Here is a 57,671-nt window from a genome sequence, read left to right as displayed (position 1 = left end):
TTGACCGCCATTTGGCGCGTTTGCAATATGCCAATCGCCAACTTTCTTTAAATGCCAATCTTGAGTTAATCACTGAAACGCTGACAATTTTAAAGCAGGCGCATGGCGAGTTAAATGGTACTTTGAAGATTGTTTTAAGTCGTGGTGTGGGGCAGCGTGGCTACAGCTTGCCTGATCATCCTGCCGATGTTTGGGTGTTTTTCTATCCACAAGTACAAGCGGCTTTAGATACGGCATATCATTATGACATCATTCAAAGTGGCATCTTGGCACAAGCGATTGGACTAAGCATGCCGAATTTAGTTGGGCTGAAAAGTCTAAACCGACTTGAACAGGTATTGCTCAAACAAGAAGCCGATCAAAAAGGCTGGACAGAAGCTTTGGTTACTGATGTACAGGGCAGTGTGGTTGAAGGTGTGAGTAGTAATTGTTTCATTCGTATAAACAATACATGGATTACCCCGCAACTTGGTTATAATGGCGTGCACGGTGTCATGCGGGCAGAAATTTTATCGCGCATGCAACAACAGAATTTGCATTGTGAACAGCGTGATGTTCATGTTTCGGAAATTGCGCAGATTCAAAGTCTGTTTTTCTGTAATGCCTTAACGCCCATGAAAATTGTCAGCCATTTAGGGCAGCAGGTTTTAGATGTGCAGCCGTGTGTGGAACTATTTAAGCAACTTCAACTGAATCAGATTCATTCTTATGTCTAAGCGTCCATCAAAATCTAAAAAGAAAACCAAACCTATATGGTCTAAGCGTGCTATTCAGGGTGCGCTTATTTTTGTACTCGGACTGTTTTTGGTCATTGGCATGATCTTATGGTCAAGCTTATTTAAAGATTATCCTATTGAAGGCAAAAAACAATTATTGGCAATTAATGATGGTGATACCTATTCACGCTTTATTGATCGTTTGGCAGAACAAGATCATGTGAATTTTCCAATTGTTTTAAAGCTCTATCAACGGGTGATGATTCACGACAGCATGAAAAAAGGCGTGTATGAAGTTCGTCAGGGTATGAGTGTACGTCAGGTTATGGAAATGATCGCCAATGCTGAAAATGCACAAATGAACCGTATTTTGGTGATCGAAGGCACGACTTTTAAACAATTGATTGATGCGTTAAAGAAAGATGAGTTAGTCACCAAAGAAGTGTCGCATTTGCCATATGATCAAATGCTAAAAGCTTTAAATATTCCTTTTACACATCCCGAAGGTTTATTTGCGCCGAATACTTATTTCTTTGCCAAAGGTGAAACTGACCGTAAAATTTTAACCGATTTATATCAGCGTCAAATGAAATCATTGGATGATGCTTGGAATAATCGTGCAGCAGATTTGCCCTATAAAAATAAATATGAAGCTTTAATCATGGCATCTATTATTGAAAAAGAAACCAATGTTGATGCTGAATTAGAGCAGGTTTCGGGTGTGTTTGTACGTCGTTTAAAACTGGGGATGCGTTTACAGACTGACCCAACCGTGATTTATGGTATGGGAGAGCGTTATCAGGGCAATATTACCCGTCAGGATTTACGCACTCCAACGCCATACAACACCTATACCATGAGTGGTTTAACGCCAACGCCAATTGCATTGCCAAGTCAAAAAGCCATTGAAGCGGCGATGCATCCAGATCAATCTGACAACATTTATTTTGTGGCGACAGGTAACGGTGGGCATAAATTTAGCACCAATTTGCAAGATCATAACCGTGCCGTACAGGAATATTTAAACGTACTGCGCATGAAAAAATCAGGGGAATAAGCATGTTTATCAGTTTTGAAGGTACTGAAGGGGTAGGCAAAACTACACTTATTCGCCGTATTCATGATTATTTTACTGCACAAGGTCAGTCGGTGGTTTTAACCCGTGAACCGGGTGGAACCCCTATGGCAGAGCAAATTCGTGCTTTGTTGCTCGAGGTCAACCATGAAGAAAAAATGTGTTCAGACACTGAGTTATTGTTGATGTATGCAGCGCGTGCACAGCATTTAGATCGGGTGATTTTACCTGCGTTGGCTGCAGGAAAAACTGTACTGTGTGACCGTTTTAGTGATGCGAGTTTTGCTTATCAGTGTGCAGGACGTGGTTTGAGTGAAAGCAAGTTGCAGACTTTAAATAATAACTTTGTGGCACGTATGCCTGACTTAACTTTCTGGCTGGATGCACCGATTGAACTGGGTATGACCCGTGCACGGGCACGTGGTGAACTTGATCGTTTTGAACAAGAGAAAGCAACTTTCTTTGAGAAAGTAAGAGGTGGCTATCAAACTTTGTGGGAGCGACACCCTGAGCGAGTGAAGCGCTTAGATGCAACACAAAGCCCCGATCAAGTATTTGCACAGGCGATGCACTATTTGCAAGCTAAGGCATAACAAACAAAGGTATAACAAGCCAATGGGTCATGGTTATGCATTTGATTGAATGGAAAAATCTTCTATAGTGGAAATGCTTTAGAAGATTTTTTTATTTAAATAATAGCGAATAGTAAATATGACCAAAGACGAAATTATTGAATTTTTAAAAGTTGAGTTTCCGCAAAGTTTGGAAAAATGTGAAATTGTGTCCATCACGCCACGTGGGGCATTGGTGAATTATCACATCGATGAACGTGATTTACGCCCAGGTGGTACGGTATCAGGGCCGACTATGATGACTGTTGCAGACTATGCACTTTATATCGCCATTTTAGGGGAGTTGGGTTTGGTGGCTTTGGCGGTGACCAGTAATTTAAACATCAACTTTTTACGCAAGCCCGCAGCAGGGCGTAATTTACGTGGTGAATGTCGCTTAATGAAAGTAGGGAAAAACCTCGTGGTCGGTGAGGTTTGGGTATATTCCGAAGGTGTAGATGATGCCGTGGCGCATGTCACAGGGACGTATTCGATTCCACAGATTGGCTGAGAATAAAGTCAGCTTTATCTTAATTTTAGTTACTTATATTTACCATGTGGTTACATATGTACACATACCACATGAAAATCAGGGTTTGATTGGTTAAAAAATAATCACAAATATTTCATTTTATGTTTTTCATATAGATCAAATCTGCTTTTGTCTAAGCTAGCAACCCGTAAGTAATAAAACAAGGGAGCTAAATGCTTAAATTTAAGAACAATATTGTTCATGGAGCAATCTTTGATATGGATGGAACAATGTTTGATACTGAACGATTACGGTTTCAAACATTGAAGCAGGCATCTCAGGAGCTCATTGGCGTTGAATTTTCAGACGTATACCTCATGCAATGTTTGGGTTTGAGTGCAAAGAGCGCTGAACAACTGGCTCAAGCAGAATATGGTGCAGACATTCCTTACCGTGAGATCCGTCAGCGTGCTGATGAACTAGAACTAGAAAGTGTGCGCAATTTTGGTGTGCCCATTAAAAAAGGTTTGTTGCAGGTATTAGAGCGGTTACGAAAGTCTGGCTTGAGAATGGCGGTTGCTACGTCTAGTCGTCGTGCCATTGCCGAAGAATATTTGATTAATGCCAATGTCTATAAGTTTTTTGATGTATTAGTTTGTGGCGATGAGGTGCAACAGGGCAAGCCACATCCTGAAATTTTTATAACAGCCGCACAAAAAATTAATCTAGAACCCAGCGAATGTTTCATGCTGGAAGATTCTGAAAATGGAATCAAATCTGCACATGCAGCGGGTGGCATAACCATACTATTTCGGGATATCAAAAAACCTAATGCTAATATGTTGTTACTCACGCAGCATTATTACGCAAGTATGCAAGCTTATTTAGATGACTTAAATCAAGTTATTCCTGTATTGGAAATGCCGAGTTTACAAGAGGCCTTCCCGCAAACTTTAAATCAGTTGAGTGTGGGGATTCATGGTTTTGGTGCAATAGGTGGGGGCTATTTGGCCCAAATTTTATCGCACTGGGATGGCTATACCCGTCCTAAACGTATTTATGCTTCTACACGGAATACCTTATATCGTTCTGCAGTAAACGCCTTTGGAACGTATTCAATTCGTTATGGACAATGTTCTTATGATGAACGAATTGAAAATATGCACATCATTGATGCGGAGAACTTGCAGCAGATGCAGCAAATGTATGTGGAGTCGAGCCTAATTGCATTATGTTTGCCTGAACATGCTTTACAGCAAGAGGCTAAAGTAATTGCGCAGGGCTTATATGCCCGTTTTATAGCGCAAGTTGAACTCTATCAGCCTTTAACTATTTTGGTAATTTTAAATAAAGTTGGGGCAAAACAGCTCTTGATGACGCATATTCATCAGGCGTTAGAGGCGTTGTTGGATCCCGATACGGCAGCCAAAATTATGGAGCAGCATTATTTTTGCGATACTGTCGTAAATAGAATGGTCTCTAAATTAAGCGATCAAAACTTATATCGCCAATTACGCATCAAGTATAATATTTTTAAGCAATTTCAGTTGGATGACGAAGCAGAGCCAATTGAAATTGAAGACAATACTCGATTGCAGCCTGAGCAAGAGCGTCAAGCCACCTTATATGTAGAAGATTTAAGACGCAATTTTCAGCCCAGTCACATTTTGCAAAGTATGGATTTAATTTTATTTCATGCTGAAAGTGACATGCCTATTTATGTGGAAAATGCCAGTCCATTATTGCAACACATGCGTCAAATGATTTTGGTAGATGATATTGCCGAAATCCAACTCATTAAAAATCGTTTATGGAATGGTGTACATGCCATGATGGCTTGGTTATCCAGTTTAATAGGGCATAACAGTATTGGTGTCGCAATGGCAGACCCATTGGTTGCAGATTTTACCCGCGCTGTTTCGGCACAAGTAGCGTTGGGATTAGCTGCACAGTTGCCGCATCGTCAGCAAAACTTAAAGCATCTGGCACAGAGCTTTCTGGACTCATGTGAACATGCCTATAAAGACCCGTGTCAGCGTGTGGCACGTGACCCTTTGCGTAAACTCTCAGCCAATGAACGGGTGATGGGTGCTTTGATTTATCATCTGCAGCATGATTTAGCTGCAAATTATGTGCAGAAAGGAGTGGTGTTGGGCTATCTGTATGCAATTAAAATGCAGCAGTTGGGGGCTCAAGCAGCATTACAGCATTTGTCAAAACAATTGCAAAATGCGCCTATAGACGAACAGACACGGCAGCAATTGCAGTACATAAATAGCCACCAATTACAGCAACTATTGGCTGGTCAAGTTCGCTTAGAAGCATTTATTCAAGATGGTACTCAAGTTGCAGCCGTAATCTAAAACTCAACTTGATGAATTCTTGGGGGGAGGTTTAGTAAGTTAACGTCATCATATTCAAAATGATAAAATATCGAATCGTGTTATGGAACACGATTCGGTGCTTTCTTGCATTAGAATTCAAATGCACTTTATTCACAGATACTTTTATGCAAATGCTGTTGTGTAACAAGCAATCAGATCACTCATTCACCAATGGGGTTTCCACTTGGAAATTTGGTGGAATAAGCACAGTTTTACGCAATTCAGGCGCAAGTTCAGGATAATCTAGCGTGAAGTGTAAACCGCGTGATTCCTTACGTTGCATGGCACAGCGCACAATCATTTCCGAAACTAAAACCAAATTACGCAGTTCAATTAAGTTTTTACTGACTTGATAGTCCTGATAATACTCGGTGATTTCACGTTTTAGCATTTCAATACGGTGTAAGGCACGCTCTAAACGCTTAGTGGTGCGTACAATACCGACATAGTTCCACATGGTTGCACGTAGCTCATCCCAGTTTTGTAAAATCACCACATCTTCGTCAGGGTTCGTCACTTGCGAATCATCCCAAGCAGGAACTTCAGGCGAGCTATAATCTGCAGTGTAATGGGCTTCAATATGTTTGGCGGCAGCCATTCCATAGACAAAACATTCTAAAAGAGAGTTACTTGCCATACGGTTAGCACCATGCAAACCTGTATAAGAAGTTTCACCAATCGCATATAAACCAGCAATATCGGTTTGGCTATGTTCATCCACCATTACTCCGCCACAAGTGTAGTGGGCGGCAGGTACAACAGGAATCATATCGGTAGTGATATCAATGCCCAATTCCAGTAAACGTGCATACAGCGTTGGGAAGTGTTCTTTCACAAATTCTGCAGGTTTATGGGTGATGTCTAACCACACATGACGAATACCTAAGCGTTTGATTTCATAGTCAATTGCGCGTGCGACAATGTCACGTGGCGCCAATTCTGCACGCTCATCAAAACGCAGCATAAAACGCTCACCATCGGGTAAACGCAAATATGCACCTTCACCACGCATGGCTTCAGTAATTAAAAACGAACGTGCTTGGGGATGATACAAACAGGTCGGGTGGAATTGATTAAACTCCATATTTGCCACACGGCAACCTGCACGGTATGCCATGGCCATACCATCACCTGTGGCAATGTCTGGGTTAGATGTATATAGATAGGCTTTCATTGCACCACCGCAGGCAAGTGCGGTAAACGGAGCAAGGAAGCTATGCACTTTTTGTGTTTTTTCATCTAGTGCATATAAGCCTAAAGTGCGATTGCTTTCATTTAAACCTAATTTTTGCGAGGTAATTAGGTCAATCGCAATATAATTTTCAAAAATGGTGATGTTTTGCTGTTCTTGGGCACGTTGTACCAAAGTGGTCGAAATTGCGCGCCCTGTTGCATCGGCAGCGTGAATAATACGTCGCTGTGAGTGACCGCCTTCACGGGTTAAGTGCAACTGTTCTTGTTCATCTAAAGTAAATTGCACACCTTGTTTCAGCAGAAAATCTACCGAAGGTTTGCCGCCTTCTACGGTTTGCTTGACGGCATCCATTTCACATAAATGCGCACCTGCAATCATAGTGTCATCTATGTGTTGTTCAATTGAATCTGTTTCATCAAGAACTGCCGCGACACCGCCTTGCGCATAGAAAGTGCTGGCTTCAGTAAGGGTAGATTTCGCCAAAACGGCAATATTGAAATGCTGGGGTAATGAGAGCGCTAAACTCAAACCTGCACCACCACTTCCCACAATAATCACATCAAATTGATGTGTTGTGTTTAAATTAGGCATGTCCATCAGCTAATTTGAAAAAAGTTGGATAATGACACCCCTTTTTACAGAAAAAGGCAAGTGCGAAGTGGATTTGAATAATGAAAAAAAAGAATAAACTGGCAACTTTTATGGAATATCCCACTTTTATTGTGATTCGATTCCACGCTTTTCATTTATAGCACTTTGGCGCATCATTTTTGATGGGTCAAATATAAGATGCTATCTCAGCTATCCTCCACAGTGCCTGCCAAACCGTAATTGAAAAAGATTCAACATTTTATTACGCAAAAGCCTATTATTTTGTGCTAAATAAGGTGAGTTCAAAGTCATAATTATTATTGAGTGAATGCTATTTATGAAAAATCGCAACTTAAAAAAAGGTTTATATGCGGCTGTTTTTACTATGGCAACTGTGCAGACTCAAGCAGCACCACCAGTAGACTTTTCTAATTTGGTTGAGCAGGTTAGTCCTGCGGTGGTGAGTGTCAATGTTGTCAAAAAAATGAGTCAGGAAGAACTCTTACAACAACAAGTTCCAGAAATTTTACGCCGTTTTTTTGGCAATCAAGTGATTATTCCTCAACAGCAAATTCCACAAGAAAAAACAGGTTACGGCAGTGCCTTTTTTATCAGTAAAGATGGATACCTTTTAACCAATCACCACGTTGTTGAAGATGCTTCTAAAGTTACCATTGTACTGAATGACCGCCGTGAACTTGATGCAACTGTCGTGGGTAGTGATGAACGTACCGATGTCGCGTTATTAAAAGTGCAGGGCAGCAGTTATCCAGAACTGCGTACAGGCAATGTCGATCAATTACGTGTAGGTGAGCCTGTACTTGCGATTGGTTCACCATTTGGCTTTGACTATTCTGCATCGGCAGGAATCGTGAGTGCCAAAATGCGTAATATGATGGGTGAAACTTCAGTGCCATTTATTCAGACCGATGTGGCGCTTAACCCAGGTAACTCAGGCGGGCCACTATTTAACCAGCGCGGTGAAGTGGTCGGCGTGAACTCCCGTATTTTTAGTGGTACGGGTGGTTATATGGGCTTGTCATTCTCCATTCCTATTGATGTTGCCATGGATGTTGCCGATCAGTTAAAGCGTAACGGTAAAGTGACTCGTTCTTATTTAGGGGTGAGTTTGCAAGATATTGACCGCAATTTGGCAGAATCTTATAAACTCAGTAAGCCTGAAGGTTCATTAATTACTCAAGTTGCACCAAACTCACCTGCGGCACGTGCAGGTTTACGTGCAGGCGATGTAATTCTTAAATACAACGGCACACCTATTTCCAGAACGTCTGAATTGTTGAACTATTTAAACCGTTCAGTGCCAAATCAAAGTATTCAGCTTGAAGTATTACGTGATGATAAACGCCGTAATATTACCGCTACGGTGAGCACAGCACCTGACGACACGCCTGCCAAAAACAACCCTGATACCGCAGCCAAAGGCCCTGTTTTAGGGGTGTCGATTCGTGATTTAAGCGTGGCAGAACAACGCCAATTAGATATTAAAGGCGGTGTGCTGATTCAGGAAGTGCGTCGTGGTGGTTCGGCAGCTCAGGCACGTATTATGCCAGGTGATGTGATTGTGCAACTGAATAACACCACTATCCAAAATGCCAATCAATTTGTTGAAACTGTCTCTACCTTGAAACAAGGTACAGTTGCGCGTGTGGTGATTATTCGCCAAGGGCAACGTGCGATTATTGGCATGCGTATTCAATAAGTTGAAGTGGCATAAAATCGTAAATCTAACTAAATTTAGCATATTGCTAAACTTTAGATAGTCACTTATTTTAAGAAAGTCGCTCTTGAACTGGAGCGACTTTTTTTATGTAACTCGGTATTTTTGTTAGACTAGACCGACATCGCCGTTTTAGTTAAAAGGATGACATGAGCAGCATATTTGATTTAAAAATCACCGTACAGCCAGAACATATTGATATTTTAGGGCATGTAAATAATGTGGTGTATGTGCAGTGGATGCAGGATGTAGCATCGGCACATATCGAAACATTAGGTTTAGGGGGGCTGGAATACTTAAAACTAAAACATGCGATGGTGGCGGTGGAACATCATGTGCAATATCGTAAAGCGGCACTCGAAGGTGAGGAGCTGATTTTGCGTACATGGTTAAGTGATTTGAATGCGTTGTATTCATTCCGCCAATATGCGTTTTATCGCCCTCAAGATAAAAGTCTGCTGTTTATGGGCAATACACAATGGGCTTGTGTGGAAATTGCTACAGGTCGTCCAAAACGCATGTCACCGACATTTACGCAAGCCTATCAACCCCTTGCTGCTGATGTGAATCCGTTGGATTTTAGTGAGTATGATTCATTAAGATGAGTTGAAGCACCAAGTGTAGCGTCATTGAAAGTTGCTGCATGTTATTGCTGTCGATGTTGTTAAAGAGGGTATTCACCTGTTTCAAATAGCATGAAGTATTCTTCAATTCTCACTTTAATTACGACACACATCTCTGCATAAAAAGCCTGAAACTCTCGAATAAAAAGAAAAACGCGTGAGGCTGCAAAAGGAAGTCATTATTATGGATACATTGAAAAATCCATCTGCTATAATCCTTCGCAATTTCTATTCGGCTTTTGCTCTGCATGAATTTTGAGGTGCAGAGCGTGTTATTTTTCAAGGTAACCCATGGCGCAAGCTAAAAAAACTGTTGATATTAAAAACATCCGTAACTTTTCGATCATTGCCCATATTGACCATGGTAAATCGACTCTAGCAGATCGTTTCATTCAAACCTGTGGTGGTTTACAAGATCGTGAGATGCAAGCTCAGGTGTTGGATTCTATGGAGCTTGAGCGTGAGCGTGGGATTACCATTAAAGCCACCTCAGTGACTTTATACTACAACCATCCAAATGGTCAGGAATACCAGTTAAACTTCATTGACACCCCAGGACACGTTGACTTTTCCTATGAAGTATCACGTTCTTTGGCAGCCTGTGAAGGTGCGCTATTGGTGGTTGATGCGGCACAAGGGGTAGAAGCGCAATCAGTTGCAAACTGCTATACCGCAATTGAGCAAGGCTTAGAAGTTTTACCTGTACTGAATAAAATTGATTTACCGCAGGCAGAACCTGAGCGCGTGATTCATGAAATTGAAGAAATTATTGGTATCGAAGCGCAAGATGCACCAACCTGTTCGGCTAAAACTGGTTTAGGCATCGACAATGTATTAGAAACCTTGGTGAATGTCATTCCAGCACCACAAGGTGACCGCGATGCGCCATTGCAAGCCTTAATTATTGACTCATGGTTTGATAACTATTTGGGCGTTGTGTCGTTGGTACGTATCAAGCAAGGTCGTGTGCGTAAAGGCGATAAAATGTTGATGAAATCGACAGGTCAAACGCACATCATTACCTCAGTTGGTATTTTTAATCCAAAACATACCGAAACAGGTATTTTAGAAGCAGGTGAAGTTGGCTTTGTTATTGCGGGTATTAAAGATATTTTCGGTGCGCCAGTCGGCGATACCATCACACTTGCAACGACACCAGAAGTAGAAACCTTACCAGGCTTTAAAAAAGTTAAGCCGCAGGTTTATGCGGGTTTATTCCCAATTGATGCCAGCGACTTTGAACCGTTCCGTGAAGCATTGCACAAACTACAAATTAACGACTCAGCATTGTTCTTTGAACCTGAAAGTTCAGATGCTTTGGGCTTTGGTTTTCGTTGTGGTTTCTTGGGCATGTTGCACATGGAAATCGTACAAGAGCGTTTAGAGCGTGAGTACGATTTAGACCTAATTTCATCAGCTCCAACGGTTATTTATGAAGCTGTGATGAAAAATGGCGAAACGGTTTATATCGACAGTCCATCTAAAATGCCTGATGGTTCAACTGTAGAAGATTTGCGTGAACCGATTGCGGAATGTCATATTTTAGTGCCGCAAGAATACTTGGGTAACGTCATGACCCTATGTATTGAGCGTCGTGGTGTGCAAAAAGACATGAAATTCTTGGGTAACCAAGTGTCTATTACTTTTGAAATTCCAATGGCAGAAGTCGTGATGGATTTCTTTGATAAATTGAAGTCATGTTCACGTGGTTTTGCATCGTTAGATTATAACTTTGTGCGTTTTGAAAGTTCATCTTTGGTTAAAGTAGATGTACTGATTAACGGTGAAAAAGTTGATGCCTTAGCGATGATTTGTCACCGTCAGGATGCACGTCACCGTGGTATTGCCTTGGTTGAAAAAATGAAAGACTTGATTCCGCGTCAAATGTTTGATGTGGCTATTCAGGCTGCCATTGGTGCACAAATTATTGCGCGCTCAACCGTGAAAGCGATGCGTAAAAACGTACTTGCGAAGTGTTATGGCGGTGACGTTTCTCGTAAGAAGAAACTGCTTGCCAAGCAAAAAGAAGGTAAGAAACGTATGAAGCAAGTGGGAAGTGTTGAAATCCCGCAAGAAGCTTTCTTGGCCGTACTTAAAGTCGAACGCTAAAATTATAAGGATAACAATCCCATGGATTTTGATTTTAATTTGATTCTCGTTCCTGCCACATTATTTTTTATTGCGGTGTGGCTGCTCGATAAATTTGTATTTAAACAAAGAGCGACGAAAGGGCGAGGCAATGAAAACTTCATTATCACATGGGCTTATGATTTTTGGCCTGTTTTGGCAGTGGTGATGGTACTGCGTTCATTCCTGTATGAACCATTTAATATTCCGTCAGATTCTATGGTGCCAACCTTAGAAACGGGCGATTTTATTTTGGTGAACAAGTTTGAATATGGCGTGCGTTTGCCAATTATTAACAGCAAAATTATAGATGTGGGTTCGCCTGAGCGTGGCGAAGTTGCGGTGTTCCGTTATCCACCACAACCAAGCATTAGTTATATTAAGCGTATTGTCGGTTTACCAGGCGATCATATTGTTTATGATCATGGTCAGCTGAGCATTAATGGCGAGAAAGTAACGAAAACCCCAATCCAGTTTAGCCGTGAAAAAGACAGTCTAGATACACCTACTTCAATTTACCATCAGGAAACTTTAGGGGCGCATACATTTACCATGCGCGAGCTTGAAGGTGTAAACGTGGCGCGTCAGGCACCATTCCTGAACTATGTAGACAATGGTAAATATTCAGCAGAAAATGGTTTATATTGGGAAGTCAAAGTTCCAGAAGGTCATTACTTCGCGATGGGGGATAACCGCGATCAAAGTGCTGACAGTCGTTTTTGGGGTTTTGTACCAGAGGAAAACCTAACAGGTCGTGCATTCTATGTGTGGATGCATAAAGAGCCTGGGTTTAATTTGCCGTCATTTAGTCGTAACGGCAAAATTGATTAATACAGCAGATTAGGAAAATAAAAAATGCGTCATCAACAAGGGGCATCCTATATTGCAATTTTAATTGCAATTATTGGTTTTGCATTTATGGCAAAAGTGGCAATTGCGGTTTGGGGACCATATTTCGATGATCGAATGTTGGACAATCAAATTGAAGAGCAATTGTTGAATGGGCCAAAAAACCTATCACCACAAAAGTTTATTGGTGAAATGGACAAGCGTTTAAGCATGAACAACATTCGCGATATTAAATTTGCAGATGTAGCTCAAGTGACTAACGTCGATGGTTTAGAAGTGAAAAAAGAATATGAAATAAGAAAACCTTTCTTATTGAATATTGATATTGTAATGAAGTTCGAGAAAAGTTTTGATCAAAGCTCAGTCCAAGCTAAATGAGACCCGTCTAGCCAGCCGAATCGGTTATCAGTTTAAGCAACCTGAATTGCTTAAATTGGCTTTGACTCACCGCTCGGTGAGTCATAAACACAATTACGAACGTCTGGAATTTCTAGGCGATTCGTTGTTGGGAATGATTGTTGCCAATTATTTATATGTGGCTTATCCACATGAAAATGAAGGGCGTTTAACGCGCATGCGGGCAACACTGGTGCGTCAGGAAGCCTTAGGTAAAATTGCCAATGATTTAAAGCTCAGCCAAAATTTAATTCTCAGTACAGGTGAATTGAAATCTGGTGGTCATCATCGTGAGTCTATACTGGCGGATACCGTAGAAGCGATTATTGGCGCCATTTATGTCGATAGCGGTGATTTGAATTTGCTGCAAACGATTGTGCTAAAATGGTACAGCCCTTATTTAGATCATATTGAGCCAACTGATCAACTCAAAGACCCTAAATCACGCTTACAAGAGTATTTACAAGCACGTAAAAAACCTCTCCCGGTTTACGAGGTTGTAGATATTCAGGGCGATGCACCGAATCAGCATTTCATTGTGGAATGCCGAGTCGATAGCTTACCTGTAATGAAGGGTGAAGGTTCAAGCCGTCGCTTTGCCGAGCAGGCAGTTGCGGCAGATATTTTAAAATTCTTGGAGCAAAAGTCTGAATGACCATCCATTCCGATCACGTAGATGCTGATCACGAGTCGAATAACGACGCCAATGACCTAATTAACCAATTCTTTAGCGGTCAGGGAACTGAAATTCCATCTGATTTCCGCAGTGGTTTTGTTGCGATTGTTGGTCGCCCGAATGTGGGTAAATCGACCCTCATGAACCACTTATTGGGTCAAAAACTATCCATTACTTCACGTAAACCGCAAACCACACGTCACAAAATTGTGGGAATTGATTCACGTGAAAAATCTCAGGCTGTGTTTGTAGACACACCAGGGATGCATAAAAAAGAAGTCCGTGCCATCAACAAAATGATGAACCGTGCTGCATCATCTGCTTTGCGTGATGTGAACTTGGTTTTGTTTGTGGTGGATGCACAAAAATGGACGCAAAATGATGAGTTAGTCCTAGAAAAGCTGAAAAATGCAGAAATGCCAGTGATTCTGGTGATTAACAAACTCGACACTTTTGAGAATAAAAATCAGGCTTTGCCGATTATTCAAGAACGTGCCAAGTTAATGAACTTTGCCGAAATTGTACCTGTATCGGCATTGCGCGGCGCGAACCTAGATCATTTGCGTGACACGATTGAACGCTATTTGCCATTCCAGCCACCGTTGTATTCGCTAGATCAAATCACAGACCGTTCAGAACGTTTCTTGGCATCTGAAATTATCCGTGAAAAGATCATGCGCCAATTGGGCGAAGAACTGCCTTACGATTTAACCGTGCAAATCGAATCATTTAAAACTGAAGATGCGGTTTTAAATGAAAAAACGGGTCGTATGAAAGCACTATGTACCTATATTGATGCCACTATTTTTGTAGATCGCTCTGGTCAAAAAGCCATTGTGATTGGTGAAAAAGGCGCGAAGCTGAAAAAAATTGGTATGGATGCACGGGTCGACATGGAAAAAATGTTCGAGCAAAAAATCATGCTGACGCTTTGGGTGAAAGTCAAAGGTGGTTGGTCTGATGATGAACGTGCATTAAAAAGCTTAGGATATAGCGATATCTAAGTTTGACGAAAAGGGAACTGTGATGATGAAAGTGTTGGCCATTGTGGCATGTATGTTTGTCTTGCAAGGTTGTATTCACAAAGTTGTGACAGTTCCCGTAAAAGTTGCCTACAAAACTACAAAGGGTGTGGTGAAAGGCACTGCTGCTGTAGTTGGTGCTGTCATTCCAGATGGTGATGACGAAGAAAAATCCAAACAAGAATCCTCTAAAGAATAGGATTAATTGACGCAATCATGCGTAATGAAATCTTGCATGGTTATTTAATCCATCATCGAAAATACCGCGAACGTAGCCATATTGTGCACTTGTTTACCCGCGAACATGGGCGGGTTGATGGTATTTTAAGACAAATGCCACCGCCACAATATCAACCGATTCGCATACAAGCTTCGGGAAAATCAGACCTTAAAAATTTCACCAAGCTGGAAATTGTCAATCAACCGGTTTTCTTCTTTGGTGATGCATTTTTTTCAGGCTTTTATTTAAATGAAATCGTGCTGCGCTTATGTTCTGCCGAAGTGGAAATGCCAGAAACTTTTGTGCAATATCACCAGACTTTGGCGCATTTACAACACTTATCTAGTCAAGAAAATCCCAATCTATTCTTAAGACAAATTTTGCGTCAGTTTGAACATACTTTATTGGAAGAATTAGGCTATGGGATTGATTTTTCAGTCGATGCGAACCAAGAGCCGATTCAGCCCAATCTACATTATCATTTTCAACTGAATGATGGTTTTATCCCCACCGCGCAAGTATCACGAGCAAATTTGCTTGGCGCACAGATCCTGAGTATGTGCGACTATGAAAAAGGTAGGGATTTTAACCCAGAGCAGTTACAATTACTGTCTCGGCTGTATCGACAAATGATTAGTTCACTGTTGGGTGATCGACCTTTAAAAAGTCGCCAATTGTGGATTCAGAATTCTCAAACCCAAGCGTAATGTAGGAACCTATTATGGCTTTACTCGGTGTCAATATTGACCATGTGGCAACTTTAAGACAAGCGCGTGGCACGAACTATCCAGACCCTGTGAAGGCCGCATTAGTTTGTGAACAGGCGGGTGCAGAGGGGATTACTTTGCATTTGCGTGAAGACCGTCGTCATATTCAGGATGATGATGTGCGTCGTATGCGTCCGTTGCTAAAAACTCGTATGAATTTGGAAATGGCAGTTACTGAAGAAATGATCGAGTTTGCCAAAGAAATTCGTCCACAGCATGTATGTTTGGTACCTGAGCGCCGTGAAGAAGTAACCACTGAAGGTGGTTTGGATGTAGTAGGCAATTTTGCAGCAGTTAAGGCCGCTACTCAGGAATTAACAGCAATTGGCTGTGATGTGTCACTGTTTATTGATGCAGATCTTGCACAAATTGATGCGGCCGTTGCATGTGGTGCACCGACCATTGAAATTCATACAGGCGCGTATGCCAATGCAGAAAATGAAGCTGCACAGCAAGCCGAATTGACCCGTATTGTTCAGGGCGTAGAATATGCAGCTAGCCGTGGCTTAGTGATTAATGCAGGGCATGGCTTGAACTTGGACAATGTAGGTGCAATTGCCGCTATTCAACACATCCATGAGTTAAATATTGGTCATGCTTTAATTGGTGATGCTGTATTTGTCGGCTTGGAACAGGCTGTTAAACGCATGAAAGCTGCGATTGATGCAGCGCGTTAATCTGCATATTTAAAATTGAAAGATAAAATTTGAAACGTTATGTCCAGCATAAATTATGATGAATTGATGCAGCCTGTGATAGCATTTTTAGGCTGCGAAACACCCAAAGAATGGTTGAACGAAGCATTAAATAATTTAGATATTTTGATGCAAGATCATGCTAACTGTGAGAAAAAAGCAGCAGGCACAGCCATGAATCTGATGTTTCGTTACAGCTTTTTTACCGATTTGCAGGTCAAACTGGCACAGTTGGTACGCGAAGAAATGCTGCATTATGAGCAGGTGCTAGAGTTCATGGCAAAGCGTGGGCAAATGTGGCAGGGTTTAAGTGCAGGGCGTTATGCAGGCGGTTTACGTAAAGAAATCCGTACCTATGAACCTGAAGCACTAATTGATGTTTTGGTGATAGGTGCCTTTGTAGAAGCACGTTCATGCGAGCGGTTTTATGCGCTTGCGCCATTGGTAGATGAAGAATTAGGTAAGTATTACCGTTATTTACTGAAATCAGAATCACGGCATTATGAAGATTATTTGGCACTGGCTTTGGATGTAGCAAAAACAGCAAAACTGAAAAACCCTGAAGAAGATATTCAGGGGCGAATTCAGCATATACGTGAAGTGGAAAAGAATCTTATTTTAAGTCCAGATGATCTGTTCCGTTTTCATAGTGGTGTGCCTGTGCAAGCCGCTTAAAACTTGTAGATGATCTAAGATAGAAAACGGAACTTCGGTTCCGTTTTTTTATCAATCAAGTTATTGCTTAGGTATTTTGATTGTGGATTGTTGCCTAAGTCACTTAGAAATGATCAAGGCTAAGATTAGGAATTACATTAAGCTGAATTGCCCAAAACAGTTACATTCATCTTTTTGAACGATTAAGGCATGAATCGCTGCTTGGTTATTTACAGACCACATCATCCATAAATTTTAGGCAATAAAAAACCCAAGTCGTTATGCTTGGGCTTTTTAGAATTTGGCTCTCCCACCTGGGCTCGAACCAGGGACCTGCGGATTAACAGTCCGTCGCTCTACCGACTGAGCTATGGGAGAATCTGAATGCGATTATAAGCAGATTTAAGCAAGGGTCAAGCATAAATTGTCATGTTTCTTTCATTTTGACTTTATATGCTTTTTATTTGAACAAAAAACAAAATTTTATTAAAAAATCACCCACAAGACTTGCGTTACACAAAATCGGTTGTTAGTCTGAGTGACAGAACAAAGCGTTTAAGTAGCATCTTAAACAGTGTGGATTTAACCCAACTTGCCAGCACTAAAATGGCTAAATCGGAGTAAGCGAATGAATACGCTCAGCATTTCTGACATTTTTTCTCAATTTTCTTATTATCAAGAACATTATCTTTCTATCTTGTCTACGCCTGAACAATACTACACTGCTGTAGAAGGCGCATTTATTCATGTCTGGCCTTTGGCACCTCAAGATTTGTATTTGGGCGATTTATTGCAGTTGTGGTTTAGTGAAAAATGGCTCATTCAATCGACCTGCCAATTGCTTTCAGACCATCCAGACAACGGCACAAAAAAACCATTGCAGCGTGATCATGATTTGTATTTGTACCAACTGGCGGGCAGCGCGCTTTCGGGGAGTAACCGTTCACGCGTGTGGTCTGTGTCTGAACAAAAACAATTGCGTGTAGAATTAGACTTTACTTTTCGCTATTTATGTGAATATAAAGGAACATCTCAACCTACAGTGTCTAAATCAGAACTGATTACTGCGTTGAAAAACAGTGTTTAATCTATGATGATTGATCATTGCCAGCCAAATAGATTTGCATTGAATCGAGTTAAATGACTCGCACCAAAATAGTGTTATAAACTGCGATAAAAATTTGCGAACAGCTTGAAAAGGATATTCAGCCGTGTGGATTAAAATATGCATTGCCATGCTCGCATTTGCTGCAAATTCCTTGCTGTGTCGTTTGGCATTGGCTGAACAGCAAATTGATCCTATGAGTTTTAGTTTGCTCCGAGTTGGCAGCGGGGCGGTGTGCTTAGGACTGCTCTATGTTGTTTTGCAGGTTCAACAACCAATTCAATTCCAATGGAAATCTGCACTAAGCCTTGCTGTATATCTACTTGGTTTTTCGTTGGCATATTTGCATATTGATGCAGGCATCGGGGCATTAATTCTATTTGGCGCAGTGCAAATCACCATGATCAGCTTTGCGATTTTGCATGGTGAGCGAATGACTTTACCGCGTTGGGTCAGGCTAGGTTGCGCTATATTAGGGATGGGCTTGCTGCTATTGCCTAAAGCCAGTACGCCAACGCTCAAATACGCATTAATGATGTTATTGGCAGGTATTGCATGGGGGTTTTATAGCATTGCCGCAAAGACGATGCAGCACGCTTTAACCAATACGCTGTCTAATTTTATTTTGGCGACACCAGTTGTTGCTGTATTTTTTCTTTGGCATTTACCCGAAAGTTTTATCACTTGGCAGGGGGTGGTTTTGGCGGTCTTGTCGGGTGCATTGGCTTCGGCTGGAGCGTATGTGTTGTGGTACAGCATTGTGAAAAAAATTGATCACATTACCGCAAGTACTGTGCAACTTTCTGTGCCGTGTTTGGCGATTTTAGGCGGTGTAATTTTTCTAGGCGAACAACTCACCCTGTTGATGGTCGTGGCAACCTTGATTGTGTTATGTGGTATTTTGATGGTGATTTTAACTAAACCACGTGTTTAACCAGTATTCATATAATTTGCTGGCTTTGTTGCATAAATATGTAAGCATCTGATTTAAATAGATTTAATTTTAGATCGAAAAACAATCAAAACTTTTAAAATCATATAGTTATAAAATCTTTGTGCAACAAAGCCTAATTTGCTCGGAATTTCATCTATGTAAAAAAAACCCACGATTGAATCGTGGGTTTTGTTCATCTAAACAAGTGTAGATTATTTTGCAGCTTTTTCAGCTTCAATTGAAGCAATCGCTTCATCTACACCTTCAATTGATTCAGCAGCTTTTTTGATACGTGCAAGTGCATCTACAAGTACTTCGTCTGCAGTTGCATAAGAAATACGCATGAAACCGCCTAAACCAAACGCATCACCAGGAACAACGGCAACACCAGTTTCTTCCAATAACCAAGCAGAGAATTCTGTGCAAGATTTTAAGCCTTTCGCACGAATTAATGGTTTGATATTTGCATACGCATAGAACGCGCCATCTGCAGGTAAGCAAGAAATACCTTTGATGTCATTCAAGCCATTTACAACTAAGTCGTGACGGCGTTTGAATGCTTCAACCATTGGCTCAAGCACGTCTTGTGGGCCGTTCAATGCAGCTTCTGCAGCAACTTGCGAAATCGAAGTTGGGTTAGAAGTCGATTGAGATTGAATTTTCTTCATCGCGCCAATTAATTTAGCAGGGCCCGCGGCATAACCAATACGCCAGCCAGTCATTGCATAAGCTTTAGACACACCATTTAATACGATTGTGCGGTCATAAAGGTCTGGTGCAACAGTCGCGATGTTGTAGAACTCATCATCCCAACGGATTGGTTCATACATATCATCAGAAGCAATAAATACTTCAGGATATTTACGCAGTACTGCAGCCAAAGCTTCTAATTCTGCTTTGGTGTAGATCATACCCGTAGGGTTAGATGGGCTGTTTAACACCACTAAACGTGTTTTGTCAGTGATCGCAGCTTCTAATTGTTCAGGTGTGATTTTGAAACGTTGTTCTTCACCACATTTCACAATAACAGGCACGCCTTCAGCAATAATCACCATATCTGGATAGCTTACCCAGAACGGTGCAGGGATAATCACTTCATCACCCTTGTTCAACAAAGCCAAGGCCAAGTTAAAGAATGATTGCTTACCACCGCAAGATACCAAAATTTGGTTCGCTTGGTAGTCAAGATTATTGTCACGTTTTAATTTTGCGATAATGGCTTTTTTAAGACCAGGCGTACCGTCAACAGCAGTATATTTTGTAAAACCGTTATTAATTGCTGCAATAGCTGCATCTTTGATGTGTTGTGGTGTATCGAAATCCGGTTCACCTGCACCCAAACCAATAACGTTATGACCCGCAGCTTTAAGTTCAGCGGCTTTATTGGTGACGGCAAGTGTTGGGGACGGTTTGATGGCATTGACACGATCAGAGAGACGTACGTCCACGGCATATTCCTTCTTATAGGGATAAAAAAATAAAAAGCATATTATCTTAGCTTAAATTCGATGTCTGCGTCGTTTAAAATTGCATCAAATTAATAAAAAATCACCAAATTAGACCAATTTCCTATGAAATCGTGATTAAAACTGCTGTGAGGTGGAAGTTTCTCGCATCGGGCGGCAAAAAACTTTAAAATAGTCCAAATTTTATAAGAGTGATGGTCATGAGTAAGCAGCAGCCTACTTCAAAAAAACCATTGGTGAATCTCCCATTCCCAATGCCAAATACAGCGCAGGATAATGATCAGGCGGTACATAATTCAGTGCGTCCTAAACCTGAGCAATATGCGGATAAGACTTGGCCACCGCCACGTGGTACTCGTCGTTCGATGGGTAAGCGCTAAAAAAATGCCACAATTACGTGGCATTTTTTATTGATGGGGATTTAAAAGTATTGAAATTAACGAACATGCTTACGCGCTTTGTTGGCAGGTTTTGGCGGCGAGATTTCACGTACGCCATGCCATACATCGCTAAAATCTTGCTCGTTGATATTATACAATTCCAATAAAGCCAAAATCGCTGCACCAAATAGCATTGGGCCTTCTGAATTATTTTGGAACTCGAATACCTTACCATTTAAGTTGTGCAAAATATCCTGAATTTCAAAGACCCGATCACGCCCATTGCTGTCAGTTGGGTACATTTGTGTATTCAATATGATTTTAGCCAAGGCTTTTTCATTATCGCTCAATGCCAAGACTTCAATTAATTCATCGGTGGCAGGGGTAAAAATCACAGAATCACGGTAAATGGTGTGTAGTAATTTTTGCGTTAGTTTAGGCAATGCTTTTTCGACAAAAGGACGAAACGACGCAGGAAAAATCACATTATGGGCAATGCCTTTAAACATAGGGGCAATTTCTTCAACCGTATAACCTGCAATACCACAACCAATTGAAGTTAAAAAATACTTCATTTTAGGATGGTTTTTGGCATAGATTTTAAAGTCATCCACATAGTGCTGAATTTGCGATAGTGGCATTTGTTGTAAATGTTCATTCATGGTTGGAATGGCAAAACTTTGTCCTGCCCAACCGCGCCCGACGCCTTCAACGGCACCAAAAAATTCTTTGGCTGTTCGTGCTGCACCACCTGCATGTTGTCCTGCCATGTTACTGCCAAATACGAAAACAGTATCTTCAGGGAGGCTTTTGATAATTGATTCGTCGTGATATTGGTAAGTCATGAATGTGTGCTTTTATGGTTGTCGTCCTGAAATTTCATGTTGCCTTTGAATAGCCAGTGGGTCAAGTCTTAAAGCAGTTTCCCCGTGCTCAATTTAGTCGTAGCACATCTTCGTTCTAACAGCGTCCAATACAGAATTAAAACCGAGCAATGGCTTTGTAGCTACGCAACATCGCCACAACATATTCGGATGTCCTGAGTGTAGGCAAATCTGCTAAAATATTAGGTCGCATCAAACCTGAGAGCTGCATTTGTGAGTGATAAGCAACCTTTCGATTTAGTCACCAACTATCAACCTGCGGGTGACCAACCACAAGCCATTGAAAAATTGGTTCAAGGGATAGAACAGGGCTATCATGATCAGCTATTACTTGGGGTTACAGGCTCAGGTAAGACTTATACCATGGCCAATGTGATTGCCAGAACACAGCGTCCGACCATTGTCATGGCACATAACAAAACGCTGGCAGCGCAGTTGTATGGTGAGTTTAAAGCGTTCTTTCCGAACAACGCAGTCGAATATTTTGTCAGTTATTATGACTATTATCAGCCTGAAGCCTATGTACCATCTTCCGATACTTTTATTGAAAAAGATGCGGCTATTAATGATCATATTGACCAAATGCGACTCTCGGCCACACGTGCTTTGCTAGAGCGTCGTGATGCCATTATTGTCGCATCGGTATCTGCAATTTACGGTTTGGGTGACCCCAATGCTTATATGAGCATGTTGCTGCATGTGGTGCAAGGTGATCGGGTGAATCGTGATGATTTGATCCGTCGTTTGGTGGAAATGCAATATAGCCGTAATGAGCTAGAGTTTTTGCGCGGTACTTACCGTATTCGTGGTGAAATTTTAGATATTTTCCCTGCTGAATCTGATCAGCATGCTATTCGCATAGAATTATTTGATGATGAAGTCGATTCGATTCGTTGGTTTGATCCATTAACAGGCAAATTGGTGCGTAAAGTGCCGCGCGTGACTATTTATCCTAAAAGTCACTATGTTACGCCTAAGGATAATTTGGAACGTGCGATTGGTACCATTAAAGAAGAACTAAAAGAGCGTTTGGTGTTTTTTCGCGAACATGACAAATTGCTAGAAGCGCAGCGCATAGAACAACGTACCCGCTATGATTTAGAAATGATGCAGCAATTGGGCTATACCAACGGCATCGAAAACTATTCACGACATTTGTCTGGACGACCTGCAGGCGAAGCACCGCCCACTTTGTTTGATTATGTACCTGATGATGCCTTGCTGATTATTGATGAATCGCACGTGACCGTTCCGCAAATTGGCGCGATGTATAAAGGTGACCGATCACGTAAAGAAAACTTGGTGAATTATGGTTTCCGTTTACCTAGTGCGTTAGACAACCGTCCAATGAAATTTGAAGAATGGGAGCGCATCGTCCCATCCACAATTTATGTGAGCGCTACACCTGCACAATATGAGTTGGAAAAATCGCAACAAATTGTAGAGCAAGTGGTGCGTCCAACAGGATTGATTGACCCAGAAATTGAAATTCGTCCTGTGTTAACGCAGGTGGATGATGTGCTGTCTGAAATCAATTTGCGTAAAGAATTGAATGAGCGGGTGTTGGTCACCACTTTAACCAAACGCATGGCTGAAGATTTGACCTCGTATTTAAAAGAATACGGCATTCAAGTGGCTTATTTACACTCTGATATTGATACCGTAGAACGCGTCAAAATTATTCACGAATTACGTACAGGCGTGCATGATGTCTTGGTTGGCATTAACCTGTTACGAGAAGGTTTAGACATGCCTGAAGTGTCTTTAGTGGCAATTTTAGATGCCGACAAAGAAGGCTTTTTACGTTCAGAACGTTCGTTGATTCAAACCATTGGACGTGCAGCACGTAACTTGAAAGGTAAAGCAATTTTATATGCAGATCGCATTACCGATTCAATGCAAAAGGCGATAGATGAAACAGAGCGTCGTCGTGCCAAACAAATTGAATTTAATGAATTGCACGGCATTACTCCACGTAGTGCAGTACGTCAGGTGATTAAAGAAATCGACACAGGTGAAGTGCTGAACGATGAGCAAATTGATGAAAAAATCAATGCACAAAGCCGTGCTTTAAGTGACGATGAACAGCACATTTTGGCTGATCCTAAACTGTATGCCAAACATATTGCCAAACTTGAAAAAGAGATGTTGAAAGCATCTAAAGAACTGCAATTTGAACAAGCGGCTCGTTTACGTGATGAAATTTTGCGTTTAAAAGCGCAAATGTTGCAATCTGGCTAAATTGGGGCGAATTGCACTGTCAGTGTAAGTGCGAGTTTGCATACTAAACTTGCTATGTAAAATTTGAGTTGCAAAAATTACATATCCATACAGTAAATTGAAATGCTTGCGGTTATTTTTGAAGAAGATAAACAAAATTGACTGAACATTAGAGTTTAGAGGTTGGGACAATGGCTAAAAAACTTCCGTTTGCAGGTGCGCGACTTGCCAAAATTGCCCTTGGTGGTGTGGTGCTGATTGGTTTGGGTGCTGCGACTATGGCATATTCCAAAACCAATGGACCGATGAAAACGGTAGAAAAAGTCGAATTAGATAAATATTTAGGCGTTTGGTATGAGGTTGCAAGAAAGCCTTTATATTTCCAAAACAAATGCGGTTCAAATGTAACAGCAGCATATACATTGAATGAAAATGGCAATGTGCAGGTGGATAACCGTTGTATTGCAAAAGATGGCAAACAAATGCGTGCTTTGGGCGAAGCTTTTGTACAAAATGCGCCTTTTAACAGCAAACTCAAAGTTAGCTTTTTACCTGAAGTCATTCGTTGGTTGCCTGTAGGGCGTGGTGATTATTGGGTGTTAAAGCTAGATGATGACTATCAAACTGCCTTGGTGGGTGAACCACGCCGTAAATATTTATGGGTACTTTCACGTACGCCGCATCCTGATCAGGCTGTCGTGACTGAATATCTGAACTATGCCAAATCACTCGGTTATGACTTAAGTGATGTGATTTATACCAGACATACGCAAACTAAAAAGTCAGACTAAGTTGCAGCAGCTCCAGAGCTACTTATAGATATAAGCAGACAAACGTATGCAGACCAATTGACCACGCAAAAGCTGCGTGGTTTTTTATATCCTGTCATTTTAAATTTTGAACATTCGATCAATCTCTAAAACAACGTATATATGAGTATAATGCCGACTGATATAGGGGAGAGTCGGATGTATAAAGGCATTGCACTATCGGTTTTAGCATCGGTCACTTTTGGGGTGCTGTATTTTTATACCCAATTACTCAAACCTTTAGACAGCGAAGAAACTTTTGCGTGGCGTATGTTGGCAACTTTGCCATTCCTAACTTTGTTTATGTGGTGGTCGGGAGATTTAAAACATATTTCCGCGATTTTTCAGCGGCTCAAACAACAACCACAATTCATACTTTGGCTGATTTTTAGTTCTTTTTTATGCACTACGCAATTGTGGTTATTTTTGTGGGGGCCGATTAACGGGCGTGGTTTGCAGGTTTCTTTGGGTTATTTCTTATTGCCTTTGATCATGGTTTTGCTTGGCTGTGTGCTATATAAAGAAAAGTTATCGACTTGGCAGATGGCAGCAGTTGCCTTAGCCGTGCTAGGTGTCAGTCATGAAATCTGGCGCATTGGCACGGTGGCGTGGGAAACCTTATATGTGGCATTTGCCTATCCTTTATATTTCTTTTTACGTCGGGTCTTTCAAACCGATCACTTGGGCGGGTTTTGGTGGGATTTACTGCTAGTTATTCCTGTCGCGGTATATTTAGGCTTTTATTATAGTGACAGTGTAAATGTCATCGCAGCTTTTCCATATTTAATTTGGTCGGTACTTGGATTGGGCTTTTTAAGTGCATTGGGACTTGGCAGTTATATTTTGGCCAGCCGCCATTTGCCTTTTGTGATTTTTGGTTTACTGAGTTATTTAGAACCTGTGCTGTTGGCTTTTGTGTCTATGTTGTTAGGTGAACGAGTTGAAGCAGGGGAATGGCTGACTTATATCCCAATTTGGTTGGCAGTTGCATTATTGGTGGTTGAAGGGTGCTTGCATTTAAGAAAGCAAAAAATGAATCAGCAAGATTTACAGCGGAAAATTCAACAGTCATCTGAATAATAAAAGCCGTCGTTATGGTGAGATATTCAAATTTCCAAGAGGATAATGAGGTTTGGCATCATCCTCCTTTTCGTCTAAAAAATTGAACTTTTGTTGAAAAAACTAAAATCACAAAAATAATTACAACTATTTTATGAATTTATAGTGAATATATAGGAAAATATTCGGGTCAGTACCAGCTTTTGATTCAATCTTGACGACAATTCCATTACAATTATCAGGTTTTGAAATTCATGCCTAGATATACAATTAATTAGAGGACGTATCTGTGAGCAAAGAGACTATCATCGCCCTACACGCAGAGCACCAAGGTCGCTGGAAAAACCGTGAAGAAATCGCGGAACGTATGATTGCTTTACTCGGTCAGTTGTACCGTGAAAAAAATATCATGGTTTCAGTTTTTGGTCGTTCTTTAGTTAACCGTTCTGTGATTCAAATTTTGAAAGCACACCGTCGTACTCGTATGATGGACGTAGAACTTTCAGTTGTTCACACTTTCCCATTGCTTGAAGCTTTGGCTAAAGTAGACAACATCGGTTCAGCAGAAATCGACTTAGGTAAACTTGCTGTTGAATATAAAGAAAAAGGCGGCGATGTAAATGCATTTGTTGCAGACGCTGTGAAATCTTTAGCGGGCAATCCAACAACTGTAGAAAGCAAAGATGTTGTACTTTACGGTTTTGGTCGTATTGGTCGTATCCTTGCGCGTTTAATCATTGGTCAATCTGGTCTTGGCCGTGGCTTAAACCTTAAAGCAATTGTGGTACGTAAATCGTCTGATGGTGATTTAGAAAAACGTGCGTCTTTATTGCGTCGTGACTCTATTCACGGTCCATTTGCAGGCACGATTTCTGTAGATGAAGAAAATGAAGCAATTATCGCAAATGGTAACTTCATTAAAGTGATCTATGCGTCTAACCCATCTGAAGTAGACTATACGGCTTATGGCATCAACAATGCATTAGTGATTGACAACACGGGTAAATGGCGTGATGCAGAAGGTCTTGCACAACACCTTCAATGCCCAGGCGCTGCACGCGTAATTTTAACTGCACCTGGTAAAGGTGACATGAAAAACGTGGTTTACGGTGTTAACCAAGCTGACATTCTTGATGAAGATACCATCATTTCTGCGGCAAGCTGTACAACAAACGCGATTACACCAACTTTAAAAGTGTTGCATGACAAGTACACCGTTGTGAATGGTCACGTTGAAACTGTTCACTCATTCACTAACGACCAAAACTTGATTGATAACTATCACAAGGCAGATCGTCGTGGTCGTGCAGCAACATTAAACATGGTTATTACCGAAACAGGTGCAGCAAAAGCAGTGGCGAAAGCATTGCCTGCATTACAAGGTAAATTAACAGGTAACTCTGTACGTGTTCCAACGCCAAACGTATCACTTGCAATCTTGAACTTAACGCTTGAGAAAGAAGTAGATCGCGAAGAAGTGAACGAATACATTCGTCAAATTTCAATTCACTCTAATCTTCAAGGTCAAATTGGTTATACCAACTCGACTGAAGTGGTTTCAAGTGACTTCATTGGTTCGCGTACTGCAGGTGTATTTGATGCGCAAGCAACCATTACTTCAGGCAACCGTTTAACTGCTTACGTTTGGTATGACAACGAAGTGGGTTATAGCTGCCAAGTATTGCGTATTGCTGAACAAATGGGCGGCGTAAGCTATCCTAAAGTTCCTGCTGAAACAAATGCATAATTTGTAGATACAGAATTTAAAATCAAAAAGAGCTTCAAATGAAGCTCTTTTTTTTGCATTCATTTCATTCTTAAATATAAGGATGAGTGTTGAAATTTCCACCTAATACGCTATCCTAAACTTACCAAAATAAAGTCTATGCTAAAAAGTAAGTAGATTTGATTTTGCTTTCAAGCTTTCAAAGCCTGAACAATAGAAATAACAGAAGGATACCGTTATGCAATATGCAACCAGTCACTTACTCGGGCAAGTCCTTGCTAAAGATTGTCCATCACGGATTCGTTTAGAACATTTAGCCAATAAATGGTCAATGTTGGTGTTGCATTGTTTAAGCGAAGGTTTGCACCGCTTTAGTGAGCTAAGACAGCGCATTGAAGGGGTGAGTGAAAAAATGCTGGCGCAAACCCTGAAAACTCTTGAGCAAGATGGGTTAATTTTACGTACAGTTTACCCAACGGTGCCGCCTAAAGTGGAATATCAACTCACTTTTGAAGGCTCACAAATTGCAGCAAGAGTGAATCAACTGATTGAGTATTTAGAACAGCATTTGCCTGAAACTTCACAGCAATCTTCTCACTAATGGATTACTCATCTTTTAGGGAAGTCGCTGTAGATGTTCCTACTCCAAAGCACATTCTGGATGATTAAATAGTGCGTCGATGTGAAAAATCATAACGATCAATCAGCAAAATCCCGATGGCAAATACCAAAATACTGACAACACAACCCATCCAGCCCCGGTGTTGCCATGCGTAGACCGCCGTCAGTGAACCAAGTGCTGCACCTGAAAAATAAATAGTCATATATACCGCATTAATGCGGGAGCGTGCGGTGGCATCAATTCGGTACACCAAGTTTTGATTCAATACGTGAAAAGCAGTTAGACCAAAATAACTCATCAATACGCCAACGGCATAAGCCACAATATTCTGCTGTGCAAAAAAGAGTGGAATGCAAGAAAACAACATCAAGCCAATACATAATATTGCGACAAAATTCACACGACCTTTGCCCACCGTTTTACCCGACCAACTTGATGAGAAAATTCCAATCACACCCAATAAACCAAAAAGCCCAACTTGAAAATCACTAAAATGATAAGGCGGATTGGCTAAAACAAAAGTCATGGAAGTAAAAACCAAGGACAAAATGGCAAAGCCCAAAGCGCCTGCGCAGGCTCTACGAATTAAATGTGGCTGGGTTACAGCCAGCTGAATTAAAGAACGATAAATGCCCGCTACAGTTAAATTTTTATTGGCAGCTGTAGAGGGAAGTTTTGTCCACATTAGGCCTGCAAAAAGTAGGGTGATGATGCCGCTGCTGAAATAGACAGCTTCCCAAGACCAATAGGTTGATACAAATCCTGCAAAAGTGCGCGATAAAATAATCCCCATTACCAAGCCACTCATCAATTTTCCGACAATGGCAGCACTCGATTCAGGTGGACTGATGCTAGATGCAAATGGAATAAGCACTTGTGCAGAAATCGCACCAAAAGTGGCACATACGGTAAAGAAATACAGCATGGCTAAATTGCTGCTAAAAGACAGCAAAATTTGCGAACACGCAGCAAAAACCATCAGACTGACAATCAATTTACGCTTATTTAGCAAGTCACCTAAAGGCACGAGTAACATTAAACCTAGTCCATAGCCTATTTGTGCCAAAACCACAGCAAAGCCTGCCTGACTGGTGCTAATTCCTAAACTTTTTTCAATTGAATAAATTAAAGGCTGATTAAAATATGCCGATCCCGCACACAAGCCACAGGCGGTTGCCATGAGTAAAATAAATTTAGGCGATAAAGCAGGCGTGGTTGTGGTGGCAACAGCATTAGACATGGCGGCAGAAAGCAAACAAGGGTTAAAGCACTATAAGAACTTAGATGGCGAAGGAGAAATAAGAAAAAACGATCATATCATTGCTAAAAGAAATGAGTGTTTTGAACAATCAAGGATAAAAAGCATCTACGCATACGATTGCATAAATATAATTCGAGAAATTCTCTAAAATATGGCAGAATATACGGCTTTTAAAGTTTTTAGAGGATTGGCAAGATGCGCTTTGTTGATGAAGCAGTCATTACCGTAGAGGCTGGCGACGGTGGCAATGGCGTAGCCAGTTTTCGCCGAGAGAAATTTGTACCATTTGGTGGGCCAGATGGCGGTGATGGTGGTCGTGGCGGCAGTATTTTTATTCAAGCCGACGACAACGCAAGCACCCTTGTAGATTATCGTTATACCCGTAAATTTCGCGCTGAACGTGGTAAAAACGGGTCGGGCGCAAACTGTGCAGGTCGTGGCGGTGAATCTGTCGTTTTGACCGTTCCAGTGGGCACAACCATTGTAGATACAGACTCTGGTGATATTATTGCAGATTTAGTCGAAAGCGGTCAGAAAGTATTGGTCGCTCAAGGCGGTGATGGTGGTTTAGGGAATACTCACTTTAAATCATCTACCAACCGAACACCGCGTAAATTCACGCATGGTACCAAAGGTGAATTCCGTGAAATCCGTTTGGAGTTGAAAGTCCTTGCCGATGTAGGCTTGCTAGGCATGCCAAACGCGGGTAAATCGACCTTTATTCGTGCCGTGTCTGCGGCAAAACCAAAAGTTGCTGACTATCCATTTACCACCATGGTGCCAAATTTAGGCGTGGTGGATGCAGATCGTCATCGTTCTTTTGTCATGGCAGATATTCCAGGACTAATTGAAGGTGCAGCAGAAGGCGCAGGTTTGGGGATTCGCTTCCTGAAACACTTGGCGCGTACTCGTATTTTACTGCACATTGTGGATGTTCAACCTATTGATGGTTCTGATCCTGCGTACAATGCCAAAGCAATTCTGCAAGAGTTGGAAAAATTCTCTCCAACTTTGGCAAAGTTACCAATCGTGTTGGTGTTGAATAAACTTGATCAACTTCCTGAAGATTCACGTGAAGAATGGTGTAAACACATTCTTGAAGAATTGCAGTGGGATGGTCCTGTGTTCAAAACTTCAGGCTTAATGTCTGAAGGTACACAGCAAGTGGTGTATTACTTGATGGATCAAATTGAGCAACAACGTGAACGCGAAGTTGAAGATCCTGAGTACGCAGCAGAAATGAAAGCATTCCGTGATCAGCTGGAAGCTGAAACACGTGAACAAACCATTGCCGCGAAAGAAGCGTATCGTGAGATGCGCCGTCAGCAACGTCTTGCAGGTATGCTGGGCGATGATGACGAAGACGATGATGGTGAAGATGGCGAAGTAGAAGTGTACTACGTACGCTAAGCGCTACAAAAAGTGACTGAGGACAAGATGATAGAAGTGGTAGATGGGCAACGTCAGCTCAAGGGTTGTAAACGAATCGTTGTTAAAATCGGATCATCTTTACTCACAGCCAATGGGCAAGGTTTAGATTTGGATGCAATCTCGCATTGGGCGGGACAAATTGCAGATCTACACAATGCTGGACACGAAATTATTTTGGTGTCATCGGGAGCTGTGGCTGAAGGTATGGTGCGAATGAAACTTGAGCATCGACCCACTGATCTACCCAGTCTTCAGGCATGCGCTGCCATTGGTCAAATGGGTCTGATTCAGACTTGGTCAAGTGTGCTGGAAAAACACCAGATTCAAACTGCACAAGTCCTATTAACCCATGATGATTTGGCAGATCGTCGTCGTTATTTAAATTCCTGTGATGCATTGCAAAACCTGATTGAATGGCGCGTGATTCCTGTCATCAATGAAAATGACACAGTCTCTACTGATGAAATTCGCTTTGGTGATAATGACACTTTGGCTGCGATGGTAGCAGGGCAGGTACATGCAGATTTGTTGATTATTTTGACCGATCAACAAGGTATGTTTGACTCCGATCCACGTTCTAATCCAAATGCAAAACTGTTCCATACTGTACGTGCTTTAGATGAAAGTCTGTTTGATATGGCAGGTGGTGGCGGCAAGTTCGGGCGCGGCGGCATGCTGACCAAAGTCCGTGCAGCGCGTTTAGCGGCTAAATCGGGTTGTCCAACTTTAATTGCCAGTGGTGAAAGTGACAATGTGCTTGCGCGTTTAATGGCGGGCGAAATGTTGGGTACACTGTTCATTACTGACAATGACCGTATTGCAGCGCATCAACAGTGGTTGGCGGCACATTTACAAACGGCAGGACGTTTGGTGATTGATGATGGCGCAGTCAAAGCCATTAAAGAAAATCATCGCAGTTTATTGCCTGTGGGTGTAAAAGCGGTAGAAGGGCATTTTGAACGTGGCGATGTGGTGGAGTGTGTAGATACACAAGGTCATCGTGTCGCTGTGGGACGTGTTAATTTTAGTTCACGTTCTGCAGATTTGGTCAAAGGCTTGGCTTCTGACAAAGTGCATCAGGTGTTAGGCGAGGCACGTTCGTTGGAGATGATCCATCGCAATCACATAGCGATTTATTGATGATGCTGTAAGTTATCATTCAATTGAAGTTATTAAAAAACCCGCTTGGAATATCTAAGCGGGTTTTTTATTACTTAAACAACGCATGTCATGCTTCAAGTTTATTTAAACTGAATCGTTCCATTTGCATTGACTGTAATTTTAGATTCACCTGCTGCCATATCTTGATCAGCTACAGCCGTTTCTGCGACAGCAAATTTAGCCATACTCGCGCGCATAACAGGTTGCGGAAAATAAGAATTGGTGTTTAGGTTCAAATTAACCAAGTTATAGCCCGATTTATTCCAAGCCTGACTTAACATTTGCGCACGTTGTTGAAAGTTTTTAGACGCTTCGACCATCAACTCGTTTTCAACTTTTTTGCGTTGTGCATCCGACACGCTAAAATTAATTGATTGGGTCTGAAAGTTTTGTTGTAGCTCACTCACCAACTGGCTTGCGGCTTTAAAATCGGTGCTTTGCACACGTACTTCTGCACGACCACGCCATTCTTTTAACTTACGACTGTCATTGTCGTAAATTGGATAGGTGGTTTGTGAGCCCGTTTCAACTTTCACTTGTGGATACTTACGTGCAGTTGCAATGGCTTGGCTCATTAACTGGTTAATTTGTGATGCAAGTTCAGCAGGCTGTTTGTGACTTTTTTCAATATATAACACAGCGTGCATTTGATCATTTGAAACTTCGCGTGTAGCTTCGGCTTGAACATTGACGATATTGTAATTTAAAGATTCATTTTGTTGGGCAAAAGCAGTGCTTGCAGCACCAACAGCCAACAGGGTAGCAGCGAGAGAAAGTAAGCGCATATTTTGACCTATTATTCAGGGGATCAGGATTTATGAAAAGCGTTTGAATTGATTTAAATAGTAACTTTGCTTTGTGAGGATTTTTAGTTGAATTTGTGGTGGCTTTGTAAAATATGCGTTAAAAATTGCAGCAAAAAAGCATTTATAAAATTCAATAAAAATAATGATCTATACTATTTTGAAAATAAATGCTGCATGACTTGAGAGATTGTGCAAAAAAACGTATAAAGGAAGTGGAAAGAGTTAAATTTTCTTTCCTTTGTCACAATGTAAGATGATAATTCAATCGAATCATCTGCAAGATATGTTTTTTCGATGAAATTAGGCAATATTTGGGTTAAACCTGTTTATTTTCTAGAAAAATTAGGTATTATCCCGCTTCCTAGTCTTGAAGAACAAAACTCTATCTCGCTAGATCAAAAAAGCACCGAGTCAAAGGACCGCAAGTCACCAGACTTATTTCTTTCAACCCATATCAGAGATGGTAATTCGATATGAGCGTTACTTCTGTAAACCCTGCCAACCATTCCACAAACGAATACTACTTGACTCGCCAAAGTCAGATGGAATCGAATGTGCGTAGTTATCCTCGTAAATTACCGTTAGCGATAGCGAAAGCACTGGGTTGTTGGGTTACCGATGTTGAAGGTACTGAGTACCTAGATTGTTTGGCTGGGGCAGGAACCTTGGCATTGGGCCATAACCATCCTGCGGTGGTTCAAAGCATCCAAGACACTTTAGCGAGTGGTTTGCCATTACATACCCTAGATTTAACGACACCTTTGAAAGATGCTTTTACTGAAGCGTTACTTTCACACATGCCTGGTGGTCAAGAAGAATACTGCTTGCAGTTCTGTGGTCCTACAGGTGCAGATGGCACAGAAGCGGCAATCAAACTTGCAAAAACCTATACAGGTCGTAGCTCAGTCATCAGCTTCTCAGGTGGCTATCATGGTATGACTCATGGTTCATTGGCGATGACAGGTAACTTGTCTGCAAAAAACGCAGTCAATGGTTTAATGCCTGGTGTTCAATTTATGCCATATCCGCATGAATACCGCTGCCCACTTGGTATTGGCGGTGAATCGGGTGTAGATGCTTTAACGTATTATTTTGAAAACTTCATTGAAGATGTAGAAAGCGGTGTAACTAAGCCTGCAGCTGTGATTCTTGAAGCAATTCAAGGTGAAGGCGGTGTAGTGACTGCACCAATTAAATGGTTGAAAAAAATCCGCGAAGTGACTGAAAAGCACAACATCGTTTTAATTTTAGACGAAGTTCAAGCGGGCTTTGCACGTTCAGGCAAAATGTTTGCATTTGAACATGCAGGTATTGAGCCAGACGTGATTGTAATGTCTAAAGCTGTTGGTGGTGGTTTGCCATTGGCTGTACTTGCAATTAAACGTAAGTTTGACGCATGGCAGCCTGCAGGTCACACGGGTACTTTCCGTGGTAACCAATTGGCAATGGGTACTGGTCTTGTGGTGCTTAAAACCATTAAAGAACAAAACCTTGCACAAAATGCGCAAGAGCGTGGTGAGTTCTTACAAGCTGAATTGAAAAAATTAGCTGTTGAATTCCCATGTATTGGTAACGTGCGTGGTCGCGGTTTAATGATTGGTATCGAAATTGTAGATGAACGCCAAGAAAAAGACCGTTTAGGTGCTTATCCAGCAGACTCTCAATTGGCTGCTGCTGTTCAAGCTGCATGTTTTGACAACAAATTGTTGCTTGAGAAAGGTGGTCGTGGTGGTACGGTAATCCGTTTACTTTGTCCACTCATCATTACTCAAGAAGAGTGTGTAGAAGTCATCGCTCGCTTCAAGAAAGCAGTTGCTGAAGCGTTAGTCGCAGTTCGAGGCGCATAAGTTTATGGTAGATTTTGCAGAACATCGTAAAGCGTTACTCTGCAATGATGCTCAATCCATTGCTGACTACAGTGCAGCAATGGAACAAGCGACTCAAGCAGTCGCGGCATGGTTGCAAAATGACAAAATGTACACAGGCGGCAGCATTAAAGAATTGCGTGAAGCGATTTCTTTCCAGCCTGCAAAACAAGGTTTGGGTGTACAAAAGTCATTGGAACGCATGGTTGAGCTTTTCTTAAACAAAAGTTTAAAAGTTCATCATCCACATTCTTTGGCACATTTGCATTGTCCAACTATGGTGGCAAGCCAAATTGCAGAAGTTCTCATTAACGCAACCAACCAATCTATGGACTCTTGGGATCAAAGCCCTGCAGGTTCATTGATGGAAGTACAACTAATTGACTGGTTACGTCAAAAAGTTGGCTATGGTGCAGGTCAAGCGGGCGTGTTCACTTCAGGTGGTACGCAGTCTAACTTGATGGGTGTGTTATTGGCGCGTGATGCGTGTATTGCAAAGAACTGGAAAGATGAAAACGGTAATCCGTGGTCTGTTCAGCGCGATGGTATTCCAAGCGATGCAATGCGTAATGTGAAAGTCATTTGTTCTGAAAATGCACACTTCTCTGTGCAAAAGAACATGGCGATGATGGGTATGGGCTTCCAATCGGTTGTTACTGTACCTGTTAATGAAAATGCACAAATGGACGTGGTTGCACTTGAGCAAACCATGGCGCATTTAAAAGCTGAAGGTAAGATTGTTGCATGTGTGGTTGCAACTGCGGGTACAACCGATGCGGGCGCGATTGATCCACTTAAAAAGATTCGTGACATCACCAATCAATATGGCGCGTGGATGCACATTGACGCAGCTTGGGGTGGTGCATTAATTCTTTCTAACAGTCATCGTGACATGCTTGATGGTATTGAGTTGTCTGATTCTGTGACACTGGATTTCCATAAGCATTATTTCCAAACTATTTCGTGCGGTGCGTTCTTACTGAAAGATGAAGCGAACTATCGTTTCATGCACTATGAAGCAGAATATTTGAACTCTGCTTATGATGAAGAACATGGCGTACCAAACTTGGTGTCTAAGTCATTGCAAACAACGCGTCGTTTTGATGCGTTGAAACTTTGGATGACGATTGAAGCATTAGGTGAAGAGCTTTACGGTTCTATGATTGATCATGGTGTGAAGCTAACCCGTGACGTTGCTGATTATATTAAAGCGACTGCAGGTTTAGAATTGTTGGTTGAACCACAATTTGCTTCAGTGTTGTTCCGTGTTGTGCCTGAAGGTTATCCTGCAGAGTTCTTGGATAGCTTGAACCAAAACGTGGCAGATGAATTATTTGCACGTGGTGAGGCCAATATTGGTGTAACTAAAGTCGGTAATGTTCAATCATTGAAGATGACGACTTTAAGTCCAGTGGCAACACTTGAAAACGTGAAAAACTTGTTAGGCCTAGTATTGGCAGAAGCAGATCGCATTAAAGATGCGATTGTCGCGGGTACTTATACGCCACCAATCGACTAATGCTTTCATTATTCAGATTGTTATGAAATACAACAAAAGAAGTCACTACGGTGGCTTTTTTTGTGTCTGATTAAAAATATTGCAGTGAAGTGTTGTACCGTTCTTGCTTGAATTTTGTGATGGATTGGGTGTTTTGGGCTCAAATAATGCACTGCGGATGTCATAAAAATTACGCAATTGGCGAATAAACCATCAATTTTGGTAGAAAAAACCATAAATAATGATGACATTGGCATGAATTATTACAATTTGAAATTTAAATACTGAAAAAAATAAGCACTCTAGTGTTTTATTAGTTATTGATTTTAAATCATTTAAAAATTATTTCAGATACGAAAAGCAAATATAACCAAAGCGTAACAAAGCTGTAACATGGTTGTCATATTATAAAACCACAATGCAGTTATCGAAATAAGTACAAAACTTAATAACAAGTGACGTACTCCGAACTTGCATACTATGAGAGAGAACAGAATGCGCTTTACTAACATCGCCATTGCTTTAGCCGTATCTGCAGCAGCTGTAACAACTGCTAACGCAGCTCGTGACACCATCCAAATCGCGGGTTCTTCAACCGTTCTACCATACGCAAGTATTGTAGCAGAAGAATTTGGTAATACTTTCCCACAATTCAAAACTCCAGTTGTTGGTTCAGGCGGTTCTTCAGGTGGTTTGAAGCAGTTCTGTACAGGTGTGGGTGATAACACAATCGACATCGCGAACTCATCTCGTAAAATTAAAGATTCAGAATTAGCTGCTTGTAAAAAAGCAGGCGTAAACCAAGTTTTAGAAATTAAAATTGGTTACGACGGTATCGTATTTGCTTCTAACGCAAACAAAGCGGCTTACAAATTAAAGCCTTACCATGTATATGCAGCAATTGCAGCTCAATTACCATCTAAAGGTAAAATGGTTGCTAACCCATATACACGTTGGAACCAAATTGACAAAACACTTCCAAACGAGCCTATTACACTTGTAATTCCAGCGTCTAACCACGGTACACGTGAAGTGTTCCAAGAGAAAATGGTTGATGCAGGCTGTGAAGCTTATGCTGCAATCAAAGCATTAGACAAAGATGCGCAAAAGAAAGCGTGTACTACTTTCCGTAAGGATGGTCGTGTAATCGAAATCGCGGGTGACTACACAGAAACACTGGCACGTTTGAAAACTTCTCCAAGCGCAGTAGGTGTATTCGGCTTAGGTTTCTATGACCAAAACCGTGACCGTTTACGTGTTGCAACTGTAAACAACGTAGCGCCATCTGAAAACACAATTTTAAATGGTTCTTACCCTGTATCACGTCCATTGTTCTTCTACGTGAAAGGTGAGCACCTTAAATCAATCAAAGGTTTACCGCAATTTACTGAATACTTCTTGAGCAAGAAAGTATCTGGTAAAGGTTCTAAATTAGACAAAGCAGGTTTGATCTCTATGTCTGACAAAGAGCGTGCACAAGTTCTTGCTAACTTCAAAGCTGGTAAAGCGGTTAAGTAATTTGAGTTAAAGCAGCTGATGGCAGGGAACAACCTGCCATCGGCTTTTTGCTAAGAAATGTTTTTTCAAAAACACAAATTGAAAAAACAGTGGAGAATACATGAATCTGCTACTCATAGGTGTGTTATTGGCGATTATCGCCGTAGCCTATCAAATCGGGTTAAGCAAGAGCCGTAACCTAGCAGGTAAGGGAAATAACTCTGCAATGTTACATTCACGCCCAGGATATTATGGCGCGTTGGTAGCATTATGGTGTGGTATTCCTGCTTTTTTAATTTTGATTGTTTGGAACTTGGTTGAACCAAGTATTCTAGAGCAAGTGGTAATTAATAATGTGCCAGCGCACATTGCTGCAAGCCTAGACCCTGCAAGTACAAGTGTTTTGGTTGATCGCGTACAAGCCATTGCATCTGGTTTTGGTGTAAGTGATATACCTGCTGCATACGAAGTTGCAGCGGCAGAGCAATTAGCGAAAATTGAAACCATTGGTTCTTATGCCAAACTTGCGGTGGTGATCTGTGCGGCCTTATTTGGTTTGCTGTGGGCAAAGAAACGTGTTTCACAACAATTCCGCGCACGTAACCAAGTTGAAAAAATCATCAACATTTCTTTGGCATTATGTTCTGCTGTTGCGATTCTAACTACGGTTGGTATTGTGATGTCCATGTTCAGTGAAGCGATGCGATTCTTTAGTTTCGTTAGCCCACTGGATTTCTTCTTTGGTACAGTCTGGAACCCTGGTTTTAGCACCTCGGGTAGTGCAGATGGCAGTTATGGTTTACTTCCATTACTGTGGGGTACATTGATGGTGAGTGGTATTGCTTTATTAGTTGCAGTACCTATTGGTTTAATGATCGCCATTTACCTTGCAGAATATGCATCGCCTAAATTCCGTGCTTGGGCAAAACCAACCATTGAAGTTTTAGCGGGTATTCCAACGATTGTATATGGTGTATTTGCCATGATGATCATTGGTCCGTTCCTTAAAACAGCGGGTGCAATCATTGGACTAGATATTAATGCCACGAGTGCATTAACCGCTGGTTTAGTGATGGGTATTATGATCATTCCTTTTGTATCTTCATTGTCTGATGACATTATTACGCAAGTGCCGCGTGCGCTACGTGATGGTTCTTTAGGCTTAGGTGCAACCAAATCTGAAACCATTCGTCGCGTGGTGATGCCAGCTGCATTACCAGGGGTGATTGGTGCATTCTTACTTGCTGCATCACGTGCAATTGGTGAAACCATGATTGTGGTGTTGGCTGCAGGTAATAGTCCTTTACTACACGCAAACCCATTAGAAGCGGTATCTACGGTTACGATTACGATTGTGAACCAATTAACAGGTGATACAGATTTCGCAAGTCCGCAGGCATTGGTTGCTTTCGCACTTGGTTTGACCCTGTTCGTGATTACCTTAGGTTTGAACATTGTTGCACTATACATTGTGCGTAAATATCGTGAGCAATACGACTAATGAGTACTTCAAATACATCGTCTTTGGATCAGTTAGATCCACAAGCTGCTGCCGAATTACGTGAACAACGTAAAAAAACCATCGCCAGTTCATTGGGTAAGCGTCATCGTAAGGAAAAAACCTTCCGTTTGATGGGGTTCTCGGCAGTTATTGCAGGTTTATTCTTTGTCGTATTGTTATTCGGCAGTATCTTATCTAAAGGTTTGCCTGCGTTCTGGCAAAGCAGCATGAGCCTTCCAATTTACTTCGATCCAGCGATTGTCAATGCAGGTCCAAAACCTAAGGCGATTGCAGGCGAGTCACCAGCACAATACGAAGACCGTATGATTGCGTGGCAAACCGAAATGGGTATGGTCGATTGGGATGCTTTAATCGTGAATGGTATTGTGGCGAAAGACAAAGCGCTTGAAGCTAAGCGTGATGATCTTGGTTACTTATATACCAGTTCTGAAGCATACCGTATTCGTGACATGGTCTTGGCTGATCCTTCTTTAATTGGTCAAACCAAAGAAGTGAAAGTGCTTGCAGATGCGAACGTTGATGTATGGTTAGAAGGCAAGATTGACCGCAGCTTACCAGATGAGCAGCAACAATTAAGCCCTGAAGTACGTCAATTGGCAGATCAGCTCGAATCACAAGGTATTATTAAAAGTACTTTCAATACCAATATTTTTGTTAGCCCAGACTCACGTAGTTCTCCAGCGACTTCTGGTTTGGCAGGTGCATTCATGGGTTCATTATTCATGATGCTGATTGTGATCTTTATTTCGATTCCAATTGGTGTTGCATCAGCAATTTACTTAGAAGAATTTGCGCCAAAAAATGCGATTACTGATATTATTGAAGTGAACATCAATAACTTGGCCGCTGTACCTTCTATTGTATTTGGTTTGTTGGGTGCTGCGATCTTTATTGGTTGGATGCATTTACCATTGTCTGCACCATTGGTCGGTGGTTTGGTACTGAGTTTAATGACTTTACCAACCGTGATTATTACCACGCGTGCATCATTAAAAGCAGTGCCACCGTCTATTCGTCAAGCTGCTTTAGGTTTGGGTGCTTCTCGTTTACAAACTGTGTTCCACCACGTACTCCCACTTGCATTGCCGGGTATTTTAACGGGTGCAATTATTGGTGTCGCACAAGCTTTAGGTGAAACCGCACCATTGTTATTAATTGGTATGAGTGCTTTCGTTGCCAGTGTACCAGCAACTCCACTTGATCAATCTACTGCGTTACCTGTGCAAATTTTCTTATGGCAGGGTAATGAATTGCGTAACTTCTTCGAGGGACGTACCGCTGCAGCCATTATCGTACTACTTGCGCTAATGATTGGCTTAAACAGCCTTGCAATTTGGTTACGTAAGAAGTTTGAAGTACGCTGGTAATTGAGGGCAGAGAATATGAATGCTGTAGCAAGCACAGAAAAACAGAATTCCTTAGAACAGGATAAGCAAGTGAATCCACAACAAAGCCAATTTACATCTACCGATGTAGAACAGAAGCAATCATCGACTTCGTTTGTTTCACAATTTGATACGCAAACTTCAAGCAAAAAAGAAGCGAAATCTTCAAATGTAAAGTTAAGCACCAATGACGTGCATGTGTATTATGGTGAGTCTGAAGCCATCAAAGGTATTGATTTAAATATCTATGAAAATGAAGTGATTGCATTTATTGGTCCATCGGGTTGTGGTAAATCGACTTTCTTGCGTACTTTAAACCGTATGAACGACACGATTGATAGCTGTCGTGTGACAGGTAAAGTAATGTTGGATAACCAAGATATTTACGATCCGAACTTAGACGTGGTGTTATTGCGTGCACAAGTGGGCATGGTGTTCCAGAAACCAAACCCATTCCCAAAATCAATTTTTGAAAACGTAGCCTATGGCCCTAAACTGCATGGTTTAGCACGTGATAAGTACGATTTAGAAGAAATTGTAGAAAACAGCTTGCGTAAAGCAGGTTTGTGGGATGAAGTGAAAGATCGTTTGAATCAACCAGGCACAGGTCTTTCTGGTGGTCAGCAACAACGTCTTTGTATTGCGCGTACCATTGCGGTAAGTCCAGAAGTAATTTTGATGGATGAACCATGTTCGGCACTTGACCCAATTGCAACGGCAAAAGTAGAAGAGCTAATTTCTGAACTTTCTACTCAATATACGATTGCGATTGTAACGCACTCAATGCAACAGGCAGCGCGTGTATCTGACCGTACCGCATACTTCCATTTAGGTGATTTGATTGAAGTGAATGCAACTGAAAAAGTATTTACTCAGCCAGACCATCAATTAACAGAAGCATATATTACAGGTCGTTTTGGTTAATCTGCTTAAGTCCTGAAAGCTATTAAAACAGAATCTTAGGATTCTGTTTTTTTGTTATAGTATTGATTGTTTTGTACGCGCAGCGAAAATAAAAAATGCAGTTTCCTTCACAAGAAGAACGACAACAGGCAAAACCAGCACGCCAAGCCACGAAAAAAAATAATCGATGCCTTGTTTGGATTTCAACATAGTGCAGAGACGATAGCAGCACTTTTGGTTTTGCTGAGTATTTTATTGGCAACGTTTTTTAACCATGATGGGTGGTTTCCAACTTCTCAAAGCCCCAATATGAGCAATTATCATCGTTGGTTGTATGATCAATTTGTGATAGTTTCAGGTGTGATAGTGCTTGTTGTTTATTTTAGGGTACAGCAGCAAGCAAGTGATCCCCATTTTCGGCAGGCTTGGCGAGACTATATTGATGCCAATGCTAAATTTAAGTTTTATCGCTATGTAAAAGCACAACAAAAAAATAAGTTACCGTTCTTGCACAGTGCAGTAGGTGAATTTCTTTGCGTAATGTGTTTCTGCGTAGGTTTAGTGTGTTTCTATTCAATGCTTACACCTTCAGATCATGAGCGTAGAGGTAGTTTTCTACTGTTTGGTTGGTGGCCGATCAACGCACTTATTATTGGGATTTGCTATCAGGGGCAAATTTGGTTTGCTGTACGTTTAATGGCTGTTCGGCAGATTTCTAAACGATATTTACGATTGATTCAAAAAGAAGCTGCTTTAAGATAGAAAAAGTATTGAAAAAGTCGAAATTGACCTAATGTAGTCCTAATAAACCGAATTAAATTGAGAACTCATTTTTATGTTATTTCATTTACCTAAACTACCTGCCGAAATTCGGATTAGTCATTTGAATGCGCGAATTAATGAACAACGAAAAAAAATTGCGCAAACCACGGCATCTAAACTCGAGCTATTACAACTTTCACAACAAATGGCACGTGAAGCGCGCGCCCGTAAAAAGAACAATCAAAAAATTTATGTGTTGGATTTTAAAGGTGATACTGCTGCGTCTGCTGTAGAGCAATTGCGTGAAGAAATCACCCTAATTTTGGCAACGGCCAAAGCTGGACGTGACCGTGTTGTGGTACGTTTGGAAAGTCCAGGCGGTATGGTGCATGGTTATGGGCTTGCAGCTGCACAATTGGTACGTTTGCGTGATGCAGGTTTCCATCTCACGATTTGCGTCGATAAAGTCGCAGCAAGTGGTGGCTATATGATGGCATGTATTGGTTCAGAAATTGTGTCAGCGCCATTTGCGATTTTGGGTTCTATTGGCGTAGTGGCACAAGTGCCTAACTTTAATCGCTTGCTCAAAGAAAAAAATATAGATTTTGAGATGTACACAGCAGGTCAATACAAACGCACTGTGACCATGTTTGGTGAAAATACCGAAGAAGGCAAGGCTAAGTTTGAAGAAGAATTGCAACAAACTCATGTACTATTTAAACACTTTGTCGAAAAATACCGTCCACAACTGAATGTTGAAAAAGTGGCAACAGGTGAGCATTGGTATGGTCAGGATGCACTGGATTTAAACTTGGTAGATAAGTTACAAACCTCAGATGAATACTTACTAAGTTTGTTGCCACAGCATGATATTTATGTGATTCAAACCCGTAAAAAGCCAACTTTGGGTGAAAAACTGGGTTTGCAAGCTGCACAAATGGCAGACAGTTTGATTCCTGCAGTGATGAATAAACTGGTTGATAGCCTAAGCAAAGCCAACAGCAGTTTGTTGCAAATCCGTGATCCTAAACTGTAATAGTGATGATCTAACTTCTAAAATTTATCTAAAAATTGCGCTCAATTGAGCGCAATTTTTTTATTCACTTTTATTCAAAAATATAGAGTCTTTGATTTAAGCATCTTAATTTTCAATTCAGCTTGATGTTATATCTTTGTGATAAGAACAAAACCACCTTGATAGATTGAATATGCAAACAAATAGTGTGCCCGCGAAGCAATCAACATCTACAGATTTAATGATTCGCTTTTTGCATGTGGTGATGCTGCTAAGTTTTACAGGGGCTTACTTAACAGGTGATGCGGAAGAATGGCATCAGTTACATATGGCTTTTGGCTATACGTTGGGGATTAGTTTAGCTTTACGAATCGTATGGCAGGTGTTGAGTATGTTGAACAGCACACAGCCGACAGGAATTTCTAAACGTTTAGGCATGATTCAACAATTTGTAAAACGCGATTGGAAACAGCCACAGCAGTTTTTTTCATTACCGTTTTTAAAGTCAGGCAGTTCCAGTGCGTTTCAATTCAGTATTTTGTTGATTTGGTTGGCATTGCCTTTAACTGTGTTGGTTGGATTTTTCACCGATTATACCCAAAGTCATACTTTAAAAGAGCTACATGAATTTGCAGCAAATTTATTCTTAGCTGCGGTATTGGTGCATTTAGCGAGCTTAACTTTAAGCAGCGTATTGTTTAAAAAATGGCTTGCCAAAACCATGTTTTGGGGGTCGGGTAAACCTGCAGTATTAACGGTGTTGATCTGGATGATTTCAGTCGCAAGTTTAGCTGGCTTCTGGTGGTGGTATTGGCAATAAATTTGGATTTAGTACGAAAGAGGCATCCTGTTAGGGTTTCTTGATCAAGTAGAAGCATCCCATCAGCATTGCTCCTATCGTTGCTAAAAGCATATCCATGTGTGCATCCCAAATATCACCTTGCTGACCATTATAATTTTCAGCATCTTCTGGCGATAAGCCAAGCGCAATGAGCCATTCCACCCATTCATAAATTAAACTGCTTGCCATGATAAATTGAATGACCAAAAGATATAAAACGATAGGTTTGTTTTTTGGAAACCAGACTTCAAACAAGCGCAATAAAACAGGATAGAGCAAAATACCATAAGCCAAATGCACAAAACGGTCATACATATTGCGTGACCAACCCATGCTCTGATCTAAATTGAAGCCAAAGCTGTGCAAAATCCAATCATTATAGGGCACATAAGAATACAGATAATGTGCTCCGACAATATGAATCAGTAAAAATATTAAATACAGCACAAAGCTAGAAAAACTCAGTCCTACTTTTTTAAACGCAATCAATAAAGCCGCGAGCATAAAAACTGTGCCTGCCTGATGCAGTAGATACGATTCAAATTCCAGTGGTTGAATACTGGCAGCAAGCATGGCGAGTATGACCAAGCCTAAAGCACAGTAATGTTGAATGCGGAATTGATTTTGCATGTGATGTTTAAGTTGGAAGATTTGTTTTATTCTAATAAAAATGCGAAGCCGAAGCTTCGCATTTTTGTATTGTGATGAATGCTTTTACAAATTAGATTTTAGCAATTAAATCTTGAATTTGTTTTGCTTGTTCAGCTGCATTACCTGTGTAAGTTGCAGGCGTCATTGTCGCTAAACGTGCGCGATCTGCTGCAGGAACGCCTTCCAACTCATTACCATTCACGAAATCTAGCATCATGTCACGTGTCATAGCTTGACCACGTGTAAGAGCTTTTAATTTTTCGTATGGTTTTTCGATGTTGTAACGACGCATCACAGTTTGAATTGGCTCAGCCAATACTTCTTGAGCATTGTCTAAATCTTCAAGAATACGTTGTGCGTTCAATTCAAGTTTGCCAATACCTTTAGAGCAAGCTTCAAATGCGATCAAGCTTTGTGCAAAACCAACACCCATATTACGCAATACAGTCGAGTCAGTTAAGTCACGTTGCCAGCGAGAGATTGGTAATTTTTCGCCTAAGTGAGCCAAGACTGCATTGGCGATACCCAAGTTACCTTCAGAGTTTTCAAAGTCAATTGGGTTTACTTTGTGCGGCATGGTTGAAGAACCAACTTCACCTTCTTTCAGTTTTTGCTTGAAGAAACCAAGTGAGATGTAGCCCCAAACGTCACGGTTGAAGTCGATTAGAATGGTGTTGAAACGACGTAGCGCATCAAACAATTCTGCCATATAGTCGTGTGGCTCAATTTGAGTCGTGTATGGGTTAAAGCTTAAACCTAAAGATTCTACAAATGCTTGAGAATGTGCAGGCCAGTTGATTTCTGGGTATGCAGAAAGGTGAGCGTTGTAGTTACCTACTGCACCATTGATTTTGCCCAAAAGCTCAACTTGCTTGAACTGTTTGATTTGACGTGCAAGACGATATGCCACGTTTGCCATTTCTTTACCCAAAGTTGTTGGGCTTGCAGTTTGACCGTGAGTACGTGACAACATTGGTTGATCTGCGTGTTTTTCTGCCAATGCAACAATCGAATCAATGATTTGCTGCATCGCTGCAACCAATACTTCACGACCATTTTTAAGCATTAAAGCATGTGACAAGTTGTTGATGTCTTCTGAAGTACAAGCAAAGTGAATGAACTCACCTGCATTTTTTAACTCATCAATGTTGGCAATTTTTTCTTTTAAGAAATATTCAACTGCTTTTACGTCATGGTTGGTGGTGCGTTCAATTTCTTTAATGCGGTTGGCATCATCTTCAGAGAAATCTGCAACAATTGCATCTAATGCAGCATTCGTTGCAGCACTGAAAGCAGGTACTTCGGTAATTTCAGGACGATTGGCAAGCGCTTGTAACCAACGCACTTCAACAGTCACACGAGCATGGATTAAACCAAACTCAGAGAGGAAAGGGCGGAGAGCATCACATTTGCTTGCATAGCGCCCATCTAATGGAGAAAGTGCGGTTAAAGCGTTCATATCGATTCCTTAAACTTTGGAATTAAACCTAAAACAAAAGCGTGTTCAGCATGGTTTAAACCACCTGATACTGTAAACGCGCCAGATCTTGAATATCACGTAATAATTTACGTTTGCTAAATACCATGCCCCATGAACTGCCACCAAGTTGACGCCAAAGGTGTGCCATTTGTAAGCCTGTAAAAAGCGAAGCTCGAATTCGGTTGGTATGTGCAGAATCCTTAAATGCTTCTGCATTGCCACGTACCATAATGCGCGGGTTAATTTGTCCCGCAGTATCGACATAGGTTTGGGCTAAATTGGCAATAATACTGGGATGCAAATAGTTATGATCAAAAAATGAAAGTTGTTTTAAGATTTTTTGCTGTGACTGCTCAATAACTTCGACGTATTTAGGATTGCTATACACTTTCTTTTCTAATTGTAAGAGTGCCATCGCATACGACATGGGTAGTTTGGTATTGGATAGTTTAGGTAAACGCGATTTAGGAGCAGTATTAAAAGGTTGGTTGATGCTGCTTTCTAGCGTTTTTAAACCCAAAGAAATATCGGCCAAATGATTAAAAAAATCCAAAGTTTGCGAACTGTGATTGCTACTTGGACGGATATTTAAACTGGCTTTAATTAATTGCTCAAAATAAAAGTTACCGCTTTCACCAATACTTTGTCTGCCTGTGAGTGCAGTCATGTGCGTGAGCTGGGTGGCTTGAAACACACCCGCTAACGCCAAGGCACGATTTTGGCGAACATTCAGAGTTGGTGACTGTTGAAACGGTAACTCTGTCATCCAAAACAATCCTTAAATAAAATCGGGTTTAGGTGCATTGGTATGGTGAATCACACCACCGCCTAAACACATTTCGCCTGAATAGAATACGACACTTTGACCAGGAGTGACTGCACGTTGTGGTTCATCAAATTCCACACGTACACCGCCAGGCATGCTGTCATCATTGAAAATTACACAGTCCTGATCATCTTGGCGATAGCGAGTGCGACAAGTACAACGGAAGCCTGACGCTGGAATTTCTTGTTCACCTGCCACCCAATCAATTGCTTCGCTCCATAAAATAGTGCTTTGCATGAGTGGATGTTCATGACCTTGACCAATCACTAAACGATTGTTTTCAATATCTTTATGCAGGACAAACCATGCACCTTCAGCAACACCTTTTAAGCCGCCAATACCAATCCCGCCACGCTGACCGAGCGTATAGTACATTAAGCCGTGATGTTCACCAACCTCTTTGCCATCGTCTAAAACAATTTTTCCAGCTTGAGCAGGCAAATATTGTTTTAAGAAATCATTAAAGCGACGTTCACCAATAAAGCAAATCCCTGTCGAGTCTTTTTTCTTGGCAGTGACTAAATCTAGTTCTTCGGCAATTTTTCGGACTTGCGGCTTTTCAATTTCGCCCACAGGGAACAAGGTTTTATTGATTTCACGACCATGCACTGCATGTAAGAAATAGGTTTGATCTTTATTTTTATCTAAACCACGTAACAGTGGAGCGTATGCTTCACCTTTGGAGTTGTACTGCGTTCCACCACGACGAGCGTAGTGACCTGTGGCGATAAAATCTGCGCCTAAATTCATGGCGTGATCTAAAAAGGCACGGAACTTAATTTCTTTATTGCATAAAATATCTGGGTTTGGCGTGCGTCCTGCGGCATATTCGGCAAGAAAATGCTCAAAAACCCGATCCCAATATTCCATCGCAAAGTTGGCTGTATGCAACTTAATGCCTAGCTTGTCGCACACCGCTTGCGCATCGGCAAGATCTTCCATCGCGGTGCAATATTCAGTGCCGTCATCTTCTTCCCAGTTTTTCATGAAAAGCCCTTCAACCTGATAACCTTGTTGAAGTAGAAGTGCAGCAGAAACAGATGAATCTACACCACCTGACATACCGACGATGACACGTTGTTGCATAGGATTAGGCATCCAAACTAGAAATAAGGGGAGAATTTTGGTGCTCGTAAATGAGCGATAAAGGATAAGATTGACCACTGAGCGCATCTTGAACCGCTTTCAGTACCAACGGACTTCGGGCACGTGCTGATTCAGCCAGTTCGTCTGCAGACATCCATACTGTACCAATAATATCGGGATCGAGCTGGGCTTGCGCATCATGTTGCAGCGATTCGGCTAGAAAGCAGAAGCGATAATAGGTGCGGTCAGGAAACATAGGCGGAGTATAGCTATAAATACCGAGTAAGGCATTAATTTTCACCCGATGCCCAGTTTCTTCCATGGTTTCACGTATTGCTGCTTCAATTAAGCTTTCGCCAGCTTCAACATGCCCTGCAGGCTGATTAAACACGCTATGCGTCACACCTTCTGTATGTTCTTCAACAAACAGGAATTTTCCGTTTTTTTCGATAACGGTGGCGACAGTAACGTGAGCAGTCCAAGCGGTCATTGAAAAGCACCATGGGGTAAAACGCATATTCTACAAAATTTAGGGGGATGTGGCTATGTTGAAAGGGGATTTCTTTAAAACTGTAAATGTAGGTTTGTGTAGTTGTGGGAAGATGTGAGGGGTACTTTGTTCTTTGATTCATTTGGTGATGCTGGATGTGATCTCATTTGCGCTAGGTGTGGTTGCCAAAGTCAAAACTATTGCACAAATAGAAAAAGAGGCAGATATTGACCGTAAAGCTTTGTATAAAACTCTAAGTCAAGATTCAGCCTCTCGATTTGATAAGATTAATCATGTCATTCATACACTGAGTTTAAAATTAACGGTGCAGAACGTGTAATCCCTCAAATTACAACAATCAAAAAGAACTTTGAGGGGTGGATTATTGATAATTCCCCGCCACTTTTACATAGTGCCGTGCAGAATAAGGCAAAAACTCTTTTTCCTTGTCGGTTAAAGGACGAACTTTTTGCACAGGGCTACCCACGTACAAATAGCCACTTTCCAAACGCTTACGCGGTGGCACTAAAGACCCTGCGCCAATCATTACATCATCTTCAATAATGACATCATCCAAAACAATTGTGTTGATGCCCAATAACACCCGATTGCCAATGGTGCAGCCGTGTAAGGTCACACCATGTCCAACTGTGACATCTTCGCCAATAATCAGCGGTGAACCTTCAGGTTTGTCGGCTTTTTTATGGCTAACATGCAGCATGGCATGATCTTGCACATTGGAATTTTGACCAATCCGAATATGGTTAACATCACCACGAATCACGGCAAATGGCCAAACCGATACATTTGCGGCCAAATGCACATCACCAATCACCACCGACAATTCATCTACATAACAGCTTGCGTCAATTTTTGGGGTTTGCTCTAAATAAGCACGCACATTTTTTTTCATGATGGACAAATCTTTAGCTTATAAATTTAGGATTGAGGACAGTATAAAATAAAAAAGCACACATGCGGGCATGTGTGCTTTGCGCTTTAGTCTAAGCTTATGAATCTTAGAATAAGTTGCTAAAGAATTGTTTGATATGGTCTAGCATACGTGCAAAGAAACCCGCTTCTTCCACTTCCTGCAACGCCACCAATGGTTTTTCAGCAATCACTTTACCATCTAAGGTTGCGACATATTTACCAATCACTTGACCTTTTTTCAAAGGAGCAGTCAATTTAGGTTGAACCACCAATTGAGTTTTAATTTGGTTGGCTTTGCCTTTTGGCATGGTCACGTTAAAGTTTTCTGGCAAACCAATTTGTGCTTCTTTGCTTTTACCGTACCATACTTTTGCTTTAGCTAAGACTTGGTTGGCAGGCTGTACACGTACAGTTTCGTAGTTTGCATAACCCCAAGCTAACAATTCACGAGTTTGAGTTGCACGAGCTTGCATGGTTGGCGCACCAAAAATCACCGAAATTAAACGCATTGGGCCACGTTTAGATGAAGTGGTTAAGCAGTAACCCGCTTCGTTGGTATGACCTGTTTTTAAACCATCCACGCTTGGGTCGGTATATAACAGGGCATTACGGTTGCCTTGTTTAATTCCATTAAAAGAAAACTCTTTTTCAGAATAAATTGGGTAGTATTTTGAGCTGTCATGGATGATGTGCTGCGCTAAAGTCGCCATATCTTTTGCGGTAGAAAAGTGACCTTCAGCAGGCATACCCGTAGAGTTCATAAACTGGGTATTGCTCATGCCAATACGTTTGGCTTCTTCATTCATCATGTGAACGAATGTGCCTTCATTACCTGCAATGTGCTCTGCCATGGCTTTAGATGCATCGTTGCCCGATTGCACGATAATTCCGCGTAGCATTTCAAGTACGGTTGCTGTGCCATTTAAAGGAACATACATACATGATTCTGTGCTGCTGCCACGACACCATGCAGACTCATTCATGCGGACTTGTTCATCTTCCGTGAGTTCGCCTTTTAATAACTTTTGTTCAATGATGAAACTAGTCATCATTTTGGTCATTGAGGCAGGGGCGAGTTTTTCGTTTTCATTTTTTGAAGCTAAAATTTGTCCCGTCTCATAATCCATCAAAACGTATGATTTGTTATTGAGTTCTGGTGGTGTAGCTAAGACAGTTGCTGCATAAGAAAAGCTTGGTAATAGTAATAATGCAGCAAGGGCGCTTTTTGGGGTCATTCTAAGAGGTTCCAATACTTGAGGTATGCACAAAAGAGCTAGCATTTTAGGGCAAAGCTCAGCCGACTTCTATGGGAGAAATCGGCTTATTGATAAAAGTATTGTAACCAAATTGTATTATCTGCTATATGCTGTCAATTCTTGGCAAATTGCTTGGTTTTTGGCTGTTCCAGCAGCTTTGGCATCGGCACGGGCTTCTTTTAAAATTGGCTGGAAGCTTTTTTGTTTGCTGAGTTTACTTAAGGCAGTAACAGCGTCTTTTTCTTTAGGCATATATTCTTGGGCAAGTTTTGTATAACCCTGATGAAATTGATCTTGTTCTTTGACTAGTGAAGGGCAAACTTCAGATAACACATAAATAGCGGCTAATTCTTGCTGAGTCACTTGTTGTAATGGCGTCACTTCAATATTTTCTTCTTGCGCAATTGCGGCTTGACTTAAACCCAAACTGAGCGCAACTGCGCCAAAAAAATGAACTGCACGTGAATTTTTTAAGCCAGAAAATTGCATATCAAGTACCTTAAATATTGTTTGAACTGAATCTACCGATTCATTTAAGTGCTTATAAGATGAATCATTTATTTGCGAATTGAAAGAGTGAAAATGTATTAAAGCTGTGTGATCTGAGCGCAAATCATGTATAAAAAGTGAAGATTAAAGTCTGAAATTTGAAAATCAGTGGCTTGATATAAAGCGTAAAATAATAGTGGAAAAATACCAGATATAAAAACTAAGCATAAAATTTAAGGCAAACTTTGAAAGTTTGCCTTAAAGGGTGAGTATGCAAAATTATTTACAGGCTCAAAATAGTATTTAAATCATGTGATTTAAAGTGCTAATTCTAAAGCTTCCTGACACACTACTTTTTGCTCTTCTTTGGCTGTATCTTTTGCTGCTTCACGCGCTTCAGCTAAAACGGATTGATATTCTGCGTCGGCTTGTAGTTTGGCAAGCGTCATGTTCGATTCTGAATAATCTTGTAGATAAGTTTGAATCAGTGCTTGAATATTGGCATCTAATTTTGCATTTTTTCCAATCAGTGCAGGGCACATTTCAGTCATGACTTGTGCCGCTGCAACATCTTCTTTCACAATCGTATTGGCTTCTGCTGCAGTCAAATCTTCTGCAATTACAGACTGCGTTAATACAGCAGCAAAACCTAGACCCAATAAACGACGAAATGACAAAGCTAAAATCATGAGAATCACATATATTTTTGGATGGATGTTAAGCGCTAAATATATATAATCTTTTGTATATTTCAATGAAATGTGCTGATCAGTCATTTTGTTGTCGTGTGCTTATTAAATGTGCTTAGGCATGAATCAGGCACAAACAAGTTTAAGATTGAACCGACGTTGCTATATTTTAGTATATAACCTTTATATTTGTTTTATCTGAGATTTTTCTGTGAATATTTTGATAGCCAATGATGATGGCGTGTTTGCACCTGGTATCCAAGCTTTGGCGAAAGCCTTAAAACCTTTGGGTCGCGTGGTGATTGTTGCACCCGAAAGTGAACGCAGTGGTTTTTCGAGTGCGCTGACTTTAGACCGACCATTACGTCCTGTGCAAATTGCTGAAGATGTCTGGGCAGTGAATGGTACACCTGCAGACTGTGTCTATTTGTCGATGAATGGATTGTTCGATTTCGAATTTGATTTGGTGGTCAGCGGCATTAACAGCGGTGCAAATCTAGGGGATGATGTACTGTACTCAGGCACAGTCGGTGCGGCATTTGAAGGACGTTTGATGAAACAGCCTGCGATTGCGGTATCACTTGCAGGGCATAATGTACGTGCTTATCAGCATCCGCAAGATTATATGCAGGCAGCGCAGTGGGTACATGACTTTATTGCTCAAGGTTTACCAAGTTTACCTGCACGACATATTTTTAATGTGAATATTCCAGATGTGCCAGTGTTGCAGGGCACAAAAATTACCTATCAAGGACAGCGTACCCAATCTAAGCCAATTACTAGTCAGGTCGATCCACGAGGGCGTCAAGTGTATTGGATTGGTTTGTCGGGCGAGGCAGTGGCTGCACCGAAAAAAGGCTTAACTGAAATTGAGTCTGATTTTTTTGCGGTAGCAAATGGCTATGTCAGCGTGACACCAATTCAGATGGATGCCACCAATTATGACGTTTTGCAATCATTGCACAGTCAATTTTCCCCAATTGGCTAACTAATGTTATAACTTTGTGAAAAAGTAGCTTGTAAGCCTCATTACAAGGACTTTTTTGCTACTCTTAGCGCAATAGAAAATATTTAGAATTTGTAGAGAGGAAAGAATGCCTGTGGTGTTTCAGTATCGTTTATTTAGCACACCAACAGCATTGTTGAAAACCTTAGTGTTATCAAGTGCTGTTGTGGCTACCGTCGTGTTGAGTGGTTGTGCCTCTAAACCTCAAGTGAATAATTCTGCACGTTATGCAACAGCGCCGAATTTTTATACTGTACGTTCAGGTGATACTTTAAGTGGTATCGCTGCACGTTATGGTTTGAGCTATCTCAGCATTGCAGAAATGAATGATATTGCACCGCCGTATCGTATTTATGTCGGGCAGTCGATTCGTTTGAAAGCGGGCAATGCACCACGTACAACAAGCACTCGCCCTGTAACGCAGGCTGCACCAATTCAACGTCAAACAGTCACTTTACCAACGACACCTGCACCGGTAACATCGACTACAACCACGACCACTAGCTCAACCACACCAAGTACACCTGTGCGTAGCAGCACATTGCGCTGGGTGAAACCATCACAAGGTGCTGTGATTGCACAGTTTAATTTGGCAAGTAATATCAAAGGAATTCGTTACGGTGGCAATGTGGGCGATCCAATTTATGCCGCAGCAGATGGGCAGGTGGTTTATGCTGCAGATGGATTAAAAGAATATGGGAACTTGATTTTAATCAAGCACATTGATGGTTATATCACCGCCTATGCACATAACAGTAAGATGAATGTGAGCAGTGGTCAAAATGTCACAGCGGGTCAAAAGATTGCTGAAATGGGTTCTTCTGGTGCTACACGTACCATGTTGGAGTTTCAGGTACGCCTAGATGGTAAGCCAATCAATCCGACTAATGTTTTACCAATAAATTAAATTTTGCAAATACAAAACATAAATTTCACCGTATAATACAATAGGTTGCTTTTATCGAAAGATAAGAGCACCTGTATAATTTCAGAGGGAATTTATGTTAGATCAACTTCGAGCAATGGGTGTATTTGCTTGTGTTGTTGAAAAAAGCTCGTTTAGCGGTGCAGCGCGTGATCTAGGGATCACCACAAGTGCCGTCAGTCAACAAATCCGTTCATTAGAACAAGAAATGGAAGTCACACTTCTGCATCGTTCTACTAGAAAACTGAGTTTGACTGAAGCAGGACAAGCTTTTTTCCACAGCTGTCAAGAAATGCTCGCCGCTGCTGAGCGCGGAAAAATCCGCATTAATGAATTAAGAGATGATCTGGTCGGTGATTTACGAATTGCCACCACTCCTGAGTTAGGTGCGAATCATGTGATTCCTGCTCTTTCACATTGGATGTCGGCCCATCGTGGTTTATCTATCCATCTAGAAACCGACAATCAATACATTGACCTGATTGATGGTCGCATTGATATTGCGCTGCGTATGAGTCCAAAAATTGAAGATCAAAACCAGCATGTGATTCCAATTGCCCATATTGACCAAGTTTTAGTCGCATCACCTAGTTATTTAAATCAAACCGCGCCCATTTCACGTCCTGAAGATTTAAAACATCACGAGTTAATTCCATTAACCATTATGAAGAATTTTCAGCAACTCAATTTTAAGCATATCAGCACTGCTGAAAATGTGGATGTAGAGTTGGGCTCGCGTCTATCGACCAATAATGTGTTGGTGTCTAAATCTTTGTGTATGCAAGGGCATGGGCTTGCGCGAATTTTGCATTTGGATATTCAAAAAGATTTGCTTAATGGCAGTTTGGTTGAAATTTTGCCTGAGTGGAAATTACCCGCATTTACCTTGTATGCAATCATTTCCAAACATGAGCAACAACCGATGAAAGTACATCGTTGTTTGGAAGCCTTAAAACAATATTTTTCTCAATTGCCGGGTGGGCGAGTGTTTCAAGAAGCATCTTAATTGAATGTTGATAATATACTGATCGACCATTTAGTTAGCAAAAAGCCGCAGTTCAAACTGCGGCTTTTTGTTAGGGATTTATTTAAGCCAAGAATTTTTTAATCATTGCTACAAGGCGTTCAATCAATTGATCTGCCTGGGCTTGAGTAATATTTAATGTTGGCAATAAACGCACCACAGAACCTGCAGTTACGTTAATAATCATTTTGTATTCATCGCGGGCAATATCGACCAACTCTGCACATGGTTTTGGTAATTCAATACCAATCATCAAGCCAAAACCACGCACGCTTACATTTTGGTCTGCGAGTTGTTGACGCAATTGTTCCACAATGTAGCCACCCATTTTTGCTGCATTTTCTACCAAGTTTTCTTTCTGGATGGTGTCAATAACAGTGTAAACCACGCGTGAACCTAACGCAGTACCACTGTAGGTTGAGCCATGATTACCAGCAGTAAGAACGCCCACACCACGACCTTGAGTCATGACTGCACCAATTGGGAAGCCATTGCCCAAACCTTTCGCTGTAGTCAATACATCAGGCACAATATTGGTGTGCTGATAAGCAAAGAATTTACCTGTACGACCATTTCCTGTTTGTACTTCATCCAGCATCATCAGCCAGTTGTGTTGATTACAAATACGGCGGATGTCTTCTAGGTAGCTAAAGCCTTGTGGTGCAGTATTCACACCGCCTTCACCCTGAATCGGCTCGACTAAAATAGCCACAATATCAGGATGCTGAATCGCAGCTTCTTCAATGGCTTCGACATCACCAAAAGGCACACGAATAAAGCCTTCAACCAAAGGTGCAAAACCTTCCTGAACTTTTTTATTGCCAGTTGCAGACAGGGTAGCCAAAGTACGACCGTGGAAAGAGTGATCTGCAACAATAATTTTAGGATTGGCTACGCCTTGCATGTGACCGAATTTACGTGCAATTTTAATTGCACCTTCGTTAGACTCTGCGCCACTGTTTGAAAAAAACACTTCTTCCATGCCAGCAACTTGCGCCAATTTTTGTGCAGCAGCAGTCTGCCACGGCACTTCAAACAAGTTACTGGTGTGAATTAAGGTAGCCGCCTGATCTGCAATGGCTTCGGTAATTGCAGAGTGTGCGTGACCTAAACCACATACGGCAATGCCTGTAAGTGCATCTAAATATTCTGTGCCATCTTCAGTATAAAGATAAGAACCTCGACCGCGGACAAAGCTGATCGGCTGACGGCCAAATACAGGCATCAAATGTGATGGTTGATCAGTTTGCACAGGAGCAAGGGTAATGTTATTCATGACTAACTCTTATCTGTTAGGTTGGAGGGAAAAACTTATATAAGCAAAATCTACTGCAGATGAAAAGCCTAATTGTAAATAAAATTGGATTTATTGCTTTAGACGTACTGTTTTGCTCGGTTTTGGGTATAATGCCACACAGATGAGTTGAGGATTTACCAATGACTGAACAAGTACGCGATACCGAAGCGTTAATTCGTGAACAAATTGCTAAACATGCTGTTCTTCTTTACATGAAAGGCACACCACAATTTCCACAATGCGGTTTTTCTGCGCGCGCAGTAGAAGCACTCAGTCAAATTGGTCGTCCTTTTGCTTATGTGAATATTTTAGAAAATCAGGATATTCGTACCACTTTGCCAAAAATTGCCAACTGGCCAACTTTCCCACAATTGTGGATTAACGGTGAGTTGATTGGTGGTAGCGATATTATGTTGGATATGTTCCAGAAAGGTGAGTTAAAGCCTTTAGTTGAGCAATACAGCCCAGCACCTGAAGCTTAAAGTATTGGACTTGGGTCACACTAGACCAAAGTCATCCATACAAAAAAGTTGATATAAAAAAAGCGCCTTGGCGCTTTTTTTATATCTGGAATTCACTTGAATAGCTGATTTGAATCACTGCACTTAGTTTACCGCAGTACTTTCAGTTGCAAGTTCAGCAGTTTCAGCCGACTCAGCAGTGACTTCATCAGAAGTTGCCGCATCAGATGGTTCAGCCGATTTCTGTTTTTTCTTGGCTTTTTGCGCTTTGTCCTTTTTCTCTGGGTCTTTTTTGTCCTTTTCTTTCTTGGACTTTTTCTTTTTCTTTGGCTCTTCTTCAATTTCAGCACCATCTTCAATGGCTTGCCAATACTCAAGTTGTTCCATCACTGCAGCGTAAATTGAACCTTTACTGTAACGTCCTTTTTTAGTGAGTTTACCCACAGGACGCGCCATTAAAATTTCTAAGGCTTGGTCAATGGTATCAATGGCGTGAATGTGGAACTGACCTTGTTCTACCGCTTCAATCACATCTTTACGCAACATAAGGTGCTGCATATTTTGACGTGGAATAATCACGCCTTGCTTGCCAGTTAAACCTTGCAGTTTGCAGGCATCAAAGAAACCTTCAATTTTTGCATTCACGCCACCAATTGGCTGTACTTGACCAAGTTGGTTCATGGAGCCTGTAATGGCCCAAGATTGGTCAATAGGTAGTTGGCTGATTGCAGAAATCAAAGCAGAAAGCTCTGCCACTGTTGCACTGTCACCATCAACCTGACCATAACTTTGCTCAAAGGCAAGGGCAGCAGAAAAATGTAAAATTTGCTCACGGCCAAAATGTGCTTTGAGGAAACTGGCCATCAACAACACGCCTTTGGCATGTAAAGAACCGCCAAGTTCAACACTGCGTTCAATATCTAAAATATCGCCGCCGCCTTGATAGACTGAGGCGGTTAAGCGCGAAGGTAAGCCAAACTCGACATCGGCATAGTGAATGACCGACAGGGCATTAATTTGCCCTAAACGATGTCCGCGAGTTTCTATTAACTGCGTACCGCGTGATAAATCTTGCCAGTACAGTTCTCTTAAATA

At 41.3% G+C, this 57,671-nt stretch carries 57 protein-coding genes and 1 tRNA gene (2 of these 58 running past the window's edge); 41 read left to right on the top strand and 17 right to left on the bottom strand.

Annotated features, from left to right (window positions below; genetic code table 11):
- The 5 genes from pabC to mtlD all read left to right on the top strand — a co-directional run.
- On the top strand, positions 1–716 hold the 3' portion of the coding sequence (gene pabC / locus FTU92_RS10145) for an aminodeoxychorismate lyase (RefSeq protein WP_004971738.1). The gene continues 118 nt to the left of window position 1, outside the view; 716 of the gene's 834 nt are visible here — the last part of the coding sequence; the start codon falls outside the window, past its left edge; it ends in the stop codon at positions 714–716.
- The gene (gene mltG / locus FTU92_RS10140) at positions 709–1,773 is read left to right on the top strand and encodes an endolytic transglycosylase MltG (protein ID WP_178865640.1); all 1,065 of its coding nucleotides are present in this window, start codon (positions 709–711) and stop codon (positions 1,771–1,773) included. The genes pabC and mltG overlap by 8 nt, the downstream gene beginning before the upstream one ends.
- Before the next feature lie 2 nt (positions 1,774–1,775).
- A complete protein-coding gene (gene tmk / locus FTU92_RS10135) occupies positions 1,776–2,384 on the top strand; it encodes a dTMP kinase (protein WP_131261157.1) in 609 nt (202 codons plus the stop codon).
- A gap of 118 nt (positions 2,385–2,502) precedes the next feature.
- Complete coding sequence (locus tag FTU92_RS10130) at positions 2,503–2,913, top strand: PaaI family thioesterase (protein ID WP_096901103.1); 411 nt, start codon at positions 2,503–2,505, stop codon at positions 2,911–2,913.
- Positions 2,914–3,107: 194 nt separating this feature from the next.
- Positions 3,108–5,237, top strand: a complete 2,130-nt coding sequence (gene mtlD / locus FTU92_RS10125) for a bifunctional mannitol-1-phosphate dehydrogenase/phosphatase (RefSeq protein ID WP_180096187.1) — start codon at positions 3,108–3,110, stop codon at positions 5,235–5,237.
- Positions 5,238–5,415: 178 nt separating this feature from the next.
- On the opposite strand, the gene nadB is transcribed toward mtlD, so the two are convergent.
- Positions 5,416–7,050, bottom strand: a complete 1,635-nt coding sequence (nadB, locus tag FTU92_RS10120) for an L-aspartate oxidase (protein ID WP_167845907.1) — start codon at positions 7,048–7,050, stop codon at positions 5,416–5,418.
- A gap of 331 nt (positions 7,051–7,381) precedes the next feature.
- On the opposite strand from nadB, the gene FTU92_RS10115 reads away from it, so the two are divergent.
- The 11 genes from FTU92_RS10115 to FTU92_RS10065 all read left to right on the top strand — a co-directional run bounded on the left by FTU92_RS10115 (position 7,382) and on the right by FTU92_RS10065 (position 16,832).
- Positions 7,382–8,764 carry a Do family serine endopeptidase gene (locus tag FTU92_RS10115; RefSeq protein WP_004971727.1) on the top strand — a complete coding sequence of 461 codons (1,383 nt, stop codon included), beginning with the start codon at positions 7,382–7,384 and terminating at the stop codon, positions 8,762–8,764.
- 167 nt (positions 8,765–8,931) lie between these two features.
- Positions 8,932–9,387, top strand: coding sequence for a thioesterase family protein (locus tag FTU92_RS10110; protein WP_180096185.1), 456 nt, complete (start codon positions 8,932–8,934; stop codon positions 9,385–9,387).
- Between the two features lie 309 nt (positions 9,388–9,696).
- The gene (lepA, locus tag FTU92_RS10105; protein WP_004971725.1) at positions 9,697–11,514 is read left to right on the top strand and encodes a translation elongation factor 4; all 1,818 of its coding nucleotides are present in this window, start codon (positions 9,697–9,699) and stop codon (positions 11,512–11,514) included.
- Positions 11,515–11,535: 21 nt separating this feature from the next.
- Entirely contained in the window at positions 11,536–12,363 is an 828-nt protein-coding gene (gene lepB / locus FTU92_RS10100) for a signal peptidase I (protein WP_004971724.1), read from the top strand.
- 24 nt (positions 12,364–12,387) lie between these two features.
- Entirely contained in the window at positions 12,388–12,759 is a 372-nt protein-coding gene (locus tag FTU92_RS10095) for a DUF4845 domain-containing protein (protein WP_004971723.1), read from the top strand.
- On the top strand, positions 12,731–13,432 hold the full coding sequence (rnc, locus tag FTU92_RS10090) for a ribonuclease III (RefSeq protein WP_004971722.1): 702 nt from the start codon (positions 12,731–12,733) through the stop codon (positions 13,430–13,432). Before FTU92_RS10095 ends, rnc begins: the two co-directional genes overlap by 29 nt.
- Positions 13,429–14,457 (top strand): GTPase Era, encoded by a 1,029-nt coding sequence (gene era, locus FTU92_RS10085; RefSeq protein ID WP_218944557.1) that lies wholly within the window; start codon positions 13,429–13,431, stop codon positions 14,455–14,457. Before rnc ends, era begins: the two co-directional genes overlap by 4 nt.
- 22 nt (positions 14,458–14,479) lie before the next feature.
- Positions 14,480–14,674, top strand: a complete 195-nt coding sequence (locus FTU92_RS10080) for an NF038104 family lipoprotein (protein WP_154320888.1) — start codon at positions 14,480–14,482, stop codon at positions 14,672–14,674.
- Positions 14,675–14,688: 14 nt separating this feature from the next.
- Positions 14,689–15,402: a DNA repair protein RecO gene (recO, locus tag FTU92_RS10075; RefSeq protein WP_026438306.1), complete on the top strand. Its 714-nt coding sequence runs from the start codon at positions 14,689–14,691 to the stop codon at positions 15,400–15,402.
- Between the two features lie 11 nt (positions 15,403–15,413).
- Positions 15,414–16,139: a pyridoxine 5'-phosphate synthase gene (gene pdxJ, locus FTU92_RS10070; protein WP_026438307.1), complete on the top strand. Its 726-nt coding sequence runs from the start codon at positions 15,414–15,416 to the stop codon at positions 16,137–16,139.
- Positions 16,140–16,178: 39 nt separating this feature from the next.
- Positions 16,179–16,832 (top strand): tRNA-(ms[2]io[6]A)-hydroxylase, encoded by a 654-nt coding sequence (locus tag FTU92_RS10065; protein WP_004971715.1) that lies wholly within the window; start codon positions 16,179–16,181, stop codon positions 16,830–16,832.
- 281 nt (positions 16,833–17,113) lie between these two features.
- Here the strand turns inward: FTU92_RS10065 and FTU92_RS10060 are convergent.
- Positions 17,114–17,189: transfer RNA gene (locus FTU92_RS10060), tRNA-Asn, on the bottom strand.
- A gap of 250 nt (positions 17,190–17,439) precedes the next feature.
- Here FTU92_RS10060 and FTU92_RS10055 point away from each other — a divergent pair.
- Both FTU92_RS10055 and FTU92_RS10050 read left to right on the top strand, forming a co-directional pair.
- Positions 17,440–17,898: a hypothetical protein gene (locus FTU92_RS10055; protein ID WP_179990066.1), complete on the top strand. Its 459-nt coding sequence runs from the start codon at positions 17,440–17,442 to the stop codon at positions 17,896–17,898.
- 124 nt (positions 17,899–18,022) lie between these two features.
- Positions 18,023–18,850, top strand: coding sequence for a DMT family transporter (locus FTU92_RS10050; RefSeq protein ID WP_180096183.1), 828 nt, complete (start codon positions 18,023–18,025; stop codon positions 18,848–18,850).
- A gap of 212 nt (positions 18,851–19,062) precedes the next feature.
- Here FTU92_RS10050 and FTU92_RS10045 read toward each other — a convergent pair whose 3' ends face one another.
- Positions 19,063–20,298: a pyridoxal phosphate-dependent aminotransferase gene (locus FTU92_RS10045; RefSeq protein ID WP_180096181.1), complete on the bottom strand. Its 1,236-nt coding sequence runs from the start codon at positions 20,296–20,298 to the stop codon at positions 19,063–19,065.
- 218 nt (positions 20,299–20,516) lie between these two features.
- Here FTU92_RS10045 and FTU92_RS10040 point away from each other — a divergent pair, with 218 nt between their 5' ends.
- Complete coding sequence (locus FTU92_RS10040; RefSeq protein ID WP_004971707.1) at positions 20,517–20,696, top strand: hypothetical protein; 180 nt, start codon at positions 20,517–20,519, stop codon at positions 20,694–20,696.
- Between the two features lie 56 nt (positions 20,697–20,752).
- Here FTU92_RS10040 and FTU92_RS10035 read toward each other — a convergent pair whose 3' ends face one another.
- On the bottom strand, positions 20,753–21,541 hold the full coding sequence (locus FTU92_RS10035) for a hypothetical protein (protein WP_004971705.1): 789 nt from the start codon (positions 21,539–21,541) through the stop codon (positions 20,753–20,755).
- Between the two features lie 252 nt (positions 21,542–21,793).
- On the opposite strand from FTU92_RS10035, the gene uvrB reads away from it, so the two are divergent.
- From uvrB to FTU92_RS10010, 5 genes are all read left to right on the top strand, one after another.
- Complete coding sequence (uvrB, locus tag FTU92_RS10030; RefSeq protein ID WP_104851763.1) at positions 21,794–23,821, top strand: excinuclease ABC subunit UvrB; 2,028 nt, start codon at positions 21,794–21,796, stop codon at positions 23,819–23,821.
- 170 nt (positions 23,822–23,991) lie between these two features.
- On the top strand, positions 23,992–24,591 hold the full coding sequence (locus tag FTU92_RS10025) for a lipocalin family protein (RefSeq protein ID WP_180096179.1): 600 nt from the start codon (positions 23,992–23,994) through the stop codon (positions 24,589–24,591).
- A gap of 177 nt (positions 24,592–24,768) precedes the next feature.
- The gene (rarD, locus tag FTU92_RS10020; protein ID WP_004971698.1) at positions 24,769–25,689 is read left to right on the top strand and encodes an EamA family transporter RarD; all 921 of its coding nucleotides are present in this window, start codon (positions 24,769–24,771) and stop codon (positions 25,687–25,689) included.
- 268 nt (positions 25,690–25,957) lie between these two features.
- On the top strand, positions 25,958–27,415 hold the full coding sequence (locus FTU92_RS10015; RefSeq protein WP_004971695.1) for a glyceraldehyde-3-phosphate dehydrogenase: 1,458 nt from the start codon (positions 25,958–25,960) through the stop codon (positions 27,413–27,415).
- A gap of 217 nt (positions 27,416–27,632) precedes the next feature.
- Positions 27,633–27,995, top strand: a complete 363-nt coding sequence (locus tag FTU92_RS10010) for a helix-turn-helix domain-containing protein (protein WP_004971692.1) — start codon at positions 27,633–27,635, stop codon at positions 27,993–27,995.
- Between the two features lie 64 nt (positions 27,996–28,059).
- Here the strand turns inward: FTU92_RS10010 and FTU92_RS10005 are convergent, their stop codons facing one another.
- Entirely contained in the window at positions 28,060–29,256 is a 1,197-nt protein-coding gene (locus tag FTU92_RS10005) for an MFS transporter (RefSeq protein ID WP_004971691.1), read from the bottom strand.
- Between FTU92_RS10005 and FTU92_RS10000 the strand changes: the two genes are divergently transcribed.
- From FTU92_RS10000 to proB, 3 genes are read left to right on the top strand one after another with little or no spacing between them, the layout of a single operon-like run.
- Positions 29,237–29,425: a hypothetical protein gene (locus FTU92_RS10000; protein WP_131261149.1), complete on the top strand. Its 189-nt coding sequence runs from the start codon at positions 29,237–29,239 to the stop codon at positions 29,423–29,425. The two genes, FTU92_RS10005 and FTU92_RS10000, sit on opposite strands and share 20 nt — an antisense overlap.
- 47 nt (positions 29,426–29,472) lie before the next feature.
- The gene (gene cgtA, locus FTU92_RS09995) at positions 29,473–30,687 is read left to right on the top strand and encodes an Obg family GTPase CgtA (RefSeq protein WP_004971687.1); all 1,215 of its coding nucleotides are present in this window, start codon (positions 29,473–29,475) and stop codon (positions 30,685–30,687) included.
- Between the two features lie 27 nt (positions 30,688–30,714).
- Entirely contained in the window at positions 30,715–31,848 is a 1,134-nt protein-coding gene (gene proB / locus FTU92_RS09990; RefSeq protein ID WP_004971685.1) for a glutamate 5-kinase, read from the top strand.
- A 101-nt stretch (positions 31,849–31,949) separates the two neighbouring features.
- Here proB and FTU92_RS09985 read toward each other — a convergent pair whose 3' ends face one another.
- Positions 31,950–32,654, bottom strand: coding sequence for an SIMPL domain-containing protein (locus FTU92_RS09985; RefSeq protein WP_096901090.1), 705 nt, complete (start codon positions 32,652–32,654; stop codon positions 31,950–31,952).
- A gap of 494 nt (positions 32,655–33,148) precedes the next feature.
- On the opposite strand from FTU92_RS09985, the gene FTU92_RS09980 reads away from it, so the two are divergent.
- The 9 genes from FTU92_RS09980 (at position 33,149) to FTU92_RS09940 (ending at position 43,942) form a co-directional block, all read left to right on the top strand.
- Positions 33,149–34,522, top strand: coding sequence for a diaminobutyrate--2-oxoglutarate transaminase (locus FTU92_RS09980; RefSeq protein ID WP_180096177.1), 1,374 nt, complete (start codon positions 33,149–33,151; stop codon positions 34,520–34,522).
- Positions 34,523–34,526: 4 nt separating this feature from the next.
- The gene (locus FTU92_RS09975; RefSeq protein ID WP_179989311.1) at positions 34,527–36,059 is read left to right on the top strand and encodes an aspartate aminotransferase family protein; all 1,533 of its coding nucleotides are present in this window, start codon (positions 34,527–34,529) and stop codon (positions 36,057–36,059) included.
- Between the two features lie 474 nt (positions 36,060–36,533).
- The gene (locus FTU92_RS09970) at positions 36,534–37,556 is read left to right on the top strand and encodes a substrate-binding domain-containing protein (RefSeq protein WP_096901088.1); all 1,023 of its coding nucleotides are present in this window, start codon (positions 36,534–36,536) and stop codon (positions 37,554–37,556) included.
- A 100-nt stretch (positions 37,557–37,656) separates the two neighbouring features.
- The gene (gene pstC, locus FTU92_RS09965) at positions 37,657–39,036 is read left to right on the top strand and encodes a phosphate ABC transporter permease subunit PstC (protein ID WP_180096175.1); all 1,380 of its coding nucleotides are present in this window, start codon (positions 37,657–37,659) and stop codon (positions 39,034–39,036) included.
- On the top strand, positions 39,036–40,424 hold the full coding sequence (gene pstA / locus FTU92_RS09960) for a phosphate ABC transporter permease PstA (RefSeq protein ID WP_180043314.1): 1,389 nt from the start codon (positions 39,036–39,038) through the stop codon (positions 40,422–40,424). The genes pstC and pstA overlap by 1 nt, the downstream gene beginning before the upstream one ends.
- A 15-nt stretch (positions 40,425–40,439) precedes the next feature.
- Positions 40,440–41,366 carry a phosphate ABC transporter ATP-binding protein PstB gene (pstB, locus tag FTU92_RS09955; protein ID WP_004971671.1) on the top strand — a complete coding sequence of 309 codons (927 nt, stop codon included), beginning with the start codon at positions 40,440–40,442 and terminating at the stop codon, positions 41,364–41,366.
- 171 nt (positions 41,367–41,537) lie between these two features.
- Positions 41,538–42,107 (top strand): hypothetical protein, encoded by a 570-nt coding sequence (locus FTU92_RS09950; RefSeq protein WP_257218807.1) that lies wholly within the window; start codon positions 41,538–41,540, stop codon positions 42,105–42,107.
- A gap of 73 nt (positions 42,108–42,180) precedes the next feature.
- Complete coding sequence (gene sohB, locus FTU92_RS09945; protein ID WP_004971667.1) at positions 42,181–43,143, top strand: protease SohB; 963 nt, start codon at positions 42,181–42,183, stop codon at positions 43,141–43,143.
- A 172-nt stretch (positions 43,144–43,315) separates the two neighbouring features.
- Complete coding sequence (locus tag FTU92_RS09940) at positions 43,316–43,942, top strand: cytochrome b/b6 domain-containing protein (RefSeq protein ID WP_004971665.1); 627 nt, start codon at positions 43,316–43,318, stop codon at positions 43,940–43,942.
- 30 nt (positions 43,943–43,972) lie between these two features.
- On the opposite strand, the gene FTU92_RS09935 is transcribed toward FTU92_RS09940, so the two are convergent.
- From FTU92_RS09935 to FTU92_RS09915, 5 genes are all read right to left on the bottom strand, one after another.
- Positions 43,973–44,593 (bottom strand): DUF2238 domain-containing protein, encoded by a 621-nt coding sequence (locus FTU92_RS09935; RefSeq protein ID WP_004971662.1) that lies wholly within the window; start codon positions 44,591–44,593, stop codon positions 43,973–43,975.
- 91 nt (positions 44,594–44,684) lie between these two features.
- Positions 44,685–46,073: an adenylosuccinate lyase gene (gene purB, locus FTU92_RS09930; protein ID WP_004971661.1), complete on the bottom strand. Its 1,389-nt coding sequence runs from the start codon at positions 46,071–46,073 to the stop codon at positions 44,685–44,687.
- Positions 46,074–46,128: 55 nt separating this feature from the next.
- A complete protein-coding gene (hflD, locus tag FTU92_RS09925; protein WP_218944556.1) occupies positions 46,129–46,860 on the bottom strand; it encodes a high frequency lysogenization protein HflD in 732 nt (243 codons plus the stop codon).
- A 12-nt stretch (positions 46,861–46,872) separates the two neighbouring features.
- Positions 46,873–48,006 (bottom strand): tRNA 2-thiouridine(34) synthase MnmA, encoded by a 1,134-nt coding sequence (gene mnmA / locus FTU92_RS09920; RefSeq protein ID WP_096901081.1) that lies wholly within the window; start codon positions 48,004–48,006, stop codon positions 46,873–46,875.
- A gap of 4 nt (positions 48,007–48,010) precedes the next feature.
- Positions 48,011–48,496: an NUDIX hydrolase gene (locus tag FTU92_RS09915; protein ID WP_096901080.1), complete on the bottom strand. Its 486-nt coding sequence runs from the start codon at positions 48,494–48,496 to the stop codon at positions 48,011–48,013.
- A gap of 133 nt (positions 48,497–48,629) precedes the next feature.
- Between FTU92_RS09915 and FTU92_RS09910 the strand changes: the two genes are divergently transcribed.
- Complete coding sequence (locus tag FTU92_RS09910; protein ID WP_180096170.1) at positions 48,630–48,836, top strand: DNA-binding protein; 207 nt, start codon at positions 48,630–48,632, stop codon at positions 48,834–48,836.
- 42 nt (positions 48,837–48,878) lie between these two features.
- On the opposite strand, the gene FTU92_RS09905 is transcribed toward FTU92_RS09910, so the two are convergent.
- The 4 genes from FTU92_RS09905 to FTU92_RS09890 all read right to left on the bottom strand — a co-directional run bounded on the left by FTU92_RS09905 (position 48,879) and on the right by FTU92_RS09890 (position 51,863).
- Positions 48,879–49,409: a gamma carbonic anhydrase family protein gene (locus tag FTU92_RS09905; protein WP_004971648.1), complete on the bottom strand. Its 531-nt coding sequence runs from the start codon at positions 49,407–49,409 to the stop codon at positions 48,879–48,881.
- 106 nt (positions 49,410–49,515) lie between these two features.
- Entirely contained in the window at positions 49,516–50,664 is a 1,149-nt protein-coding gene (dacC, locus tag FTU92_RS09900) for a D-alanyl-D-alanine carboxypeptidase PBP5/6 (RefSeq protein WP_004971646.1), read from the bottom strand.
- A gap of 117 nt (positions 50,665–50,781) precedes the next feature.
- The gene (locus FTU92_RS09895) at positions 50,782–51,174 is read right to left on the bottom strand and encodes an MCR_0457 family protein (protein ID WP_004971644.1); all 393 of its coding nucleotides are present in this window, start codon (positions 51,172–51,174) and stop codon (positions 50,782–50,784) included.
- Between the two features lie 317 nt (positions 51,175–51,491).
- The gene (locus FTU92_RS09890; protein ID WP_026438310.1) at positions 51,492–51,863 is read right to left on the bottom strand and encodes an MCR_0457 family protein; all 372 of its coding nucleotides are present in this window, start codon (positions 51,861–51,863) and stop codon (positions 51,492–51,494) included.
- A gap of 211 nt (positions 51,864–52,074) precedes the next feature.
- On the opposite strand from FTU92_RS09890, the gene surE reads away from it, so the two are divergent.
- The 3 genes from surE to FTU92_RS09875 all read left to right on the top strand — a co-directional run bounded on the left by surE (position 52,075) and on the right by FTU92_RS09875 (position 54,800).
- The gene (gene surE, locus FTU92_RS09885; protein WP_180096168.1) at positions 52,075–52,851 is read left to right on the top strand and encodes a 5'/3'-nucleotidase SurE; all 777 of its coding nucleotides are present in this window, start codon (positions 52,075–52,077) and stop codon (positions 52,849–52,851) included.
- Positions 52,852–52,957: 106 nt separating this feature from the next.
- Entirely contained in the window at positions 52,958–53,776 is an 819-nt protein-coding gene (locus FTU92_RS09880; RefSeq protein WP_104851774.1) for a peptidoglycan DD-metalloendopeptidase family protein, read from the top strand.
- A 94-nt stretch (positions 53,777–53,870) separates the two neighbouring features.
- Entirely contained in the window at positions 53,871–54,800 is a 930-nt protein-coding gene (locus FTU92_RS09875) for a LysR family transcriptional regulator (RefSeq protein ID WP_104851775.1), read from the top strand.
- 82 nt (positions 54,801–54,882) lie between these two features.
- Here FTU92_RS09875 and FTU92_RS09870 read toward each other — a convergent pair whose 3' ends face one another.
- Entirely contained in the window at positions 54,883–56,094 is a 1,212-nt protein-coding gene (locus tag FTU92_RS09870; RefSeq protein WP_180059838.1) for an aspartate aminotransferase family protein, read from the bottom strand.
- Between the two features lie 161 nt (positions 56,095–56,255).
- Between FTU92_RS09870 and grxD the strand changes: the two genes are divergently transcribed.
- Positions 56,256–56,597: a Grx4 family monothiol glutaredoxin gene (grxD, locus tag FTU92_RS09865; protein WP_019837647.1), complete on the top strand. Its 342-nt coding sequence runs from the start codon at positions 56,256–56,258 to the stop codon at positions 56,595–56,597.
- Positions 56,598–56,720: 123 nt separating this feature from the next.
- On the opposite strand, the gene FTU92_RS09860 is transcribed toward grxD, so the two are convergent.
- Positions 56,721–57,671, bottom strand: partial view of a Lon protease family protein gene (locus tag FTU92_RS09860; RefSeq protein ID WP_131261142.1) — the final stretch only. 1,743 nt of this gene lie beyond the right edge of the window; the window shows 951 of its 2,694 coding nt (coding positions 1,744–2,694); its start codon lies off the right edge, out of view; the stop codon is at positions 56,721–56,723.

The organism is Acinetobacter sp. YH12205, from assembly GCF_013418125.1.
Lineage (GTDB): Bacteria > Pseudomonadota > Gammaproteobacteria > Pseudomonadales > Moraxellaceae > Acinetobacter > Acinetobacter towneri.
Note: the sequence above shows the minus strand (reverse complement) of the source record. Positions and strands in the feature narration are given on the sequence as shown.

Bases quoted from the DNA above. Each gene is read 5' to 3' on its own strand.
- mltG (WP_178865640.1), top strand. From the start codon at position 709: ATGTCTAAGCGTCCATCAAAATCTAAAAAGAAAACCAAACCTATATGG.
- tmk (WP_131261157.1), top strand. From the start codon at position 1,776: ATGTTTATCAGTTTTGAAGGTACTGAAGGGGTAGGCAAAACTACACTT.
- FTU92_RS10130 (WP_096901103.1), top strand. From the start codon at position 2,503: ATGACCAAAGACGAAATTATTGAATTTTTAAAAGTTGAGTTTCCGCAA.
- mtlD (WP_180096187.1), top strand. From the start codon at position 3,108: ATGCTTAAATTTAAGAACAATATTGTTCATGGAGCAATCTTTGATATG.
- nadB (WP_167845907.1), bottom strand. From the start codon at position 7,050: ATGGACATGCCTAATTTAAACACAACACATCAATTTGATGTGATTATT.
- FTU92_RS10115 (WP_004971727.1), top strand. From the start codon at position 7,382: ATGAAAAATCGCAACTTAAAAAAAGGTTTATATGCGGCTGTTTTTACT.
- FTU92_RS10110 (WP_180096185.1), top strand. From the start codon at position 8,932: ATGAGCAGCATATTTGATTTAAAAATCACCGTACAGCCAGAACATATT.
- lepA (WP_004971725.1), top strand. From the start codon at position 9,697: ATGGCGCAAGCTAAAAAAACTGTTGATATTAAAAACATCCGTAACTTT.
- lepB (WP_004971724.1), top strand. From the start codon at position 11,536: ATGGATTTTGATTTTAATTTGATTCTCGTTCCTGCCACATTATTTTTT.
- FTU92_RS10095 (WP_004971723.1), top strand. From the start codon at position 12,388: ATGCGTCATCAACAAGGGGCATCCTATATTGCAATTTTAATTGCAATT.
- era (WP_218944557.1), top strand. From the start codon at position 13,429: ATGACCATCCATTCCGATCACGTAGATGCTGATCACGAGTCGAATAAC.
- FTU92_RS10080 (WP_154320888.1), top strand. From the start codon at position 14,480: ATGATGAAAGTGTTGGCCATTGTGGCATGTATGTTTGTCTTGCAAGGT.
- FTU92_RS10065 (WP_004971715.1), top strand. From the start codon at position 16,179: ATGTCCAGCATAAATTATGATGAATTGATGCAGCCTGTGATAGCATTT.
- FTU92_RS10055 (WP_179990066.1), top strand. From the start codon at position 17,440: ATGAATACGCTCAGCATTTCTGACATTTTTTCTCAATTTTCTTATTAT.
- FTU92_RS10040 (WP_004971707.1), top strand. From the start codon at position 20,517: ATGAGTAAGCAGCAGCCTACTTCAAAAAAACCATTGGTGAATCTCCCA.
- FTU92_RS10035 (WP_004971705.1), bottom strand. From the start codon at position 21,541: ATGACTTACCAATATCACGACGAATCAATTATCAAAAGCCTCCCTGAA.
- FTU92_RS10025 (WP_180096179.1), top strand. From the start codon at position 23,992: ATGGCTAAAAAACTTCCGTTTGCAGGTGCGCGACTTGCCAAAATTGCC.
- rarD (WP_004971698.1), top strand. From the start codon at position 24,769: ATGTATAAAGGCATTGCACTATCGGTTTTAGCATCGGTCACTTTTGGG.
- FTU92_RS10010 (WP_004971692.1), top strand. From the start codon at position 27,633: ATGCAATATGCAACCAGTCACTTACTCGGGCAAGTCCTTGCTAAAGAT.
- FTU92_RS10005 (WP_004971691.1), bottom strand. From the start codon at position 29,256: ATGTCTAATGCTGTTGCCACCACAACCACGCCTGCTTTATCGCCTAAA.
- cgtA (WP_004971687.1), top strand. From the start codon at position 29,473: ATGCGCTTTGTTGATGAAGCAGTCATTACCGTAGAGGCTGGCGACGGT.
- proB (WP_004971685.1), top strand. From the start codon at position 30,715: ATGATAGAAGTGGTAGATGGGCAACGTCAGCTCAAGGGTTGTAAACGA.
- FTU92_RS09985 (WP_096901090.1), bottom strand. From the start codon at position 32,654: ATGCGCTTACTTTCTCTCGCTGCTACCCTGTTGGCTGTTGGTGCTGCA.
- FTU92_RS09980 (WP_180096177.1), top strand. From the start codon at position 33,149: ATGAGCGTTACTTCTGTAAACCCTGCCAACCATTCCACAAACGAATAC.
- FTU92_RS09975 (WP_179989311.1), top strand. From the start codon at position 34,527: ATGGTAGATTTTGCAGAACATCGTAAAGCGTTACTCTGCAATGATGCT.
- FTU92_RS09970 (WP_096901088.1), top strand. From the start codon at position 36,534: ATGCGCTTTACTAACATCGCCATTGCTTTAGCCGTATCTGCAGCAGCT.
- pstC (WP_180096175.1), top strand. From the start codon at position 37,657: ATGAATCTGCTACTCATAGGTGTGTTATTGGCGATTATCGCCGTAGCC.
- pstA (WP_180043314.1), top strand. From the start codon at position 39,036: ATGAGTACTTCAAATACATCGTCTTTGGATCAGTTAGATCCACAAGCT.
- pstB (WP_004971671.1), top strand. From the start codon at position 40,440: ATGAATGCTGTAGCAAGCACAGAAAAACAGAATTCCTTAGAACAGGAT.
- sohB (WP_004971667.1), top strand. From the start codon at position 42,181: ATGTTATTTCATTTACCTAAACTACCTGCCGAAATTCGGATTAGTCAT.
- FTU92_RS09940 (WP_004971665.1), top strand. From the start codon at position 43,316: ATGCAAACAAATAGTGTGCCCGCGAAGCAATCAACATCTACAGATTTA.
- FTU92_RS09935 (WP_004971662.1), bottom strand. From the start codon at position 44,593: ATGCAAAATCAATTCCGCATTCAACATTACTGTGCTTTAGGCTTGGTC.
- purB (WP_004971661.1), bottom strand. From the start codon at position 46,073: ATGAACGCTTTAACCGCACTTTCTCCATTAGATGGGCGCTATGCAAGC.
- hflD (WP_218944556.1), bottom strand. From the start codon at position 46,860: ATGACAGAGTTACCGTTTCAACAGTCACCAACTCTGAATGTTCGCCAA.
- mnmA (WP_096901081.1), bottom strand. From the start codon at position 48,006: ATGCAACAACGTGTCATCGTCGGTATGTCAGGTGGTGTAGATTCATCT.
- FTU92_RS09915 (WP_096901080.1), bottom strand. From the start codon at position 48,496: ATGACCGCTTGGACTGCTCACGTTACTGTCGCCACCGTTATCGAAAAA.
- FTU92_RS09905 (WP_004971648.1), bottom strand. From the start codon at position 49,409: ATGAAAAAAAATGTGCGTGCTTATTTAGAGCAAACCCCAAAAATTGAC.
- dacC (WP_004971646.1), bottom strand. From the start codon at position 50,664: ATGACCCCAAAAAGCGCCCTTGCTGCATTATTACTATTACCAAGCTTT.
- FTU92_RS09895 (WP_004971644.1), bottom strand. From the start codon at position 51,174: ATGCAATTTTCTGGCTTAAAAAATTCACGTGCAGTTCATTTTTTTGGC.
- FTU92_RS09890 (WP_026438310.1), bottom strand. From the start codon at position 51,863: ATGATTTTAGCTTTGTCATTTCGTCGTTTATTGGGTCTAGGTTTTGCT.
- FTU92_RS09880 (WP_104851774.1), top strand. From the start codon at position 52,958: ATGCCTGTGGTGTTTCAGTATCGTTTATTTAGCACACCAACAGCATTG.
- FTU92_RS09875 (WP_104851775.1), top strand. From the start codon at position 53,871: ATGTTAGATCAACTTCGAGCAATGGGTGTATTTGCTTGTGTTGTTGAA.
- FTU92_RS09870 (WP_180059838.1), bottom strand. From the start codon at position 56,094: ATGAATAACATTACCCTTGCTCCTGTGCAAACTGATCAACCATCACAT.
- grxD (WP_019837647.1), top strand. From the start codon at position 56,256: ATGACTGAACAAGTACGCGATACCGAAGCGTTAATTCGTGAACAAATT.